Raw genomic sequence first — 57,410 nt, 5'->3', positions numbered from 1 at the left:
GGCGGTCATCCTCAAGAAGCCGATTGAGTCCACCAAGCCCCACGGCACGGGTCTCGGCATGACCATCTGCCGCCACATCGCCGTTGCGCACCACGCGGAGATGAGGGTCGAAACCCGTCCCGGCGGCGGCACGGTCTTCACGCTGGATTTCCCGCTCGCCTCGAACTGACGCCCTCCGCGTCAGCCGGCCAGTTTCGTGAGCTCGGTCCGCAACCAGGTTTCAACCGCCACGTAATCCGGCACCGGCCACTCCCGCCGGGTCGCGATACTTTGGGTGACCTCGCGAAAAAGAGTCATCTCGGCCAGCAATGCCCGCGCCAACTGGGCTTGTTCCGGCCCGGTCGAGAGGGCCGTCTGTCGCAAGCGTGTGTCATCGAGCCATTGCTCCGCCTTGCGGGCCTCAGGCCGGGGGGTGCGTCCGGCCAGCCGGGCCTCCTCCGCCAGAAGGGCATAGGTATGCTCGCGCAGCTCGACGTGCGACCAACGCAACGCCGCGTGCAGCTCACCGCGTAGGATTTTCTTGGCCACCCAGACGGCATGTCGCCAGAAAGCCGCCGTGTGGTATCTGAAATCCTCGACGATGAACCCCGGGACCGGCCACGGAATCGCCAGCGCGGCATAGCGCCGCTCCCACGCCGGACCGCCGAGCACCACACGGTGGCCGGGGCCGGCCACGAGTCGCAGATTATGCACCCCTCGGAGCAGCGCCTGCGGAAACCACCCTTGAGCGCCTGGGTGCCGCATCGCCCGACAGGCCAGCTTCATCTGCCAGGCCGGCAACAGCACGAAGTCCACCTCCCAACCACCCGCAAAGACCGCGCTCAGCTTCATTACGCCTCGTGGGGTGCGTTCCAAATGCACCGACCAGCACGGGGCAATCTGCCTCGGCCAGTCGTGGTTATGGTAGCGCCCCGGGTCGCGGGTGATCAGCTGATAATCCCAGTCGGACCAAGCATCCACCACCGCACCCGGCTGCACGCGCGAACCGATCTGCACGAGCGCCTCGAGATCGGGCAAGGTGAGAGCCCAGGCCATGAGACGGGCTTCGAATTCCGGGGCAGTCATGCTGCCGTTGTTGTGGGTTCGGCCTCGCCACGGCGCAAATCTCTTTTGCGATACCGAGGCTTGCCGTCACCTGCTTTGTCGGCCAACTAGGGTCGGTGATGGCTGACCGAGGTTGGCTCCAGGCCAGCTATCTCCGCCACACCCACTTCCGCCCGCATTGAACCTCTTCCTGGCGCCCACCCCCTCCTCACCCGCCCGCGTCGCGCGGTCCCCCCATGCGTCGCCGCGTTAAAATCACCGGCATCGGCCCGGTCACACCCGCAGGCATCGGCCGTGAGGATTTCTTCCGCGGCATCAACGAATCCGTCAGCCGCGTGCGCGCCATCACCCGCTTCGACCCGGAGGCCGGACAGTTCATCGGGGCGGAGATCCCGGACTTTGACTTGAAGAAGTATGCGCCTGAGGAAAATCCCCGGCGCCTTTCACGCCACACCCAGTTCAGCCTGGTGGCGGCGATACTGGCGTTGAAGGATGCCGGCCTTACTCCCGCTGATCTGGCGAGGCACAATCCGGTGGTACTGACCGGCACGTCCATCATGGACTTCGACAAGATCGGGCGAGGGATGGAGCTGGTTATGAAAAAGGGGGTGCGCTACACGCCCGGCAGCATCATGTATGAGGCCTCGGTCGCGAATGTGGCCGGGAAGATCGTCGAATGGCTCGGGATCCCCGCCAGGATGCTGACGATGCAGACCTCTTGCTGTTCGGGCCTCGACGCCGTGGGCCAGGCCGCCGACCTCGTCGCCAGTGGCCAGACCGACCTCGCGCTTTGTGGAGGCAGCGAATCTCCGCTCTCCTATTACCCCATGCTCGGGTTCAACGCCTCGGAACTCAGCCCCGCCACCAACGAGACCCCGGAAAAAGCCTGCCGGCCCTTCGACCTGTGGCGTTCCACCGGTGTGCTTGGCGAGGGCGCCTGCATCTTCGTGCTTGAACCCGAACACAGCCCGCGACCCGCCGTGGCTTGGATCACCGGTTACAGCTACGCCAACGACCAGGACGGGCAGGCGGCCATGGGCCTGGTGGAATGCGTCCGGCAGGCCCTCGCCAATGCCCAGCGTCGCTCGGACGAAGTGAACTTCATCAATGCCTGGGGCACCGGCCATCGCGTGATCGATGCCAATGAGTCCCGCGCCATGGCGCACCTGTATGGCAGCCGGCTGGCAGAAATCCCGGTCAGCTCGATCAAGGGGGCCATCGGCACCGCCCTCGGCGCGTCAGGCCCGATCCAGGCAGCCAGCACGGCGCTGAGCCTGCAGCAGGGCCTGATCCCGCCGACCGTGAACTGGGAAAGTCCCGATCCGGCCTGCCCCCTGAATCTGTCCAACCAGCCCCGCCGTCTGCCGGTGCGGGTCGCCGTGGTCAACAGCCACGGCCTCTCGGGCAGCAATGCCGCGCTCGTGGTCGAAAGATAATGTCCTCCCTGATTTTCATCGCTGCACTGCTGACCCTCGCCATCGGGGCGAGCGTTCTCTGGATCAACTCCCGCCGCTTCACCAACCAGGTTTTTGCGCTCGCTTCCCTGACCTCGGCCGCGTGGCTGCTGTTCTTCGTTTTCGCCTTGAGGGCGGGCGAAAGCACCCCGGTGATCAACCCGGTGCCGTGGCTGCGCGCGACCTCGGCCGCTGGTGCCTTCTTCCCTTGGATCATCTGGCTGTTCATGCAGTCAATCCTGACCGCCGAGGGCCAAGCCAAGGCCGCTTTGCGGCGCTCGTGGCCTTGGTTCCTGATCGGCGCCGTGCTGGCCGTGCTCTGCTTCACGGAGCTCTTCATTCCCAGCACATCCACTCCGGAGAACCCGCGGCGCGGCGTGGGCTATCTCATCTACACCATTGTCAGTGTGGGTCTGTATGCCTTTCTGGTGATCCAATCCTACCGCCTGCTTCGCCGGGAGCAGGGAGTGCGCCGCATCGAACTGCAGTTTCTGACCTTCAACAGCGCCCTCAGCTGCCTGCTCGCCATCGCCATCAACGCCGGCGGCACCTATCTCAACCTGCGCTTTCTCTCCCGGCTCAGCCCGATCACGGTCGTCACTTTCTACGCCCTCACGGCTTGGGCGGTAACCGTCCACCGCATCTTCGACGCAAGACAGGTGTTTCTTTCTGTAGTGCAACGCCTGGTCCTCGTCACGATATTGTGTAGCGGCATATTCGGTGGTTGGTGGCTCTTCGGTCTGATCCTTCTCCCACCGGTCGATCTGATCCTGAGCATCGCCGTGTGCAGCTCCCTCGCCTTCCTGCTCGAGCGCAAGACCCGCGAGTGGTTCCGCCTCGGCCCCGAGCACAATATCGCCGCCATCCGCCGCACCATGACCGACCTCGCGCGCAGCGAGCCCAACCCCGACCAACTCGTCACCGCCTTTGAGAACCTGCTGCGGACCTGGGGCCAGGCCAGCTACGCCCGCCTGCTCTTCGACAGCGGCGAGGTCTACGCCGCCGGCGACCTCGAGTTCAGCAAAGAACGCCCGGCCCACGCTTCGCTCTGCCGGACCGGCTGGACCACCCCCGAGAGCCTCCAGCGCCAGCGCGCCGAGCCGGGCCTCGTCGACCTCCGCCACTTCCTCACCGAGTTCGACCTCGGCCTGGCCGTCACCGCCCCGCGGGGCAGCACCACGCCGTCGCTGGTCCTCGTCCTCGGCACCAAGGTCAATCACCGGCCCTTCACCTACCCCGAGGTGCAGCAGGTCCAGGAGATCGCCGAGTTCATGGACAACATCCTCGCGCGCTCCCGCCTCACGATGCAGGCGCGTCAGTCCGAGCAGCTCGCGACCATCGGCCTGCTCGGCGCCAGCCTGGCCCACGAGATCCGCAACCCGCTCGTCTCGATCAAGACCTTCGCCCACCTCCTGCCCACCCGCTTCGACGACCCGGAGTTCCGCCGCCGCTTCAACGTCCTCATCCCCGCCGAGGTGGACCGCATCGACAGCCTCACCCAGCAGCTCCTCGACCTCTCCAACCCCCGCCGGCACCAGATGGAGCGCATCGCCCTCCACGCCGTCGCCCGCGAGACCGTCGAGCTCATGCTCACCCGCGCCGCCGAGGCCCGCGTCTCCCTGACCAGCACCTACAACGCCGCGACGGACACCATCTGGGCCGACGCGAGCGCCATCCGCCAGGTCCTCATCAATCTTCTGATCAACGCCTTTCAGGCCCTCGAAAGCCAGGAAACCGACCGCCGCGTGGACCTCCGCACCCGGAATTCCCCCAATGGCAGCGTCATCCTCGAGATCAGCGACAACGGCCCCGGCATCCCGCTGGACCAGCGCGCCAGGCTCTTCCACCCATTTGTCTCCACGAAAACCAAGGGCATGGGCCTGGGCCTGGCGGTGTGCGCGGATATCTTGCACGAACACAAGGCCACCATCATTGTGCCTGACAACGAACGCCCCGGCGCTACTTTCCGCATCACGTTTCCATGCCCGCCTCCCTTATCCTGACCACCCCGGATCCCGGTCTCGAAGCCGCATGGAAGAACCAGCTCCACCCGCGCGAACCCGCTGTCTTCGCCCGGCCCGCCGACCTGCAGCGTGATCTTCTCCGCCCCGGCTCGCGCGTCTGGATCACCGACATCAACGACCCGCGCACCCGCCTCGCCTGCGGCACGGGCACCCTCGTCATCCTCGTCGGCCAGCCGCACAGCCTGCCCTACGAGCAGGCCCGCCAGAACCGCGCCGCCCGCCTCTTCCTCAGCTACGACGAAAGCCGCTCCCGCCTCGCCGAGTCCGTGAGCCTCCTCGAGGAGATCGCCGACAAGAATTCCCAGCTGCAGACCACCCTCGAGCGCTCCCGGGCCAGCGCCGCGCCCTTCGCCATGCGTGAACCCGCGCCCGCCCCGGCCGGCGGCGAACCGGTCGAGTCGTGGGACTTCCTCGAGAGCGCCCTCACCCACCTCGGCGACCGCACGCGCCTGCTCGACGAGTTCCGCCGCGCCGGCCGCTACATCCTGAAGTCCGGCAAGGTCCTGTTTTTCTTCCGCAAGTTTGACGCCTTCGTGTCCGACGACGAGGCGCACCGGCTCGACGCCGGCCACCCGCTCTCGCTCTGGCTGGAGGAGCATCCCGCCGCCCTCGATGTCGCCCAATGGGCCGGCCCCGAGGATCCGGCCATTGATGCCCCCATCCGCCAGCAGCTGCACAGCTGGGGCGCCAAGCTCCTGATCCCGCTGCACGCCTCCGGCCAGCTCCTGGGCTGGATGGCCCTCGGACCGCGCGCCGACGGCGCCTCCTACCGCGAGTCCGACAAGTTCCGCGCCGTCCTCCACGGCCGCCTGCTCGAGCGCTGCCTCGAGCGCTCCGTCCAGCTCGAGGAACTCGCGCGCGCCGAGACCGCCACCGCCCTCCGCGCCAAATACCTCTCCGGCTCCCGCGTCCTCTCCCGCGCCGAGATCGCCTCGATGGACCTGCCGGTCGAGGTCCGCGCCGTCGCCAGCGAAGCCCTGCACGCCCAGAAGGCCATCACCCAGCCGGCGCGCCCGCCGCACCGTTTCCGCGTCACCGCCGGTCCCGCCCCCGAGATCGACGGCGTCTGGGTCCAGTGGGAAGAATCCGCGCCCGAGATCGAGCGCATCCGCGCCGAGCACGAGCAGCACCGCCGCGCGCTCTTCAAGAACCTCGGCCTCACCCTCAGCCACGAGCTGTCCAACCCGCTCGTCTCCCTCGTCACCTTCGCCCAGCTCCTCGCCCGCAGCCAGAGCCGTCCGCCCATGCCGACGGGATCGACTCCCCCGGCCGACGGCGCCGCCGCGATCGCCTCCGAGGTCTCCCTCGCCACCGAGGTGCAGAAGCTCCAGCGCCTGGCCGAGCACGCCACCGTCCTCGGCGAGATCGCCTCGCCGGTCGCCCAGTCGGTCGACCTCAACGCCCTGCTCACCGAGCTTGCCGTGGCGCGCGGCATCACCACCCGCTTTTCCGAGGAACAGCTCGTCTTCTCGGTCGACCCCGTGCTGGTGCGCTTCGCCTTCAACGCCATCTTCGAGGCCCTTGGCGCCAACCGGCCCGACGAGGGCACCAAGGACCTGCTGCTCACCCTGCGCACCGCCGGCACCGACGGCCTCCGCACCGCCATCGTCACCATCGAGGGCAAGCGCCTCGAACTCGATGGCATCCTGCCCCTGCCGGCCCCCGGCTCGACGCCCAACGAGGGCCGCCTCTCCGTCTTCCTCGCCCGGGAAATCCTCCGCCTCCACGGCGGCACCCTCCAGGCCGGCCCCGGCATCAAGGGCACCGACATCCAGATCTCGTTCGGGTCGCTCAGGTAGGGCGGGGTCGCTGACCCCGCCGAAGGTGGTCGCCGATTTCCATATCGGCGACAGGCGTCGGTGTGGAAACCGACGCCCACCCAAGGCCGGCCCCTCCGCAGGGCCTCATAACCTGAAGACCAACTCCTCGAGCTTCACCCCGCCGGGCAGCTCAAAGGCGTGCTCGCCGGCCAGCGTGAAGCCGGTCTTTTGGAGGACGCGAATCGAGGCGGCGTTGTGCTTCACGACGCAGGCCGTGAGCGGGCGGGTGGTTTCGTAGTGGAGAAATTGCGCCAGCCCCGCGCTCGCGATGCCGCGCCCCCAGAACTCGCGCCCGATCCAGTAGCCGACGAAGCGGTCGACGCCGTCGGTCCACGCGCACATATTCCCGGCGACGCTCCCGTTGAAGAGAACGGTGCGGAGGGCACAGGCGGGGTTGGCCATGATTTTCGCCCAGTGGGCCATGAACGCCTCGTGGTCGCGTGAGGGAAACGCGGCCATGCGCGCACCTTCGGGGTCGCGCTGATGCTCGAAAAAAACGGGCAGGTCGCTGACGCGGACCTCGCGGAGGGAAACCCCGGGCGGGGCGGCGGCGGACGTGTTCACGGTTCGGGGAGGAAGGCGCCGGCTTGATGCACGCGCCGACCCCGTCAATCGGCCAGACTCAGGCAGCAGGGTAAACCACAAATCATAACCCACCCGACCCAGCCGGTCAGTCTCCTGACACCACGTTGTCAGTATCTTCCCGGGTGTTGGCTCGACTCACCGCTCCCGGCGGGCTTCACTGCTCCCTGATGGAAATTGTCTACATCCTCACCGGCCTGGCGGTCGGCGCCGCGTTGGGCTGGTTCATTGCCCAGGCCCGCGCCGCTGCCTCGGTCGAGCGCGCCCGCCTCGCCACCGAGCAGGTGGCCAAGCTCGACGCCGAGTTGCTTTCCCTCCGCGCCCGCGCCACCGAACTCGAAACCGAGCGCGGCGCCCTCAAGGAGGCCCAGGCCAAGCTCCTCGAGTCCTTCAAAGCCCTTTCCGCCGACGCCCTCAGCAAGAACACCAACGAATTCCTCAAGCTCGCGGGCGAGACCTTCGGCAAGCTCCACCAGCAGTCCGCCGACGAACTGGGCAAGCGCCAGCAGGCCATTGATTCGATGGTCAAGCCGCTCAAGGAGTCCCTCGAAAAGGTCGACGCCAAGATCGGCGAGATAGAGAAGGCCCGCGCCGGCGCCTACGGCCAGTTGTCCGAGCAATTGAAATCCCTCGGCACCGCCCAGGTCTCCCTCCAGGCCGAGGCCGCCAAGCTCACCACCGCCCTCCGCTCGACCACCACCGCCGGCACCTGGGGCGAACTCCAGCTCCGCCGCGTCGTCGAGATGTCCGGCATGTCGAGCTACTGCGACTTCACCGAGCAGCAGTCCGCCGGCGGCTTCCGCCCCGACCTCATCGTCCGCCTCCCCGGCGGCCAGCAGATCGTCATTGACGCCAAGGCGCCGAACGACGCCTACCGCGAGGCCGTCAACGCCTCCGACGACACTGTCCGCTCCGCCAAGCTCGCCGAGCACGCCGCCAAGGTCCGCAGCCACATCGACGCCCTCGGCGCCAAGGATTACTGGGCGCAGTTCCAGCCCTCGCCGGAGTTCGTCGTGCTCTTCCTGCCCGGCGACCAGTTCCTCGCCGGCGCGCTGCAGGCCGACCCGTCGCTCATCGACCGCGCCATCGGCAAGAAGGTCCTGCTCGCCACGCCGGCCACGCTCATCGCCCTGCTCAAGGCCACGGCCTACGGCTGGCGCCAGGAGGATGTGTCGCGCAACGCCCAGGTCATCGCCGACCTCGGCCGCCAGCTCTACGACCGCATCGCGGGCTTCGCCGACAACCTCGACAAGGTCGGCCGCGGTCTTGAGACGGCCAGCAAGGCCTACAACTCCGCCGTCGGCTCCTTCGAGCAGACGTTGCTGCCCGGCGCCCGCAAGTTCTCCGAGCTCGGCGCGAAAGGCGTGAAGGACCTCCCCGCCCCCGGCCCCGTCGAGACCACCCCGCGCGACGTGCTGAAGCGGGCGTGAAATTAGCCTGAATGGCCGTCATCCACCTCGAAACTGCCATCGATGCTCCCAGAGAACGGGTGTTCGATCTGGCGCGCAGCATCGATGTGCACCAGGACAGTATGGAAGGCACGGATGAGCGCGCTGTCGCCGGCGTTACCTCAGGACTGATCGGTCTCGGGCAGGAAGTGACTTGGGAAGCACGGCATCTGGGCGTCACCCAAAGATTGCGTGTAAAGATAACGCAGTTTGATCGGCCGCGTCATTTTCAAGACGTCATGCTTCGAGGCACATTTGGCCGTATGAAACATGATCACATATTTGAGGATCGTCAGGGAAAGACTATGATGATCGATCGTTTCGATTTCCGGTCGCCGCTGGGCTGGCTGGGAAGCATTTTTGACCGACTCTTCCTCACGGCCTATATGCATCGCTTGCTTGTTAAGCGGAATGCCGTCCTCAAGCAGGCATCCGAGTCAGACTCATGGAAGAAATACCTCCAAGCCCAATAGCTCACCTCGAACATCCGCTGTGCACTTTGCGCTCCTCTTTCAGATCCCTCGGACCGTGGCTGGTCGGGGTATTTTTCGTTCTGACCGGGGCCAATCACTTCATGAACTCCGCGCCTTATCTGGCAATGATGCCGCCGTGGCTGCCGGCGCCGGGCCTGCTGGTGATCGTGAGTGGCATCGCGGAAGTGGCCGGTGGCATTGGTGTGCTGATCCCGTCGTTGCGGCGCGCGGCGGCCTGGAGCTTGATCGTCCTGCTGCTGGCGGTCTTCCCGGCCAACCTTCACGTCGCCCTGCAGGGCTGGCCGGGGGTGGATCTCCCGGCCTGGTCGTTATGGCTGCGCCTGCCCTTGCAACCGCTGATGATCTGGGCCGTCCACCGTTCCTGCCTCACCCGGCCCAAGCCCTGACTTTTTTCTTCAGGTTTCAGCTCTCAGCTCTCAGTTTTCCGGCATGAACATGCCCTCCCTCGAAGGCCGCTGGCAGCCCGTCTACGCCGAGATGAATGGCGAGGAGGCGCCGAGGATGATGCTCGACAAGATGGAGATCGAGCTGGCCGGCGGGGAATATGCCGTGCGCTTCGGCGGCGTCACGGCCGACCAGGGCACTTACACGATCGAGGCCGACGGTCACCTCACGCTTGCGGGCATGATCGGCCCGAACGCCGGCCGCACGATCCCGGGCATCTTCAGGTTCGCCGGCGACATCCTCTCCATCTGCTACGGCTTGGGCGGGGTGCGCCCGAAGCAATTCGACACCCGGGGGGGCGAGCAGCTCTACCTCGCCAATTACCAGCGGATTGCCAAGGGCTGAAAAAACGAAGGACTGAAAAGCTGAATCCATAGGGGAACACGCTGCACGTCGAACCGAAGGGCACTGTGCCGTTACCCGCATCGAACTGCTGGCCTCGTTTTCAGCCTTTCAGTTTTTCAGCCCTTCCGCCTTTCTGCCCCCATGCATGTGTCGGCCCTCCATCTCTACCCGGTCAAGTCCTGCCGCGGTTTGTCGGTGCCCTCCGCCGAGCTGGACGACCACGGTTTCGTCGGCGACCGCCGCTTCATGATCGTGGCCGAGGCCGACGGCCTCTTCCTCACGCAGCGCACCCACCCCCGCATGGCGCTGATCGAGTCCTCACTGACTTCCACCGCTCTCCTCCTCTCCTCGCCCGGCCGCGGCTCGGTCACCGTCCCGCTCAACGCCTCCGCCGGCCAGCGCCGCGTCACGGTGTGGAAAAGCACGGTCAACGCCGACGACTGCGGCGACGAGCCCGCGGAATGGCTCAGCGATTTCCTCTGCCTGCCGCTGCGGCTTGTGCGGATGGGCGGCACCTACCAGCGGCCGAACCTGAAGCGCGCGGCGCAGGCGGGCGACGTCGTCACCTTTGCCGACAGCTGCCCGTTCATGGTCCTGGGCGAGGCGTCGCTCAGCGACCTGAACTCGCGCCTCCCCGTGCCGCTGTCGATGAACCGCTTCCGCCCCAACCTCGTCATCGCCGACGCCGCGCCCTACGGGGAGGACACCTGGACCCGGGTCCGCATCGGCGACGCGGTCTTCCGCAGCGCCGGCCCGTGCGCCCGCTGCCCGATCACGACCACCGACCAGGAGACGGCGGTGCGCAGCAAGGAGCCGCTCAAGACCCTCGCCACCTACCGGCGCGATCCGGCCGACCCGACCAACGTCAATTTCGGCACCAACCTCATCCACGAGACCAAGCGCGGCACGGTGCGCGTCGGGGATGCGGTGGGGGTCATTTGACCACGGATTGCACAGATGGCCACGGATGGAAACGAACAAATCATTTTACAGGAGGGCACAGAGGAAACAGAGATTCCGATCTCCTGCCTTTTCTCTGCGGGCTCCTGTGAAACCCTGCCTTTGATTTTATCCGTATTCATCCGTGCAATCCGTGGCTAAAAAATGTTTTCGTAGAATCGGGCGGCTCCACCCATGAAGCTCCCCGACCACGAAACCCTGCAGGCCGTCGGCGTCACGCTCGCGATGGCCGGCGTCATCCTCCGCGGTTTCGCCGGCAGCGCCCGGCGCGACCTCGCCCGCCGCAAAGAACACCGGATCGACGAACGGAGATCCACCGACGCCATCCTCACCGGCGAGCTGGCCAAACCGCCGGGCTGGTTCGAGCGGAATCTCGGCCTGGTCGCCAACGTGATCCTCGTGACGGGCGTGGTGATCACCGTCGTGGGCTTCAGTCGGAGTTGATGAACCACCAGGGTGTGTCTTCAAACCACCGAAAAGGACCACTAATGAGATTTCACCAATGATGAAATCCACGGAAACCGCTCCGGCTGATCGCCTGCGCGGTGGGTTTCGGGGGCCCGCTAATCGCGGGCAGAGAGGGCGGCGATCAGCCGCCCCCTGAGCCTGGCGGCGGAGGCGATTAGCCGGAGCAGTGAAAGTAGATTCCGCCGTTGGCGGAATCCTTTTAGTGGTCCCCCTTCCGAGCTTTGAAAACACTCCCGAGTGGTTAAACCCTGCCGTGGGTCGCATCGGGGCATAAAGCCCCTCCTGCAGCTCACTCGTCGCCGCTGACGCGGCCGCGCGACGACTTGTGCTTCGCGCGGTGCTTCTTGGCCTCGATCATCCGCACCTTCTGGCCGCGGGATTTCTGCCGGGTCTGCCGGCGGCTGAGTTCCCGCGCCGCCTGCTTCTGGTTGGCCGCCTCGGCCCGGCGCCACTCCAGCTTGCCGGCCAGCTCGGACCAGGCCAGCAGCCGGTTGACCGACTGGCTGCGCTCGCGCTGGCAGCGCACCTCCACCCCGGTCGGCCGGTGCCGCAGCACGACGGTGGACGAGGTTTTGTTGATCTTCTGCCCGCCGGCGCCGGCCCCGCGGATAAACTGCTCCTCGACCTCCTCCGGCTTCACGCCCAAGGAGACAAATCGCGCCCGCAGCGACGCTTCCACGATGTCCGGAAAATCGGCCATGCTCTGGTTTAGCCACAAAGAGGCACAAAAAGACACGAAAAAGCCGCTCGCCGCTGGAGACGCGGCGACCACGCCGCGTTCTTCCGGGGCGGGGTCGCCCCGGCTCCATTTTAGTGCCTTTTGGCGCCTTTTCGTGGCCATCTTCTGAAACTCTGTCTCCCTTCGGCAGTCTCATTGCGCTCCCTACTCATCACTTGTCACTCGCCACACATCACTTTTCACTCACCCCATGATCAACGGTCCCACTTGGTCCCAAAAACTCCGCACGGAAATCAGCCAGGCCGTTATCGGCCAGGACGCCGTCATTGAACGCATGCTGGTGGCCCTGCTGGCCAACGGCCACGTCCTCCTCGAGGGCATGCCCGGCCTCGCCAAGACGCTCCTCATCAAGTCCCTCGGCACCGCCATGGGCGTCCAGTTCGAGCGCATCCAGTTCACGCCCGACCTGCTGCCGAGCGACGTCGTCGGCACCATGATCTTCTCGCCCAAGGATGGCGGGTTCACGACCCACAAGGGCCCGATCTTCGCCAACCTCGTCCTCGCCGACGAAATCAACCGCGCCCCCGCCAAGGTCCAGTCCGCGCTCCTCGAAGCCATGCAGGAGCGCCAGGTCACCATCGGCGGCAACTCGCACCAGCTGCCCAAGCCGTTCTTCGTGATGGCAACCCAAAATCCGGTCGAGCAGGAGGGCACCTACCCGCTGCCCGAGGCGCAGACCGATCGTTTCCTCTTCAAGCTCCTCGTCGATTACCCGTCCGCCACCGAGGAGTCCCTGATGATGGAGAAGTGGGGCCAGGTCACCAAGCAGCCCTCGCTCAAGGCCGTCTCCAGTGGCGCCGAGCTCCTCGAGCTCCGCACGCAGGTCGACGCCATCCATGTCTCGCCTGCCGTGCAGGCCTACATCCTCGCGCTCGTGCGCAGCTCGCGCGACCTCGCCGCCCAGGCCGAGGGCGGCGCCGCGAAACGCCTGCTCAACTTCGGCGCCTCGCCCCGCGCCTCGCTCGCGCTCTTCCAGGCCGGCCGCGCTCTCGCCTGGCTCCGCGGCAGCGACTACCTCTCTCCCGCCCTCGTCCAGGAAATCTTCCACGACGCCCTGCGCCACCGCGTCGGCCTCACCTACGAGGCCGAGGCCGAGGGCCTCACCTCCGACAAGATCCTCGACCAGGTCCTGATCCGCACGCCGGTGCCGGCGACCGTGTGATCAATCGTTCTCGTTCTCGTAATCCTAATCGTTCTCTCCTGCTTCAGCCGAGACGAACGCCCCGGACAAAGAGAACGAGAAAGATTACGATTAAGAGAACGACCCATGTCCGCTCCCGTCCAAACCCCCGCTTCCCTCGTCACCTCGCAACTGGCGCTCCTGCGCCAGTTGGAGTGGCGCGTGCGCCACGCCGTGGAGAACGTGCTCAGCGGCGAATACCGCTCCGCCTTCCGCGGCCGCGGCATGGAGTTCGACCAGGTCGTCAAATACACCTTCGGCGACGACATCCGCGACATCGACTGGAACGTCACCGCCCGCCTGGGCGAACCCTACCGCAAGAAGTTCATCGAGGAACGCGAGGTCTCGCTGCTGCTCCTGTTCGAGGACAGCGTCAGTCTGCAGTTCGGTTCCGGCGCGCAGTCCAAGCGCGAAGCGCTGCTCGAGCTCGCCGGCCTCGTCATGATGCTCGGCGCCGTCAACCGCGACCGCGTCGGCTTCCTCCACGCCTCGCCCGCCGGCTATAAGCTGCAGGAGCCCGTCCGCGGCCGCGGCCAGATCCTGCACGCCGCCGCCACCCTGCTCGGCCAGACGCCGCCGCCGCTGTCCTCTGATCTCAGTCCTCAATCCTCCGGTTCCTTCGTCCCCTGGCGCCTGCTGGCCAAGGCCGCGCCGCGCCACAGCATCCTGATCTGGCTCGGCGATTTCCCGCCGCGCGTCGAGCCCGAGGGCTGGAGCGTCCTCTCGCGCCGTTACCAGACCATGGGCTTCCGCGTCGACGACCCGTGGGAGCGCGACCTGCCCTCCGACCGCATCCTCACCACCTACGACCCGGTCGCCGGCCGGTTGGTGAACCTCAACGGTGCCTCCTCCGCCCAGCGCGCCGCCCACGCCGAGTGGGTGCAGTCGCGGGATGGCGCCTTCAGCCGCATCTTTCCCGACAGCCTGAGCCGGCTCACCGTCCGCACCGACGAGGAGCGCCTCGAGGCGCTCATCCACTTCTTCCACGCCCGTATGCACGCGGGCCGCCGGGGGTGAAAGTAACAAGTATCAAGTAACAAAAAACATGCTTTCCGCCGTTTTCAGCTCTTGGCCCTTGCCTCTTGCCACTTGTCACTTCGTCGCCCCATGAAGGACTATACCTTTCATGATCCGCTCTGGCTGCTCGCGCTGCTCCTCCTGCCGCTGCTCGTGTGGGTGCGCGGCCGGCGCGGCGCCCCGGTGCTGGTCGTGCCCTTCGCCGCGGCGTGGCACCGGCCGTCGCTCATCCCCACCTCCCGCTGGCCGGCCGCGCTCGCCCTGACCGGGCTTGTCCTGCTCATCCTCGCCCTGGCCCGCCCGCAGATCGTCGAGGACAAGCGCGAGGTGAAGCAGCAGGGCTACGACCTGATGCTCGCCATCGACCTCTCCGGCTCGATGCTCTCCGAGGACTACGAGCGCGGCGGCGAGCGCATCAACCGCCTGCAGGCCATCAAGCCCATCATCCAGGCCTTCATCAGCCAGCGACCCAGCGACCGCATCGGCCTGGTCGTCTTTTCCGGCCGCGCCTACACGCTGGCCCCGCTCACCTTCGACCACGACTGGCTCGCCCGGCAGATCGAACGCCTGAAGATCGGCATGATCGAGGACGGCACCGCCATCGGCGACGGCCTCGGCATCTCGCTGACGCGGCTGGAGCAGGCCAAGCGCGAGGAAGGCGGCAAGCGCAAGGGCGCCTTCATCGTCCTTATGACCGACGGCGCCAACAACCGCGGCGTGCTGACGCCCGAGCAGGCGACCGAGATTGCCAAGGCCCGCGGCGTGCCGGTCTACACCATCGGCGCCGGCCGCGACGGCCTCGTGCCGTTCCCGGTCCGCGATGAAACCACCGGAAAGCTGCTCGGCTATCGCCGCGTGGTCTCTGACCTCGACGAGGGCGCCCTCCAGCAGATTTCCGCGGCCACCGGCGGCAAGTTCTTCCGCGCCTTCGACGTCGACACGGCCGAGAAGGCCTTCGCCGCCATCGATCAGGCGCAGAAGATCGAGTTCACCGCCAAGTCCTATCTACTCACGACCGAGCTGTTCACGTGGGTTGCCACGCCCGGCGCCAGCCTGCTTTTCCTCGGGGCCCTGTTCGCCCTGCCACCCAGCCTGCCGCTGCGCAATCAGTCCGGCGCCCGAACCGCCGGTGCAGCGGGCGCTTCGGTGACCACCCCAGCCCCGCAGCCAAGTGCTGCCATGCTGGCGGCTGCCATCGTCCTCGTCGGACTCAATCTGATCCTGGGCTATCTCAAGGGCGTGAGGACTTCGGAAAACCCGGGCTTTGCGCTGGGCGTTGCAATGTCGCAGCTTGTCATGCCGGCCCTTGTCGCGCTGCTTTTTTCCATCGGCCGCAGTTTCCGCAACCTCCGGTCCCTCACCCGGATTGTCTTTTGGACCTCCTTCGTGCTTCTGCTCGTCAACCTCGGGGGATCGAAATGAGCTTCCAATCCCCGCATCTCCTCTGGCTCCTCGTGCCGCTCGTGCTGCTCTTCTCGTGGGAGCTGATGCGCCACTCCGCGCGCACGGTGGCGAACTGGCCGAAGATCGCCCGCGCCTGGGCCGGGGCCTTCGACGTCTCGTTGGGGGCCAAGCATACCACCGCCGAGAACCGGCCGCGGATCTGGCTCTGGTTCGGCCTGGCGCTTTGCCTCATCGCCCTCGCCCGCCCGCAATGGGGCGTGATCGAGGAGCAGGTGTTCGACCAGTCGCGCGAGGTGATCATCGCCATGGACCTGTCGCGCTCCATGCTGGCGCAGGACGTCAAGCCCTCGCGCCTCGACCGCAGCAAGCTGCTCATCACCTCCCTGCTCGACGGTCTGAAGGGCGAGCGCGTCGGCCTCGTGCTGTTCTCCGGCACCGCCTTCCTGCAGAGCCCGCTCAGCTCCGATTACGAGGTGCTGCGGGAGTTCCTGCCCGTCCTGAACACAGATTACCTTCCCGAGGGCGGCACGAACTACAAGGCGCTGCTCGAGACCTCCATGCAGGCCTTCGGCACCTCCACCGCCGACCGTTACCTGATCATCCTCAGCGACGGCGAAAGCACGGAGGATGAATGGCAGGGCCTGACCGGTTCGCTCAAGACCAAAGGCATCCGCGTCATCGGCCTCGGCGTCGGCACGGCCCAGGGGTCGTTCATCCCCGAGCCCGGCGGCGGCCTGGTGAAGGACGAGCGCGGCGCAGTTGTCATGTCGCGCCTCAACAGCTCGACCCTGCAGGAGCTCGCGCAGGTGACGGGCGGCGCCTACGCCGATGCCAGCTCGTGGGTGGACCTGCCGGCGTTGCTCCGGAAAACCGTCGAGGCCGGTCGCAAAGGCGAGTTTGCGGAGAAGAACACCGCGCGCCGCATCGAGCGCTTCCAGTGGTTCCTCGCCCCCGGCCTGCTCCTCCTGCTCATCAGCTTCTGGGCCGAGTTCCCCGTCCGCCCGCGCGAGCGGGCGCTGCCCCTGGGCAAGGCCAGAGGACCGAAGACCGAGGACGGAGGACGGAAGGCCGTCGCCGTTGTTGCGGCCTTGGTCCTGTTCTCCGTCCTCTGTCATCCGTCCTCTGCGTGCGGCGCCGAGAGCGAAGCTCCCAGCGACCCGCTGGCCAAACCGCTCTCGACCACCGTGGCCCGGCTCGCCGCCAAGGACACCGTCACCGCCAAGGAATATTCCGAGCTGGCGCAGACCACGGTCACCTACGGCCAGCGCGTGAAATCATCCCAGCAGCAACCGCCCGAGCCGGTCATCCGCGACGCCCTGGCGGCGGTCGACACCGGCGAGAAACTTGACGCCAAGGCCGCCGACTGGCCGCGCGTGCGCTCGGAGCTGGAGGAGCTGCTAAAAAAGGAGGAGCCGCCGAAACAGGATAAGAAAGATCAGGACAAGAAGGACCAACAGCAACAGGACAAGCAGCAGCAGAAAGACCAGCAAAAGCAGGACCAGAACAAGGATCAGCAGGATCAAAAGAAGCAGGACCAGCAAAGCCAGGACCAGAAGGACCAGCAGCCGCAGCAGCAGAACAAGGACGCCTTCGGCGACATGAAGGACAAGCCGGACCAGAAGAAGGCCGAACCGAAGCCGTCCACCCCGCCCGCCGGCACGCAGAAGGTCGGCGGGCAGCAGGAAAAACAGCCCGCCGAGCCCATCGACGCCGAGCTCGCCATGCCGCTCCAGAAGCTCGAGCAGGTACGCAACCAGGATTCGCCCGCCAAACTCCAGCAAATCATGCAAGGCCCGCAACAGAAGCCCAAGACCACGGGCAAGAATTGGTGATGATCATGCTTTCCCGCCTCATGCCCTTCCTTACCCACACCACCCTTCGGACACCCCTCTCCAGAGGGGATTTCCGAACCACGGCCATGCAGATCCCCTCTATCAAGAGGGGTGGCGCGCAGCGCCGGGGTGTGTTGAGCGCGTTGGGCCTCGGCCTATTCCTGTTCGCCCTGCTGTTGCCCACCCTCATGCGCGCCCAGACCGTACGCTGGGAGCCACCCGGCGGCCAGCTGGGTTTCAACCAGGTCAGCGACCTCGCCCTGGTGTTTGAAAATTGCGAGCCCGACGGCGACCCGGCCCTGCCCAAGATCGACGGCCTCCAGATCGGCCGGCCTTCGCAGAGCAGCGAGATGAACATGGTCAACATGACCGTGACCCGCCGCTTCTCCCTCGTTTTCCCCGTGCGGCCGGGCAAGCGCAGCACCATCAGCATCCCGGCCTTCGAGGTTAAAACCGACAAGGGCCCGATCACGGTCAAGTCCGCCACGTTCACCGTGGGCGACGCCACCGTGGGCAACTCCGGCCTCGCCGTGAACGACGTCGCCGTCGCGAAGGTCACCGCCAACAAGGATTCCTTCTGGGCCGGCGAGGTCTTCCCCGTCACTTACAACCTCAACATCGTGCGGCGCTACTACCACTCGATCGCCACCAATGTCGACTGGCCGTCCACCCCGCTCGTGACGGAGGACTGGAGCAAGCCCGAGCTCAACGAGGCCCTCGTCCGCGGCGAGCGCTATGTCGTCCTGCAGCAGTCCACCCGCGCCTACGCCAAGCAGCCGGGCAATTACACCTTCAAGCCGGCCAGCCAGATGGTGAACCTGATGGTCGGCACCGCGGGTTTCGGGCTTTTCTCCCAGCCCACCGTCGAGCAGCGCGCCATCGAGTCGGAATCCCTGACCCTGACCATCAAGCCGCTGCCGACGCCGCCCGCCGCCTTCGCCGGCGCCGTCGGCGAGTTCAGCTTCACCTCCAAGGTCGTGCCCCTCACCGCCGCCGTCGGCGAACCCGTCACCTGGACCCTGGAGCTGGCCGGCACGGGCAACTGGCCGGACGTCACCGGCCTGCCCGAGCGCGAGGTGTCGAATGACTTCCAGGTCGTGCAGCCGAAGTCCAAGCGCGCGATGAAGGACGGCACGCTGTTCGAGGGCACGCTGACCGAGGACGTGGTGCTCGTGCCGACCAAGCCCGGCACCTACCGGCTCGCGCCGGTGCGCTTCACCTACTTCGACACCAAGTCCGGCACCTACAAGACCATCGCCAGCGAGCCCGTCATGGTGACCATCACCGCCGGCTCCACTCCGGTGCAGGCGCCGGCCGGTTCCGGCGCGCCCGTGCAGTTCTCCATCAACACCCCGTCCAGCACGCCCGCGCCGCCGGTCCTCCCGCCGGCCGTGGCGCCGGTCGCACCCGAAAACCTGCCGCGCGATCCCATCGCCTCAGGCAGCACCGGTTTCGTGCCCTTGGTGACATTCAATCTTGTCTGGGCCTGTCTTCTGTCCTCCGTCCTCTGTCCTCTGCTCCTCTGGCTGGCGCTCGCCGCCCTGCGCTCTCGCGAGCGCGACCCGCAGCGCCGGCGGCGCGAAGCCCGCGCCCGCCTCGCCACGGCGGTGTCGGCCCTGCGTTCCTCCGACTCTCAACCCGCGGCGATCATCTCCCGGCTCAAAGTCTGGCAGATGGAGACGACCAAGCTCTGGGAAGTTCCGCACGCCGCGCCCGGCACCCCGCTGGTTCACGCCTGCGTCGGCCGTCACGCCCCGGATGCCGCCTCCGCCTGGGCGAAGCTCTGGTCCGAGGCCGATCGCGCCCTGCACAGCCGGGAGAACACCCTGCCCAAGGACTGGCAGGTGCGCGCCGACGCTGCGCTCGCGGGCGTCAAGGTGCCCGGCTGGCCGCCATCCTCGCTCTTTGCCGGCCGCAACCTGCTGCCCTTCCTTTTCACGCTCGCCGTGCTGCTCGCACCGGTTGCGGCGCACGCCGATGTCGCTGGTGAGGCCTACAAGCGCGGCGACTTTGCCGTCGCCGAAACCAACTGGCGCCAGGCTCTCGCCACGGCGCCGAGCGACTGGACGGTCCGTCACAACCTGGGCCTCGCCCTCGGCCAGCAGGATCGCTGGGCCGAGGCGACCGGTTACTGGACCGGGGCGTTCCTGCTCAACGCCCGTTCCGACGCGACCCGTTGGGATCTTGCGCTCGGGCTGCAGCGTTCGGGCATGGCTCCGCCCGAGCTCGTCGAGCTTTCCCGCGGCGATGGCCGTCATGAGCTCGCGCGCTGGGCGAGCCCGGGCGAATGGCAGCTTGCCCTCGTGGGCGCCGCCCTGCTCATCGCGGTCGCGCTCGTCGTGCTGCTCCTGAAGGGCTACGGCCGCATCGGCGGCTGGGCCCGGCCGACCGCGCTCGTCACCATTCTCCTCGCCATCCTGCTTGCCGCCGCGGCCACACTCAGCCTGCACACCTACGGGCCGCTCGCGCAGCCCGACGCGGTGATCGTGTGGAAGGCCTCCACGCTGCGCAGCATCCCGACCGAGGCCGACACGACCCAGAAGATGTCCCCGCTTTCCGCCGGCTCCATTGCCGTGGCCGAGAAGACCTTCCTCGGCTGGACAAAGCTCAGTTTCGCCGGCGGCCAGGCCGGCTGGGTGCGCAGCGAGGACCTGATCCGGCTGTATCGGTAGGGCGACCCTTTTTCTAAATGTAGGGCCGGTGCTTGTCGCCAGGCCATAGGGAAACGGTCCGCCGGCAAGCGGCGACCCTGCATTCGGGAATCACCGCGTCTGGAACCACTTCGACTCCGCCTGCACGCCGCGGGCGGCCTCGATCTGCGTGAAGATGTCGGACACTGACGCCGCCACCCGGAACAGGTCCATGTTCGACGGCTTGAAGAATTTCTCCGCGAGCATTTTTTCGAAGAGTTTGATCAGGTCGTCATAGAACCCGTCCTGGTTGAAGAACACGCAGGGCTTCTTCACGACGTCGAGCTGCCGCAGCGTGAGGATCTCCATGATCTCCTCGAGCGTGCCGAAGCCGCCCGGCAGCGCCACGAAGGCGTCGGCCCGCGCCTCCATCAGCAGCTTGCGCTCGCGCATCGTCACGACGGTCACCAGCTCGTCGGCCTCGTCGTAGGCCAGCTCGCGCGCCTTCATGAACTCGGGGATTACGCCGACCACGCGGCCGCCGCGGGACTTGACCGCCCGCGCCACTGCACCCATCAGGCCGGTCTTGCCGCCGCCGTAGACCAACCCGAAGCCGCGGGCGACAAGTTCGCGTCCCAATTCCTCCGCGGCCGCCGCATACTTGGGGTCGAGCCGGTCGCTGGAGGAACAATAGACGCAGAGGAGCTTTTGCATGACCGAATTTGAAACCACTAATCCCCACTAATCAGCACTAATTTAAGGACCGGTATTGTCTGTCCGGGATTAGTGACCCATTAGTGTGGATTAGTGGTGAAACCCTCCTACATCGGCCGCCTGGCACCGTCGCCCACCGGCCTGCTCCACCTGGGGCACGCCCGGACCTTCTGGGCGGCCCAGGAGCGCGCCCGCGCCGCCGGCGGCGAACTCCTCCTGCGCAACGACGACCTCGATACCGCCCGCTGCCGCCCGGAGTTCGTCACGGCGATGGTGGAGGACATGCGTTGGTTCGGCCTGACGTGGGCCGGGCCAATGCTCACGCAAAGCACCCGCCTCCTGCTCTACCGCGCGGCCCTTGCCCGGCTGCACGTCGCCGGGTGCATCTATCCCTGTGCCCGGTCGCGGCGCGACGTCCTCGCCGCCGCGGGCGCGCCGCACGAGGGCGACGAGGCGGACGAACCGGTCTACCCGCCGCAGTTCCGTCCGCCGGCGGACGCCTCGCTCCCGTCGCTGACCGACCCCGTCGCGATCAACTGGCGTTTCCGGGTGCCTGACGGCGAGACCCTCACATTCACGGACGGACATTTCGGCGCGCAACACGCCGTGGCCGGTCGGGAGTTCGGCGACTTCCTCGTGTGGCGGAAGGACGACGTCCCGAGTTACCAGCTCGCGTGCGTGGTGGACGACGACGCCATGGGCATCACCGAGGTCGTGCGCGGGGCGGATCTGATGAAATCCACTTTCCGCCAGCTGCTGCTTTACCGGGCGCTCGGGCTCACGGCGCCGGGGTTTTATCACTGCCCGCTCGTCACCGACGAAAAGGGCGTGCGCCTGGCCAAGCGCCACGACGCACTGGCCCTGCGCACCCTGCGCGAACAAGGCCGGATCCCGGGGCAGTTGCGGGTGGATTGGAAATAGCATTGCCCTGATTCCGCCTTGCCGGAAAGTCGGTCCTGCACGGGCCCCTTTCCAACCTGCATGTCTGAACAGCCTGCCTCGGCACCGCTGCCACCCCCGGAATTGCCCGGCGCCGGATCGGCGCCGTCTGTATCCGCCGCCGGCCACCCGTCCGGTCATGAAGCGGGGCGTCCGCGCCCCGGCCCCATCGGCACGCCCGCGGATTTCCTGCGCACCATCCAGCAGAGCCTGCAACCCGGCCCTCCGGCGCCACCGGCCTCCTTGCCCCTGCCCAGGATCGATGACACTCCGGCCGACCTGCAGCGGACCCTCGAAGAGTCGCTGCGGACCCAATCCGCGCCGGCGGCCGAATCCCCCACTCCGCCGCTGCTCGGGACGGAGAAAAAGCGCGAGCTGCACGCCTTCGTCTTTCACGGCGAGGAAAGGGAGTATTTCCGCATCTGGATCGTCAACACGCTGCTCACGCTGCTGACCGGCGGGTTGTTTGCGCCCTGGGCGAAGGTGCGCAAGCGCCGCTACCTGCGTGGCAACACGGAGCTGATGGGGCACCGCTTCGATTACCGGGCCGATCCGCGCCGCATTCTGACCGGCACCCTGGTGGTCGCCGTGCTGTTCCTCGGCTACATGGTCATCGGCGAGGTTTACCCCGTCGTGCGCTTCGGCACCCTGGGGCTCGGGGTGCTGCTGCTGCCTTGGATCGTGGTGCGCTCGCTGGCGTTCAACGCCCACAACACGGCCTACCGGGGCCTGCGGTTCCAGTTCCGCCAGACGTATGGCATGGCCGCGCTGACCTACCTGGGCCAGGCGCTCGTGGTGGGAATCACCCTGGGCATCTATTACCCCGCCTGGATCCGGAACCAGCGGGAGTTCAGCATCGGCAGCCACCGGCTGGGGGATGCCTTTTTCCGCTTCACGGCCAAGAGCGGCCCGTTCTATGCCGCCTACCTCGTCGCAGGCGCGATGGTCTTCGGGGCCGCGATGATCGGCGGCGGTATGACCGGCGTCCTGCTGGCGGTCAACAAGCACAAGGTCGCCACCCTCGTGGAGCTGGTGCCCTTCTTCATCGTCTACGGCTTCGTGCTGTATCTGGCCAAGCAGTATCTTTTCGCCCGCCTGTTCAACCACGTGTGGAACCACACCCGCCTGGACGAGCACCGGTTCAGCGCAAACCTCGGCACCGGCGCATGGCTCAAGCTGCAGCTGCACAACCTCGGCCTGCTGCTCGTCTCCGGCGGGCTCCTGTATCCCTGGACGGTCGTGCGTTCGACGCGCTACGCCCTCAGCTGCCTGCACTTCGAGCCCGTCGGCCCGTTGGATCGCATCGAGCGCCTGGGCAAGGACGAAGGCAGCGCCTTCGGCGAGACCGCCGGCGAATTCATCGGGATGGACTTCGGACTATGAACAGCGTCTTCACCGGTCTCTACGCCAACGGCGAAACCCTCCGGATCGAACCGGTGGAGCTCCGGGTCGAGGCCGGCCGGCTTTACCTGGCGGGCCCCGGCCGGAGCCTGGATTTTTCGCTGGCCGATATCCGGTCCAGCGACCGCCTGGGCCGGGTGCCGCGCTTTCTCTATTTGCCCAACCGGGGCACGGTCGAGACCGGCGATCACCGGGCGGTCGATGCGCTCGTCGCCCTGCAGGACCGCGGACATCTCAGCCGGCTGATCCACTGGCTGGAGGCGCGGGCCCGGGTGGCGGCCACCGCCACCGTTCTGCTGACGCTCATCGCCCTGGCGGCCGTTTATTTCGGCCTGCCGGCGCTCGCCGAGCGCGCGGCCTATGCCGTGCCCGCGACCGTCGAGCTGCAGGCCGGGCGGGCCGCCCTCGCCACTTTCAACCGGTATCTAGCGCCCTCGCAGCTGGGCGTCGCCGAGCGCCGGCGGGTGCAGGCCTTGCTCGACCGGCTGGGCCGCCAGCAGCACGTGAACCGGCCGCTCGTGATCGAGTTCCGGTCCATGGGCGGCAAGTTCCCCAACGCCTTCGCGCTGCCCGGCGGGATCATCGTCGTCTCGGACGAACTGGTCAAACTGGCTGAAAACGACCAGGAGCTCACCGCGGTGCTCGCGCACGAACTCGGCCATGTCGAGCACCGGCATGGGTTGCAGAGCGTGCTGCGCAACTCCGCCGCGCTGCTGGTGGTCAGCACCGTCACCGGCGACCTCTCCACGGTCACCTCCTTCGCGGGCTCTATCCCGCTCACCCTGCTGCAACGGGGCTACTCGCGCGAGTTCGAGGCCGAGGCGGACGACTATGCGATCCACGCGCTGCGCGCCGCGGGCATCGACCCTGCCTTCTTCGCCTCCATCCTCGGGAAGCTGCAGGCCGCGCGGCCCGAGGGCGCCCAGGATTTTTCCTACCTTAGCACCCATCCCTCGACCGCCGACCGCCTCCGGCGGATCAATCCCGACGGCCACCTGCCGGTGGTGCCAGTCGCCAAAGCCACGACGCCGGCCGCAAAATCCCCCCGACACGAAGTCGCGGCTTTCCAACTGCCCGCCGGGACCGGCGTGGCTAAGGGCCTCACCGAAGCCGGTGTCTCTCCCCGCCTGTTGAGTCGGGTCACGCCCCTCTATCCGTTCGAAATGTCGGCGGCCAATGTGGAAGGCAAGGTCACGGTCGAGTTTGTGATCGATCAGGACGGCAATGTCCGTGACGCGCAGGTGCTGCGATCCACCCGCCAGGAGTTCGAGGCCCCCGCGATCGCGGCCATCCTCCAATGGAAGTTCGTGCCCGGTGAATTGCACGGCCGCAAAGTAGCCACGCACGCCACCCAGATCATCGAGTTCAACCTCGAGGATCTGCCGACCACCCCCGCACCCCAACCCAAGTGAGGGGCGCGTGCCGGGTAGTAACCCCTGAAGGGTTCACCCCTGGCGCCGTAAGGCTGCGTGGCCGGGGGGTGGAATATCCGGAAATTTTTTCGGACCCGGCGCGCGGCGCGCAGGTCAATTCCGCCAGTTCCCCACGTGCAACCGCGGGAGGGCCCCGTCCCGCAATCCAACCCAGCCATGAATACATCCCTGCATCGTTCATCCACGCGCGCCGGCCTGTTAGTTGCGTCGGCGTTGTTTTGCAGCCTGCCGGGCCTGCTGTCCGCCGAGGAAGCCTTGAGCACGACCGCCCAGCAGTTCGACGAGACGGTCCAGCATGATGACAGTGTCAGCGCAGCCACCCGGATCAGCGCCAGGTTCACGACGCTCGCCGGTTCGAGTCAAAACGCCACCGCACTCGTCACCGGCCTGCACGACGGCACGGCCGTCACGCTGACCACCACCGCCGCGAACGGCACGGTCACCAAGACCGTGTTCCAACCGGCCACCGGCAAGCTCGGCTACGGCAACACGTTCATCTCGCTGGCCCTCGCCCAGGAGTCGCTCGCCAAGGCGGGCATCACCGCCCCCACCTCGGCCCAACTCGTCGCCGCGCTCAACGGCGGCTCGGTCACGGGCAGCAGCGGCACCGCCGTGACTCTCCCCGGCGTGCTCACGCTGCGCGCCGCCGGCCAGGGCTGGGGTGACATCGCCCAGACCCTCAACGTGAAGCTGGGCCGGGTGGTGAGCGACCTGCACGTCGCCAACCACGAGATGGAAAAGCCCGAACAGCCGAAAATGAAGGAAACAGCGGTCCGCGCGGAATCCGCCGCTAAGACCGGGCAGGCGGCCGCCGGGCCGCAGACCGCGGCCCGGTCCGAAAGCAGCGGCCGCCCGGACTGGGCGGGCCACAGCAGCCTGCCAAATCCGGGGCACATGCCCCGGCCGGGCCGGCCTTAGTTCCAGTGCGCAAGAGTGACTGACCCCATGCGACCCTCACAGCGAGGGTCGCATTTTTTTGCGCCCGCTATGGGTGCACGCCGTTGCGCCACACCGCCGGCAGGATGTATGCGGTGCCCAGCAGGTAGTTCCGGTAATAGAGCCAGAAGATCAACAGCCCGAGTCCGACGAGGAAGCCATCCTCGCCGAGCTGGCCGGCGGTGGAGCGGCTGGTGCGGCGCAGCGATTGCACCAGCCAGATCAGGCCGGGCGCGATCGCGAACGCGACGAGCGAGGCGCCGAACAGCACGAACCCCATGATGAAGAGCGTGCGCAGCAGGCCGTCGTCGATCAGCCGCGCCTTGTAGGCGATGATTTCGTTGCCCAGGTTGAGCAGCAGCAGGCAGCACGGGAGCACGTAATAGCGTTCGAGGGTCGCGGTGGTTCTCATTGGCCAAGGGCCATGGCGGAAAGTTCACCGCTTGCCAAAAGCGAAAATCTGCATTCCCACAGAGCCTGCGCATGGCCACCTACGTCTACGAGACCATCCCCCGCGCCGCCGGCGAAATGCCGCGACGCTTCGAGGTGGTGCAAAGCATGAAGGAGGCGCCTCTTGAGCGACACCCCGACACCGGCGAACCCGTCCGGCGCATCATCACCGGCGGCTACGGCCTGATGGGAGTCGGCGAGAGAGCCCCGGCGGCCGCGCCCGCTGCCCCGTGCGCCCCCGGCTGTGCCTGCCACAGCGGCCCGCGCATCCCATCGCTTTAATCCGTTACCCACTCCAATTGGAAACACGACTATGTCCGACTCCCTCAAGACCGCCTACACCGCTCCCGCCGCCGCTGCCGCCGGCGGCATCAACTACAGCGCGCCCGACCTCACCCGCCATCCGCCGCGCAGCCCGCGCACCAGGCTCGGCGGCTACGTCCAACTGCCGCGCCTGATTGACAAGGCCCGCGCCGTCGCCGCCGGCAAGGCCGGCGACTTCCACTACAACTGCCCGATCGACCAGCGCTTCCTCTCCTTCACCGGGCTCAACCCCGACGCGCTCTTTGCCGAGATCAAGGCCGGCAAAAGCGACAGCGAGATCCTCGCCTACGTGACGGCCAACGCCTCGCCCAAGCGCCAGCCGTCCGAGATCGCCTCCTGGTCGGCTTGGTTCGAGCAGCTGACCCCCACACCGCCGGACACCCGCGCCTTCTTCAACGACGTGCACCGCAAGAACGCGCCGCAGCGCGAGGACATCGGCACCTGGTTCGACTGGCTCGAGCTCGACGACTACGTGACCTACGGCGGAAAGCCCTGAGGCCAAACCCGCGGGCGGGTCGCCCGCGCTCCATTGGCTGGAGCCACGGCGACCTCGCCGTGGTTGGTTTATAACTCCGTATACTTGTCCGACCGCCCCTTCGCCTTCTCGACCGGATACTTCTTCGCGTTGGCCGCCATTTTGGTCTCGATGGCGGTGGCGAGGTCGATGCCGCAGATGTTCGCGAACTCGAGCGCATAGATGACAACGTCGGCGAGCTCGGCCTCGATGGCCGGGCGCTTTTTCGGGTCCCGCGCCACTTCGAGCGACGCCTTGGACTCGCTCCACAGGAAGTGCTCCATCAGCTCGCCCGACTCCGCCGCCAGCGCCATGCTGAGGTTCTTGGGGGAGTGGAACTGTTCCCAATCGCGCTCGTGCACGAAGGCCAGCACCCGTTCCCGCAATTCCGCCACCGTGGTTTTCGCGTCGGTCATCGGTTTCATGCTGAGTGGGTTACCGTTACAGTGGCCCCCGTGCAAGCGCGCCGGGTGTTTTGTCATAAGGCCCAAATTTATTTGGCGGCTGGCATGAGGTGTGCATTTTGGACGGCGAACTCAGTCCAATGACGTCCTATCAACAGCATCAGCGCCGCCTGCAGGCCCGCACTTCGATTACGAAGGCCGGTCTGCCTCTTGGTTGCGCCCAGATGTGCCAGGGCGTCGCCAATTGGCTGAAACAAAAGACCGGCTCGGGCTGCCTGGCCTGACGGACCCCGTAAAACACGGATCAGTCCCAATCTTCCAGGAGTCCCGGCGGTCTTCAGACCGACGAGAAAGGAACCATCATGCATACCATCATCCATCGCCATAATCAGAGCCGTTTCCCGGGCACGGAGTCCAAACAGGACTTCCGTTCGCCGCACTACGACTGCATGGATCTGCCGGCGGCCCTCAAGCTCACGCTCTACGTCCCGGGCGTGGACGCGAGCGGCGTGGACATCACCACGTCGGGCCCCGACCTCTTTGTGACCGCCCGCAAGGCGCACCATGTCCGCACCAACTGGCAGGCCCTGCACCTCGAAGGGGTGCAGCGCGACTACCAGCTCAAGCTGCGGCTGGGGCTCGGCTTCGCCTTCGAGGCCCTGCAGGCATCCGTCACCCGGGGCGTGCTCACCATCGTGCTGCCGAAGAGCCGGCTGGCCTCGGCCGGCCTGCCCGCCCGGCAACGCCAGGTGGCCTGACCCCCGGAAGAAACTTGCGCGCGCGGCCCGTTGCTTGGCCGGGCGCGCAAGTTTTTCCGCTTTTTCTGGAACAATCCGCCGCCCGCGGGGTTCTTAAGCAGTCCGGCTTTGACCGAGCTGGCCCACCGCAAACACCATGACCTACTTCCCGCAACACCTTCCCGAGCGCCCCGCGATCCATGCGGCCGCGAAGCCGGGCGATGTGCGGCAGATGCTCCCCCGCGACATCCTGTGGAACCAGCCCGTCTTCAAGGCGCCGGCCCTCCCCATCCCGAACATCGCGCTCGAACCCCTGCCGCTCCGCGCCACGCGCATCACGCGGCGGCCTTCGGCCTCGGCCTGACTGATCTCACCTTGTAGGGGCGCCGCTTGACGGCGTCCGGGCGTGGTCAAGCCACGCCCCTACCGCCGATATGGAAATCGGCGACCACCCGCTCACTTGTCCGGCACCAGCCAGTCGCAGACGGCGCTGGCCCCGGCCTCGACCCGCAGGCGCTCCCGCAGCACCGGCAGCACCGCCCGGATTTCCCGGTCGATCTGCCATGGCGGGTTCAGGATCAGCAGCCCGCAGCCCTTCATCTTCAGCAGGGACTCCGGGCCGGCGATATTCAGCTCGGCAAAGAGCGCCGGCGTGGCCAGCTCCAGCAGGGCGTGGTGGAATTCATCCGTCCGCGCCCGTTCCGTGATCGGATACCACACGGCGCACACCGCGCCGGGCAGGCGTTTCAGCGCATCCCGCAGCCCGCGGGCGATGTCCGCGAACTCCTTCTTCGTCTCGAACGGCGGGTCGATGAGCACCAACGCCCGTTTTTCCGGCGGCGGCAGCATCGCCTTCAGGCCGGTGTAACCATCGATGACCTCCACCTTGACCCGCGCCTCGCGAGCGAACTCGAAGTCCAGCGCCTCGGCGTCATCCGGCCGCAGCTCGCACAGCGCCAGCCGGTCCTGCGGCCGCAGCAGCAGCTTCGCGATCCACGGCGAACCGGGATAAAATTTCAGCTCCTCGCCCGTCGCGCCGTGGCGGTCGTTGAACCGCCGGACGAGCGCCAGGTAGTCGTTGAGCGCGGGCGGCAGGCCCGTCGCGCCCCGGAACCGACCGATGCCGGCGGGGTATTCGGGCTCCCGCGACCGGCCGTCGGGCAGCACGGACGGCATCGAGAGGTCGTAGCCGCCGCGGCCGGCGTGGGTGTCGAGGTAGAGAAAACCCTTGTCCTTGCGCTGCATTGCCCGGATGAGCTGCAGCAGCAGGACGTGCTTGAAGACGTCCGCAAAGTTCCCCGCGTGGTAGTGGTGGCGGTAGTTCATTTTTCGTTTGGCGCTTGGCACTGTAGCGGCGGTCTGTGACCGCCGACAGCTCTCATAGAGCGCCGCTACAGTCAGACGGGAACCTTCACCACCGTTTTCCGCACCAGCACCGCCGGACCGACAGCCCGGGAGATATGCCCGTCGACCGGGAAATAGATCCCCACCAGCCCGTCGCGGGCGCTGAGCAGCGAGGTGTCCTGGCAATCGAGGTATTTGATCAGGTCGCGCTCGGGGTCGTAGGGGACGTTCACCGTCATCCTGGCGATGTCGACCACCTCCTGGATCTCCTCGCCCGCCACCACGACCTGCACGTCGATATACTTGCGGTGCGACTCCAAAAACGCCTCGGCGCGGGGCTTCGAGAGATAAGCCTGCTCGAGGGCGAAGGCGTCGCCGGCCAGCTCGTGCCGGTCCGTGGCGCCCATCGCCACGGCGCCGATGCGGGCGCGCACGGCGGAGGCCGGATGCAGGGCCTCGGCGACGTAGTCAAACGCCGCCTTGAATCGGGGATCGTGCGCCAGCTGGGCGCGCACGGCGGAAAGGGAACCGAAGACTGCCATGCGGGCAGGATTGTCCGACCCAGCACCCCGGCAAGGCCTAAGCTCGGGCCGGCCGCTAAAACCCATCCACAAGGCGAAATGGTAGGGGCCGTTGCCCCCAACGGCCCAAGGGCGCTTGAGGGCAAGGCCCCTACCGCAACAGGCTGTCGGCCTCGCCCACCAGCGTGAGGAACGCCGCGCGGTAGCCGCCGGCGTCCTGGTCGAGCCCGGCGCGGCCCCACTCCGAAATCTCGGCGAGCGTCAGCCGGCCCTTGTCCGGGGAGTCGCGCAGCACCATGCCGAAGCCCGCGACCGCCGCGGCGAACTTGAAGTCCGGGCTGGCGTCCTCGAAGCGGGCGCCGGCGTCGGTCAACGGGAACTCGAGCGTGCTGCTGACGTCACCGGTCGGCTCCTTGTAGGCGACCTTCACCGTGAGCATCTCGGCATTGAGTGGAGCCGCGGTGACCTCGCCGCGGTCCTTCGACGGCGAGGTCGCCGTCGCCCCAGCGGGGGCGACGCGCTGATACTTGAGGTCGTCCACCTTGCCGCCGGTTTCCGGCAGTGCTGTGCCGGCCGGCACGACCTCGTAGAGCGCGGTCACGGTGTGGCCGGCGTCGATCTCGCCCGCGTCCACCTTGTCGTTGTGGAAATCCTCCGTGCCCAGCCGCCGGTTCTCATAGCCGATGAGACGGTAGGCCGCCACCCGGGCGGGGTTGAACTCGACCTGGATCTTCACGTCCTTGGCGATGGTCACGAGCGTGCCGCCGGCTTCGCGGCCTTTCAAGCCGATGCGCACCAGACGGTGTTCGGGCGCCCACGGCGCGCCGGCCACCTCCAGGCTGGCGGCAAACGGAACGTTGTCCGTCGGTGGCGCGTAGTGATAGGGAAAATAGTTCACGAGCTCCTCGATGTGCACGACGTCGGCCGGCGGGCGCTGCTTCTGCGCGAGGAAACGCTGCACGTTCGCGTAGGAGGCCGTGCCAACGTTCACCGGGAAGGTGGAGAGCGGCTGGTCGGCCACACGCAGGAAATCGTTGTCCTTCCGGGCGCGGTAGGGCGCGGTGTTGGAGTCGCTCTCGGTTTTCTTCACGGCCCCGGTAGAGGCCATGGCCGGCGACGGAGCCGCCACCCGGGCTTTTTGCATCGTTGCCATGGCCGACCGCTCGGCTTCGTTTTTACCGCCGAACTGGGCCGCAAAATCCGCCGAGACCCTGGCGCGGGTTTCGGCGACCGCGAATTTATCAAGTGCGACCGCGGGCTCCTGGGGCACGGGGGCCTCGTCGGCCCGGCCCATGGCCACGACCGGGATGGGAGCGGGAGCGGCCGGCAAGGTCCCGGCTTCCTTGGCGGCCGCCAGCGGCACCTCGATGAGCTGCATCGGCTGCTTGTCCTGATGGCCGGACTGCCAGACCGCGAAGATGAGCGCGAAGCACGCCGCGGCGAGCCCGCTGATCATGAAATAAAGCTGCGGGAAACGCAGCATCTTGCCGGCCGGCTTCGGTGCCGCCTCCGCCGGTTCCTGTTCCAGCGCGGCGGTGACAGTCGCAACCGTGGCGCGGATCTCCGCGACGGCCTGCCGGGCGGCGGCATCCTGCTCCAGCAGCTTCTCGAACTGTGCGCGTTCGCCCTGCTCCATCTCATCGAGAGCATAGAGCGTCAGACGCGGGTCGTCGGGGGAAATCTGGTTTTGGTTCATTTTCAGTCCTCTGTTCTCTGTCTTCTGTCCTCCGTCATTCCGGCTGCGCGGCCATCCCGGACCGCAGGGCCTTGAGGGCGGTGTGCAGGATGAAGCCGACGTTGCCGACCGACAGCGACGTGATGCGGCTGATCTCCTGGTAGCTGAATCCGTTCTGGAATTTCAGCCGGACGACCTCCTGTTGGTTGTGGGGCAGCCGGCCGATGAGTTTCAGCACGGCGGCGTATTGTTCGGCGCGCTCCAGGGTGCGGCCGGGGCGGGGCTCCGGGGCGGTCAGGCGCTCGACCTGGCCCTCCTCAAAGCGTTTCATGCGTCCCTCTTTCCGCAGCACGTCGAGCGTGCGGTTGCGGCAGACCGTGAAGAGCCACTCCGCCACGTGGCCGTCCACCTCGGCCGGCGGCTGGGCCATGAGCTTGACGTAGGTGTCCTGGACGACGTCGCGCGCGCGGTCGGCATCCCCGCCGAGGAGCCGGGTGGCGTAGCGCAGCAGTGGCGCCTGATGGCGGTCCACCGCCGCCCGCATGAAGGAGCTGGCATCGGGGCTGGCATGGGTTGTTTCCGGTTCGATATTCACGAGACCTGCTCCTCAGAGACGCATCATGGCGGGGTTTATTAGGGCATGGACACAGAAATATGCCGCGCTTCCCTTGCCCACCGTAAAATTGCCGTTTAACTCCCCGTCATGCCTGCGCGCCTCCTCCGGTTCACCGCCCTCTGCTCCTTCCTTGCCTTGGGCGCCTGCAGCCGCCGGGAGACCCTGGTCGAAATCGGCACGCGCACCGGCATCCTCCATGTCGGCAACGGCGCCGAGCCCGAGAGCCTCGATCCGCACGTGCTCAACGCCTACACCGACCAGCGCCTTGAGGCCGCGCTTTTCGAGGGCCTGTGCGCGCTCGACGAGCAAAGTTCGCAACCCGCGCCCGGCGCGGCCGAGCGCTGGGAAAGTTCCCCCGACGGCCTGACCTGGACCTTCCACCTGCGCGCCGGGCTGCAGTGGTCCAACGGCGAGCCGCTCACCGCGGACGATTTCGTGCAATCCTGGCGCCGCAACCTCGCACCGGCCTTCGCCTCGGCTTACGCCTACCTGCTCTTCCCGATCAAAAACGCCGAAGCCTTCAACGCCGGCAAAGTCACCGACCCGGCCGCGCTCGGTCTCGCCGCACCCGACGCCCGCACCGTCGTCATCACGCTCGAGCGGCCGACGCCCTACCTGCCGGTCCTCACCGCCGCGACCCCGTGGTATCCCGTCAACCCGCGCGTCGTGGCCAGATTCGGCGCCCTCACCGACCGCGCCAGCGCCTGGACGCGCCCGGGCAACCTCGTCGGCAACGGGCCCTTTGTGCTCAAGGAGTGGACGCCCGGCTCGCGCCTGGTGGTCGAGAAAAACCCGCGCTACTGGGACGCCGCCGCCGTCCGCCTCAACGGCATCATCTTCTACCCGATCGAGAATCCCGACGTCGAGGAGCGCAACTTCCGCGCCGGCCAGCTGCACCTGACCAACAACCTGCCGCTCTCCAAGATCCCCGCCTACCGGGAAGGACCCGACGCGGCCCGGCTGCGCACCGATCTCTTCCTCCAGACCTACTTCATCCGTTTCAACGTCACCAAGCCGCCGCTCGACAACCCCAAATTGCGCCGCGCGCTCTCGCTGGCGATCGATCGCGACACGATCTCGCGCACCCTGCTGCACGGCTCGCGGGCCCCGGCCGATCACTTCGTGCCGCCGGCGACCGCCGGCTACGATTCGCGTGCGCATGTTCCCGCCCGGTTCGACGAAGCCCGCCACCTGCTCGCCGCGGCCGGCTATCCGGGTGGCGCCGGCCTGCCGGTCTTCGAACTCCAGGTCCGCAACGACGAACTTCAGCCCAAGATCGTCGAGGCCGTCCAAGCCATGTGGCTGCGCGAGCTCGGGGTCCGTATCAGCATCGCCCTGCTCGAGCAGAAGGTGACCATCGCGAACCAGCAGGCCCTCGACTATACCATCGGCGTCAACGGCTGGGTCGCCGACTTCGCGGACCCGGTGACGTTTCTCGACCTCTTTGTCACCGGCGGCGGCAACAATTGGACCGGCTGGGGCGATCCGGCCTACGATCGGCTCATCGCGGCCGCGGCCCGCACCGTCGACCCGAAGCAGCGCTACGAGCTCCTCCAGCAAGCCGAGGCCCTCCTGCTGGAGCAGGCGCCCGTCACCCCCCTCATCTTCGGCGCGCGGAACTTCCTCATCCAGCCCTCGGTCAAGGGTTGGGAGCCGGCGCCCGTCGGCATCTACCAATACAAGAAAATCCGCTTGGAACCTTAGCCGGTGTGGGGACACCGCTTGTCGGCGCCCGGGCGTGGTCAAGCCACGCCCCTACGCAGCGTAGTCCGCACTTGCTTGTCATTCTGAGCGCAGCGAAGAATCCATCCGCATGTCCGCCCGATTTGTCATCACCGTTTGCTGTCTCGCCCTGTCCGCCGCCCCAGCGACGGCGGCCGACCTGACCATCGTCCGGGTCTTCACCGGCTGGCGTGATGCCGCCTCCTTCAAGCGGATCTCCGAATACTTCACGGGCCGGGAAAACACCAGCAGCGAGACCGTGCTGCGCACCAACCCCGAACAGCGCGCCGGCTTCTACTTCCAGCTCCGCGTCGCCAACCCCGGGGCCACGCGCCACGTGCAGTTCCAGCTTCAGCTCATCGAGCAGGGCTCGCCGACGCCACACGCCACGACCTTCCCCGTCGAGCTCAAGCCCGGGTCGACCGTCTTCCAACTCGGCCTGACCGGTCCGGCCTGGCAGAATGCCAAGTCCCAACCCGTCGCCTGGTATGTGCAGGTCCTGGCCGACGACGGCCGCGTGCTCGCCTCCGAGAAGAGCTATCTCTGGGAAAAACCGGCGGCGAAATAACCCCTTCTGTCATTCTGAGCGAAGCGAGGAATCCAGTTGGATCGACGCCGGCAGAATGGATTCTTCGCTTCGCTCAGAATGACACGCATTGGCAGGCAAGTCCCGTGGTCTGAGTGGCAGCCGCTCGCGCTCCGTCTGACGCCGGACGTCCTCGCCGAGACGCTGGATGGTGGACAAAGCTTTAGGTGGGCGTCGGTTTCCACACCGACGCCTGTCGTTGATATGGAAATCAGCGACCACCGTGTCTGGACCGGCACCTGGGCCGGTTGCGTCGCCCAGCTCCGCCTGCGTGACGACTCCCTTGAGTGGCGCGCGCCCACGGCGTTGCGTGCCGTCGTCGCTTCCGCCCTGCCCCGCTACCTCGGACTCGACCGCGACTGGGCCGCGCTCATCGATGCGCTCCCGTGGCGCAGCGACGCCCATCTCGCGCAATGCCTCGCCGCTTTCCCCGGCCTGCGGATCCTGCGCCAGCCCTTCGGCGAAACCCTGCTCGGCTTCCTTTGCAGCGCGACCAAACAGATCGTCCAGATCAAACAGATGTGTGCGCTGCTGGCGGAACGACACGGTGCCGAAATCGGTAGGGCGCGGACTCCGTTCCGCGCCGAACCGGCGGCGAAGGGACTCACCGCCCTACCGTTCCACCGCCTGCCGACCTGGGCCGAACTCGCCGCCGTTCCCGAAAAGGAACTCCGCGCCTGCCTGCTCGGTTTCCGCGCCAGATACATCCACGGCACGGCGAAGTTCATCGCCGCGCGGCCGGGCTGGCTGGAGGAGACCGAGCACCTGCCCTACCCGGCGGCCAAGACCCGCCTGCTCGAGCTGCCCGGCGTGGGCGAAAAGGTCGCCGATTGCGTCCTGCTTTTCGGCGCCGGCCGGCTCGAGGCTTTTCCCGTGGACACGTGGGTGCTGAAATCACTCGCCCGCCGCTATGGTCTCGAGGGCTGGAAGCCCGCGCCGGTGGCGCACTTCGGCCGCGCCCACTTCGGCCCGCTCGCCGGGCTGGCCCAGCAATACCTGTTCGCGTGGGAACGCCGCCACGGCGGGCGGTAGGGCGCGGGCTCCGCTCCGCGCCAATCCAGCGGTGAAGGGACTCACCGCCCTACCCTTTCTTCAGCAGCCGCCACGGGAAGAAATACACCGCATAGACGACGGCGTAGACCAGGAAGTTGTCCAGCTTGGCGAAATGCGCGGCGGCAAAGAAGAAAATCAGGCAGTGGAGCCGCACCACATTCTTATACGGCGCCATCAGGCCGCCGCTCGCGAACGCCGCCTGGGCATTCCGGGCCTTGCGCGCCGCGATCGCCGCCGCCGTGACCGAGGTGTCCTCCGGCCCGGCCGGTTCTGCCGGGGCGAGCCGGAAGGCCTTCCGCTCGGCCACTGCCGCCACCAGCACGAAAGGCCAGTAGTCGCGCAGCACCTGCAGGTAGAGCGCGGCGTTGGGCCAGCTGTTTTTGACCGGCCCCAGCGGGAAGAACACGTTGAGGAAAACCGAGTGCACGAAATGAAACCCGCCAAAGTGCACGGTAAAAAACGCGAGCATGAAGAGCCCGCCCACCAACAGCACCGCGCCGCCGGCGATGGCCGGCCCCTTGGGCTCGGGGGAAAGCATCGCCCGGTCGCCCCACACCTTGGTCACAAGGAGCATCCCCGGGCTGAAGATGTCCCACACGATCATCGCATAGCCGACGACCAGGCTCGAAAGCCAGAGACTCCACACGAGGTCGCGTGTCTCCCATTTGAAATACCACGCCATGCCCAGCCCCGCGGCGAAGGCCAGCGCGTCGGGCCAGGCGTCCGCCCAGCGATTTCCCGGACGGTCTCCGACTTCAGTCCCAAGGTTACCCGCAGTCATGTAGGAGCTTGTTTACAAGCGACTCGAATCGCCTGCAAGCAGGCTCCTACAGAAAGCAACAGCTCACTTCGCCCTCTGGATCAGCTCCACCTCGTAGCCCTCGGGGGCGTCGATGAAGGCGATCACATTGCCTGTGCTGCCGCCGCTCGGACCGTCGCTGAGCTTGAAGCCCTTTTGCTCGAGCGCGGCGACGAACGCCGTCATGTCGTCCACCTCAAAGGCGAGGTGCATCAGGTCCGGCTGCACCGTCACCGGGGGTGATTTGCCGGCCGGCATCTGGCAGATCTCGATTTCCTCGGCGCTGTTTGGCGTCGCCAGAAACACCAGTTGCGCCCCGCGGGGCGACGTGTGCCGCCGCGACACTTTCAGTCCGAGAGCCTGCTCGTAGAATTTCACCGTGCGCTCGATGTCGTTTACCCGCATCCGGGTGTGGAGAAGCTTTTTGACGGTCATGCGCGAAGGTTAGCTCCGCATCTTTTAAAATCAAACCCCTTCCCGGAGAGTCACCACGAAACACACGAAATACACTAAAGCTACCGGGTCGGTGATTTCTTTTTCGTGTGTTTCGTGTGCTTCGTGGTTAATTCCTCTTCTGAGTCATCTATGTCCTCCCTCGACCTCGCCACCCTCCGCGCCGCCCACGAGCGCATCCGCCCCCACATCAAGCGGACGCCCGTCCTCACCAACGAGGCGCTCGACGACGCCCGCGGGGCCCGGCTGGGCTTCAAGTGCGAGAACCTTCAGGCCGCGGGCGCGTTCAAGTCGCGCGGCGCGTGCAACGCCGTCTTCTCGTTGACCGACGCCGAGGCCGCCCGCGGCGTCGTCACGCACTCCTCGGGCAACCATGCGGCCGCCCTCGCCCGCGCCGCCCGGCTGCGCGGCATCCCGGCCCACATCGTCATGCCCGCCGGCTCCCCGCAGTCCAAGGTGCGCAACGTCGCCAGCTTCGGCGGCCGGATCACCTTCTGCGAACCCGGCCTGAACGCCCGCGAGGCGGCCTGCGCCAAACTCGCCGCGGAAACCGGCGCGACCCTCGTGCACCCGTTCGACGATCTCCGCGTCATCGCCGGCCAGGGCACGGCCACGATTGAGTTGCTGGAGGATGTCCCCGATCTCGACTTCGTCCTTTGCCCGGTCGGCGGCGGCGGCCTGCTTTGCGGCACCGCCCTCGCGGCCAAGCTGCTCAAGCCGGGCATCAGGGTCATCGGCGTCGAGCCGGCGCTCGCCGACGACGTCGCCCAGTCGTTCCGCGCCGGGCAGCGCATTGCCATCCCCACGCCGGCCACCATCGCCGACGGCCTACGCACCAACTGCACCGGCGAGGTCAATCTCCCGATCATCCGGCAATACGTGGACGACATCGTGACGGTGTCCGAGGCGGGCATCGTCGCCGCCATGCGCGAGCTGTGGGAGAAGCTCCACCTGGTCATCGAACCGTCCGCCGCCGTGCCCTACGCCGCGCTGCTCGAGCGCAAGTTTGTCTTCGCCGGCCAGAACGTCGGCCTCATCCTCACCGGCGGCAACGTCGACCTCGAGTCGCTGCCGTGGCTGAAAAGGTAGGGCGGGCACTCCGCTGCCCGCCGCGCGCGGGCTGCGATGTCCTGACGGAAGGCGCGGAGCGGAGTCCGCGCCCTACCATCAATTCGCCGCTCGCCGCTTCGGCTCCACCTCGGGCAGGAACGCGGTGAACAGGCCGAGCAGCGGGAAATACGCGCTGACCTCGAACACCGTCCGGATGCTGGTGTGGTCCGCCAGCCGGCCGAGCAGCGCCGAACCGATGCCGGCCGCGCCAAACGCCAGCCCGAAGAACAGGCCGGCGATCAGGCCGACGTTCCCCGGCACCAGTTCCTGCGCGTAGACGAGGATGGCCGAGAAGGCCGAGGCGAGGATCACGCCGATGAGCACCGTGAACACGACCGTCCCGGCCAGCCCCAGGTGCGGCAGCACCAGCGAGAACGGCGCGACCCCGAGGATCGAGATCCAGATGACCCGCTTGCGCCCGATGCGGTCGCCTACCGGGCCGCCGATGATCGTGCCCGCCGCCACCGCGAACAGGAACACGAACAGGCAGATCTGCGAGGTCTGCACGGAAACCTGGAACTTATCGATCAGGTAGAACGTGTAGTAGTTCGTCAGGCTGATCAGGTAGAAATATTTCGAGAAGACCAGCACCACGAGCGTCGCTAAGGCCAGCATGACCTTGCCGCGCGACAACCGCACCGGCCCGGCCTCGCCCGCGGCGCGCGGCTTGGGTTTGAGGAGGCCCAGGTTGCGCTGATACCACCGGCCCACCCGGACCAGCAGGAGGATGCCCGCCAGCGCCAGCAACGTGAACCACAGGATGTTCGTCTGGCCGTGCACTGTGATGATCGCCGCCGCCAGCAGCGGTCCGAGCGAGGTGCCGAAATTGCCACCCACCTGAAACAGGGACTGGGCCAACCCGTGCTGGCCGCCTGAGGCCATCCGTGCCACCCGTGAGGCTTCCGGGTGGAAAAACGACGAACCCACGCCCACACAACCTGCGGCAAGACACAGGGCGAAATAATCCTTCGCCAAAGCGAGCATCACCAGCCCAATCAGCGTCACCCCCATACCGACCGGCAACGAATAAGGCTTGGGGTGACGATCCGTGTAGAATCCAACCAAGGGCTGGAGAATCGATCCGGTCACTTGATAAGTCAGGGTGAGATTGCTGATCTGCGTGAAGTTCAGCCCATACGTTTCCTTAAGCACCGGATAAATCGAGGGCAGCAGCGCCTGGAGCGTGTCGTTGATCAGGTGGGCGCAGCTCAGCGCCAGCAGCACCTTCATGACGGTGTTCTGCGCGGCGGATTGCTCGGGCCCCTGGCTCATTCCCCATGCCATGGTGGCGCAGCCCGGGGGTCAAGGAAGGCCTGTCCGGTCCGCCAATCATCACGTCGGCTTAATTTCCGCAAACTGTGCGCTGCTAAATTCAAGCGTCATTTCCAGCGCCAAGGAGCAGCTCGGTTGATTTGTCCTCCTCGCACCAAGGAACACTAAAATCCCTCTTCGCCCCTCCCAACATCTTTATCCAAGTGGTGTCTGTGACCGGACTTGAATCTGCACGTCTTTGACACCAGATCCTGGGATGAAGTCTGCCCAAATGGCCGCCCCGGCCCAGCAGGACAGGTTCAGGGCCCGGAGGCGGCCTGCCCCGGCACCGGTTCACCCGTTTCCCCGAGGAGGCTGAAGTTAACGGACTCATTCCGGATGTCGGCGATCTGCGAATTGACCAACGTCGCGCCGCCGACCGCGTCCTGGCGAATCCACAGGTCATGGTGCGGTGATCCGCCGAGCCCGGTTCCGGTGATGTTCACCTGTTCGAGTCGCGCCTGGGAAAGCGTGCCCTCACCCTTTTTGCTGCCGGGTGCCACGATGGTCAGGCCGCTGGAGATGCTGTCGCGGATGGTGACCCGGCTGATCGTGAGGCCCGAGATGCTGCGGCGATCCAGGCAGACTTGGAACGAACCGCGCCAGGCCCAATCGTGGTCATAGCCGCCACAGCGCAGGAGTTCGCAATTGCGAACCAGCGTCGTGCCGCTGAAGTTGTTGTCGATCTTCCGCTGCTCATCGGAGGTGGGGAAGGTGGTGCTGATCAGGATGCCGCAGCCGGCGGAAATGTCGGTGAAGAGGCAGTCCTCGATGCGGTTGTCCTCCCCGCCATAGATCGCCCCGCCGTTCGCCAGAAAGGGCAGCTGGCCCGTGCAGTGACGGACGACATTGTGACCCGACCGCGGGCCCTGTCCGACGAACCCTTGGTCGGAAGCCGCCGGCCACATCGCGAAACAATCGTCGCCCGTGCCGCGGGCCGTGCAGTTCTGGATGACCGTTCCGCTGGTGCCGACGCAGAGATTCACGCCGTCGGCGAGCAGATCACGGAAACGGCAGCCGTCGATGACCAGGTTCGTGCCGTTATAGATCCAGATGCCCGTCTTGGTGTGCTCCAGCCAGACGCGCGAGATCGTCGAGTCGGCACAGCCTGCGCCGACGACGCCATCGTTCGGTTCGTTGTCGTTGCGGTAATTCAGCTTACCGGCGATCGAAAAATCGGCCAGGTGAATGCCGCGGCCGGTGAGCTTGAACCGCACGCGTCGTGCGGACTGACCGTAAAGTTTTTCATCGCCGACGAAGGTCGTGTGCCACATGCCGGCGCCTTGGATCGTCACGGCGGACGGCACGAGAATATCGCCGGTCAGCTTGTAATCGCCGGCCGGAACCCAGACGGGCCGGCCTTGTTTCTGCGCTTCGGCGATGCACCGCCGCAAGGCGTCCGTGTCGTCGGTCCCGCCTTTCCCGCCCGCCCCGAAATCGAGGACACAAAGCGCGTTGGCCGGAGCGGTCCGCGCGGCGGGGACATCCTCGAGGTCGACGAAATCGACGATGCAATACGCGGTGTCCGCGGCGGCCCGTTGCAGGCGGATTACATCGTCCTTGGCGATCTGCAAGTCCTTGACGCGAAGTTCATTGTAGAAATTGCGCGGCTTGCCCTCGCCAGGCTGGTTGGAGAACGGGTATTTGCCGTAGAGCCACGAATAGCGGGAGGTAAGCGGCAGCGTCCTGGCCTTCTTCCCGTTGATGAAGAGCTCGAGGCTCGAGTCGGTCCCGCCGCCCTCTTTCGCATCCGGCAGACTGTAGCGGATCACCAGCGCATTGGCCTTCGCCGCCGCGGAGAACTCCACGAATTCGCCGGTGGCCCCGAGCTTCACGCATTTCTGGCCGGAGGATTCGGTTTCGACCAGATACGGATCGTATTTCGGACCCAGCACGACGCCGGTGCTTTTCATGGCCTCGGCCTCGTAAGTCGTCCACGGCAGGTCGGCCCCGACCCCGGCGTGAGCCTGGCCCGGGCCGGCGGCGCACGCGACGACGAATGCGAGCCGCGGGAGGAGCGGAATCGCGGCCGCGGTCTTTGCCCTACGAACCTTGCCGGGGGATGAATTCATTTTGCCTGCCGATATTTGACTGTCACCGGTTTGCCGGGACTGCATTTCGCCGGGCTCCCCGCCACGAGCAAGGTGTGCTTGCGCGTGTTGGTGCGGGCGGGGTTGATGGTCACCGATGTCTTCGTGATCTTGATCTTGAAACCGTCTCCCTGGTAGACGAGCTGGAACTGCAGGCTCTTCCACTTCCGGCAGAGCCGCGGGTTGATGGCGACCCGGTTCTCATCCGCCTGCACGCCGCCAAAACCCAGCACGGCCGTCATCCACGTGCCCCCGTTCGCGGCGGGGTGTGAACCGCCCATGAAAATGTTGCCCACATACACCTTGTATTTGGCCTCGAGATCGATCTTCGCCGTCTTCAGGAAGTATTTGTAGGCGAAATCGAGCTTGCCGAACTCAATCGCCACCATCGCGTAGGCACTGGCGCTCAAGCTGGACCCGTGTTCGGTGCGCGGCTCGTAGTATTCCCAGTTCGCCTTTTTGATCTCGGTGGAGAAGCGGGTCCGGAGCAGGTTGAGCATCGCCACCACGTCGGCCTGCTTGATGATCTTGGTCGCCACCGCCAGGCCCTGCCCGGCGCCGAGATACTCATTCGGGTGAACCATCTTCGCCTTGAGTTCCTCGACCGTGGCGTCCCCCAATTGGAAGTAGCCGTCGAATTGTTCGATGACCCCCGTCTGGGGATCCGGCGCGGGAACATACAGCAGGTTTTCCGCCTCGCGGAAGCGGGGCAATTCGCCCTGGATGTCGATCTTCCGCAGCAACGCCTGCAGCGCCTTCGGGTGATTTTTCCGGAGATGGTCCACCGTCGCGTTTGCGATCGCGAAAGTCTCCTTCGCCACCGTGCTGGTGAAGGCGTTGTTATTGACGCGCTCGTGATACTCATCCGGCCCGATGACATCGAGGATCTCGTAGCGGCCTTTGTCCCGCTTGAAGTAGGCGTAGGAGTAGTAGAAGCGGGCGCACTCCAGGATCACCTCGGCCCCTCCCTCGAGCAGCAGCGAGTCGTCGCCGGTCAGCTTGAAGTATTCCCACATCGCGATGGCCACGTCGCCGCTGATGTGAACCTGCTTGTCGCGGAAGTGCGTGCGCAGATCTCGGCCGGTAAACGGATCGCCGACGTTGAAATACGTGCAGGCATCGTCGCCCGTCTCCTGACTCTCCCAGGCATAGAAGGCTCCGCGATAACCCGGCCCCTCCGTTGCCGCCTTCCGCCGGGCTCCATCGAGGGTCTTGATCCGGTAGCGCATCAACTCGACCGCCTTTTCCGGGTAGGTATGGAGGAAAAACGGCAGCATATACATTTCCGTGTCCCAGAAGATCGCCCCTTTATAGACTTGGCCCGACAGCGCGCGCGCCGGGATCGAGTTCGCGCTGCCCTGCACGGGAGCGGCCATCAGCAGCTGAAGAATGCTGTAGCGCAGCGCGTGCTGCGCTTCGTCATCCCCCTCGATCCTGACGTCGCAACGCTCCCATTTCCGGGCCCACTCGGCGTTGTGTTTTCCCAGACAGGCTTGGTAGCCCAACGCCCGGGCCTGCCGGACCGCTTCGATCGCGGCCGCCGGGAGCGGTGTGCCCACGGCGTCGTGGTCGGTGAAGACCGCGTAATACTTGTGGAACGTGTAGGTCTTTCCGGCCTCCGCGTGCAGGCGGATCGCGCGAAGGTTGCGATGGCCCTGGGTCTCATGGGTCTCCGTCCCGAAATCCAGCCCGACCGCCTCGGCGACGACCACCCGCTTGGCGCTTTCGTTGGTGACGCCCTGCACCAGCAAAACCGACCCGTGCTTTTCCGCGGTGAGCTGCGGCAGATGCGGGCCGTTCAGGTCCCAGATGTTGCAGTCGATACCGGTGCGGATGGTGACCGCGGCCGCCTTGTCGCAGCGGATGCTGAACTGCACGACGCCGAGGTTGGGTGTGGCCGCGCTCAGGAAACGGGAGGATTTGAGCGTGAGGGTCTTCCCCCGCGACGCGAACACCGTTTCCCGCGCGAACACCGCATTGGCAAAATGCAGGGTCTGCTCGTGGTGCCTTACTTTGCGGCCGAGCGCGGAGAGTTCGGCCCCATCGAGTGACACGCGCGTGAATCCCGCGTTGGGCGCATTGACGGGTTCCCGCCAGGCGGAGCCGACGCGATCGAAGATTCCGGCCAGCGTGCTGCCGACCGATTCCTCCGGGCCGAATTCATCCAACGTGCCGCGATAGCCCATGTAGCCATTGGCGATCTGGTAGACGTTGCCGCGGCGCATGAGGCTCTCCTTGCCGCCGGCGAACTCATTGGTGCTGATTGACCAGAGGTTTTTCATTTTGGGTCAGGCGCCATCCGTTCGTCCTTGACCCGCAGCATGAGCCCCGCGGCGACGATCATCGAAATCCCGCCCAGCACGAGCGCATCGATGGCCTGTCCGTGAAACACCGTGCGGACCAGCAGGCCCAGCACGGCGGCGGCAAGGATCTGCGGGATGACGATGAAGAAATTGAACATACCCATGTAAACCCCCATCTTCCGGTAGGGCACCACACTGCTCAGGATCGCGTAAGGCATGGTGAGCAGGCCGGCCCAACCGATTCCGAGGCCCGCCATTGAAATCACCAACAAATGCGGATCCACAAACCAGCGTAGCGACATCAAACCCAAGCCGCCGATGAAGAGACAAACGGCATGCGTGGTCACACGGCTGGTCTTTCGCGCAATGACTGGAAGGGTGAACGCCACGAGGGCCGCCACCCCATTGTAAACCGAATTTAGCACCCCCACCCAATCAGCACCGTCGTTGTAAGCCTTCGTCAGGGGGTCGCTCGTGCCGAAGTGATAGCTGGTGATGGCCGGCGTGCAATAGATGAACCAGGCGAACATGGCGAACCACGTGAATACTGCGACCACCGCGAGTTGCCGCATGGTCTTGGGCATGTTGTTCAGGTCATACACGATCTCCACCAAGCCGCTCTTCTGGCCCGAAGTGAACAGCTGGGCGGAGAGCAATTGCAACGCGCCGTAGACCCCGACGCCGATTGACAGAATATAAAGAGCCTTGTCCCAGACGAAATGGTTCACCCCAAAGGTGAATATCAGGCCGACGATCACCAAGATGATGCCGGACGTATAATATTTTCCGGTGTCGAGGGTCAGGGCGTCGCCTGCCTTGGCCGGAGCGTCAGAGCCCCGCGCGTTGTAAGCCTCGAACTCTTCCGGCGAATATTCCTTGGTCGAAAAAATCGACCACAAAACGGCGGAAATGTAGATGACTCCGCCAGAGTAAAAAGCCCAACGCACGGATTGAGGGATCAAGCCCGCTTCCGCCGTGTTCGAAATGTGGAGCAGGTTCGTCAGTATCCACGGCAACAGCGAACCGACAATCGACGCCGCGCCAATGAAGAACGTCTGGACGGCAAAACCCTGGGTGCGTTGCTCGTCCGACAGCATGTCGCCGACAAATGCGCGCATGGGCTCCATGGTGATGTTGAGAGACGCGTCGAGCATCCATAACATGCCGGCGGCGACCCACAAGGTGGGCGAGTTGGGCAAGACCAACAATGACAGCGACGCCAGAATCGCTCCCGTCAGAAAATAAGGCTTCCGGCGACCGAAGCGATTCCAAGTCCGGTCGCTCATATAGCCGATGATCGGTTGCACGATCAACCCGGACAACGGCGCGGCGATCCAGAGTGCGGGAATATTGTCCTGCTTCGCGCCCAGGGTTTCGAAAATCCGGCTCAAGTTTGAATTCTGCAGGGCGAAGCCGAACTGAATGCCCACGTAGCCGAAGCTCATGTTCCAAAGCTGCCAGAAACTTAACAGGGGCTTTTTGCGCATGGGGTTGTTTCTAGAGACCGATGGATAGTGGCATCAGGCGCGAGCGCGTTTGTGCTGAACCAGCCGGTTGATCTGCTCAAGGCTGGTTTCGGCGAGGTCGCGAACGACCACGTCGGCGCCATTGTCGCGGAGTTCGCGCGCATTGTCTTCCCGGGCAACGCCGATGACGAGGGCGAAGCCCCCCTTCGCCCCGGCCTGCACTCCGGACACCGCGTCCTCGACCACAATCGCGCGGGCGCTGGGCACGCCCAGGTTGGCGGAGGCGGTGGCAAAAATGTCGGGCTCCGGCTTGCCTTTGAGTCCAAGTTTTGCGGATACAATGCCGTCGACGACCGTGGCAAACAAATGCGCGGTGCCGGTCTTGTTCAAGACGATCGCGGAATTGTTGCTCGAGGTGGCCAGGCCGATTTTGATCCCGCGTTGCCGCATTTCCTCGATCAGGGCGATGGTGGAATCGAAGAGGCTCACGCCCTCGCTCTCGAGCACCTGGTTGAAAATCGCGTTCTTCCGGTTGCCGAGGCCGCAGATGGTCTCCGTTCCCGGCAGATCTTCCGGCGACCCCAAAGGCAGGCTGATCCCTCTTGATTTCAAGAATGCCTCGACGCCCTTGTAGCGGGGCCGGCCGTCCACATGGGCGCGATAGTCCCCGGCATGGGTGAATTCCCTGAACGGCTCACGGTATTGGGCTTCGCGGAGCCGGAGATACTCGTCAAACATCCGCTTCCATGCCGTCGAGTGGACATCGGCCGTCCGGGTGATGACGCCGTCCATGTCGAAGATCGCGGCCTCGAATGGCCGTTCGGCAGGCCCGCCCAACCCGGGGATCTGGCGGATATTTCCGGCGGGCGCGCGGGCGCGCGCAACCGGAATCCGGTTGGGCGTGATCGGGGCGGGTTGGTCGTGTTCCGGAACCACTGATATAGACGGAGAGGGTTTGGAAAAGTGAGGCGGTGCGCGGCAAAACTGCTCCACGATGTGAGCACCTTCGACGTGCACCGCCTGATGAGATTCCGCGCCCACCTTGCTGTGGTCAGGCGCGGCTCTCGAGACCAAGAGATCAGAAACTAAATACGTTCTTGATCGTGAACTGCTGCGTCGGACCGATACGATAGAACGCAGGGCTGGCCACACCGTTTATCGGTGCCTGATAGCTGACCGGAATCAGATAATTACCTTTGCCGACGTTTGCGACGTTGAGCTGAATGTTCCAATTGATCTTGTTGGTCAGCTTACGGTGATAACCAACCCAAAGATCGAAGTAGGTCTCACTCGGGCTCTTTTGCGGCTTGGACAGGTCGGCCAGGAACGGAGGAGACGCAAGCGTGCCATCCGGGTTAAGCCCGGTGCCAGACGGAGCATAGCCGAGGGTCTCGGCGGATGAATAACGCACGCCACCACCAACGTTAACACCTTTAAGGACGCCCCGGTTGAAGTCATAGTTCGTCGTCAGATTGTAGCGCCACTTGGCGAGTTGCGGAACCGCCACGCCCTGCTGCTGCTGGAGTCCGGCATAAGTGGTACCGAGTGGGGCAAAACCATTATAATTGTTGTAGTAGGCATCCTTGACTGCAGGAACGCCTGGGCTGATGGAATTGCCCCAGAACCACTGCGTATTGCCGCCGGGACCTTTAACATAGGCCGACGTCTCCGCCATGAATTTGGCCAAGGCCGGGTCACCGACTGTCGTGATGACCGCATCCGTCTTTGTAGCGTTGAATGAGATGCGCCATTCCTTGGTGGGATTGGCGTTGAGCTCCATCTCCCAGCCCTTGGATTCGGAGTTTTCGGTAAGCGCGAAGTTGGTTTCGCCCGGGATGCCCGTCAACTGGCTTCTCAGGACCGTGCCGGCCTGCACTGCCGCCAGGCTATTCATGCCCCAATTCTTAAAGAAGTTCGGGAAATCAGCGTTAATCTGGGTTTCCCAAGCCCGCGTGGCCGCGGTTGAGGAATTCTGTAGATCCTCCATCGCCTGGGTGTGGTAGCCAGCAGCATCGTAGTAGTAGCCCGCGGCGGTGTTATCATTGGGATACTTACCCGCGCCAAGCGGGCCCCCATCAGGCCCGATGCCCGGATTGTTTACCATATGAGCCGGGTCTGATTGAGCGAAATTGCCGTTCTGGTCATTATGGTAATAAAAGGCGTTGGCGAAGTACGCTGTGTTGCCGACGAAATTAGCCAGATCCGCAGCGAAGGCTCTACCGCCGGCGTACTCACCGTTCGCGATAGTGGTCACATAGCGATTGACCTTGAGGGAGAACCTGCCGTCACGCGTCTCGAGCAGGATGCCACGCTCGATGGTCTTGCCGGACGGAGGTGCGAGGGGAGCCCCGTTAATGTCGACGCGACTGGAGTCCGGCTGGAAGTTGCTCGAAACGTTGTAGGCCACACTGATTTTGACCGGAAGCTTGCTGGCAAAATCTTTCAGACCCGGGAGTTCGTCAAGGTGAGCCACAAGACTATAGGAGCGGGATTGAACTTCTACCCGACCCGGCGTTGCGCCGGGAATGTCCAGGCTGACGTTCTGGAGGTTGATGCTTTGCTGGTCGTTCGCATCGCCTAAAGTGGCGGAATCAGCCGAGCTTTTGTTGATATCTTTGCGCCAGCCATAGATACCCACCAGCGCGCCATCCAGCCAATTACCCTCGTAGACCAACGCCTGAGAGGTAGTCACCGAGCGTGTTTTACCATAGGCCGTCGCCAACAGGGCGCGGTTGACGGACGGGTTGGCTTCAGAATCGGTAACTGTCAGGGTCCCCGTGCCCGCCCAGCCGTTGTAGAACGCTGGGTTGGAAGGGCTCAATCCTGAGTTCGCCGGGTTTGGAGTGAGATCGAAGTAATTGATCGGGTTGCTGCCGATCGTCGGGTTGCCGGTGACCCTGGAAATATTAGCCCCAATGATCGGCTTGCCCGTCAACGAGGGCCCCAGATAGATGACCTGTTGCGGATTTACCTGTGAGAAGTTGGAAAGTGCTGATCCCCCGTTGAGAGTATTGGCGAGCGCGAGGTTTGCGCCGAGATAACCATACTGTTGCCAGCTCATGGTGGAGGTGTTTAGCTTCGCTTGATCCGCCAAACCGGTCAGGGTTTGGGTGCCGAGGATCGTTGCCCACCATGCATTGCTGTCTTTCTTGAAGTTATGTGTGACAAACGCCGTGGCGCGGGTATCTTCGCGATCACTGATGTAGTTGAAATCGGTTGGATTGTTGTTGTTGATCACGAAAGGGCGGCCAAAGTTCGGATTCGCGCTAGCAGTCGCCAGCGAAGTTCCGTCGTTGTTGGTCGACATGACGTCAACGAACAACGGGACGGCACCGCCAAAGGGGTTGACCGAGCCGTCCTCGTAGTGCTGTTTGTTGTAATCAAGGGAGAAGCCAACCTGGTCGTTGAGGAAGGTTTGCGAGAGATTCGCCGATCCCGTCCAGAAACGCTGCCATTCCTTCTTCATATTGCCGTCGATCAAATTCTTGTAGAAATTGAAGATCGAAGGATCGGTCAACGAGGTGTCCGTGAAGAGGCCACCGTTGGAGAAAGGCAGCCCCGCAAAGACTGCTTCCTTGGCTTTGCCGTTTAGAGAAAGCCAGGAGCTGGGATAAGAGCCATAGGGGAGCGTGATTAATGTCCCGGCCCGACTATTCTGATTGAAGGACGTGAAACGGTACTGGCCCGCAGAACCGACGGTGTTACCGTTCTGGATAACGTTTAACGGAAAACCGGCATTACCGAGCTGGCCGTTCGTAAACCACGGATCGGGATTCTTGGCGCCTTCGGCACGGCCGGCATCGGAATAACCATTAGCGGCGGTGGAGAAACCACCAGCAACGCCGCTGTTCCACGACTGCGCACCGTTCAATCCCGCCTGATAAGCTCCAGAGCCGGGGATCCCATTGACGAGAGCGGTGGGGTCGAACCACGGCGTAATGTGGTCCGTCGGAGGAAGGGCGCGAGGATTGTCGGAATCGACCTGGCCAGACTCGAAGTTCGCTTTGAAGATGGTCCGATTTCCGTTTTTGTTCAGGAAAGCAGGTTCGATGCGGAGTGCACCGGATATGCGCTGGTCCTTCGAATAGGCCGGCTTCTGTTCATATTTTTGGTCATTGTGCAGAAGGTCGAGCCGGACGGCGACCTGGCCGGGCACGATCACTTGATTGATATCCAGGCTCTCGCGGGTGCTGCCCCAGCTGCCAAGGCGAAAGTCGATGTTTCCAGAATTAATGAAGGCGGCACTCTTGCTGGTGGCATTGATAATGCCGGCGGGACTGCCTTCACCAAAGAGAATCGCATTCGGTCCGCGTGAGATATCGATGCGGTCGACATTATATGAGTCCCATGGGATATCTGTGACAAAGAAATCGCGGACATTATCTGCCGCCGCGAGACCGCGGATACGGGTGCCCTCGGTCGGTTTGATGGTGTCTTCGGTCAGGAGCGTAGCGGAGGAACCGGAACCGGCACTGGCAAAATTGCCATTCACGCCACCCACTTCAGTGCCGCCGAGCCGTTGGAGCAGCGAGGTGTTGTCGGTCGCTCCGGTGTCCAGGAGGAACTGCGAGGTGACCACGGTCAAGGAGCTGCCGATGTCGCGCAGCTGGGTGTTGAGTCGGTTGCCGGCCAGAGTGGAGTCCGCAGTATAGGCCTTTGAGTCGCTGGTGGATTTGACTTCAAAGGGCGAGAGGACGACAATATCATCCTTTTCGGCGGACGTGGCGGCGGCAGGCGCCGCGGCGGTCTGGGCGTGCATAAACGCACAGGGAACGAGCAAAACGGCCAACACGGCGGCTCGCCGTGAAAGCTTGGGAACAGTCTTCATATTTGGGGGTACGCTGCAGGTTGCTGGGTTGAGGTCATGCGACGATTCAAAACGGTTTCCCCGGTCATGGGGATACACGGCAGGGACAGTCTGGGGTGTGAGGGTTTTCATTGGGGGACTGGGGGGACTACGCTGCACTCACAGGCGCTGCGCGGGGGTTCGTTCCTGGAGTACAACTTGGGCTGACGACGCACATCTCACGGAAACGTTTCGCGCATGCGACTGCAGCGCCATGCAAACGTTGCGTTGCGCAGCCGCCGGTCAAATTTTCCCGAAAATGATTTGCCTTAAACCAGCGAAGGAAGGTGAGCCCTGTTCGAAACAAACTCCGCGGCGGATCAAACCGGATTGATGGCCGCGAAAAACACGGGAGGGGGAAGGCGCCATCCCTCCTTTGGTAGGAGCCTGCTTGCAGGCTCCTCCATTCGGATCGCCCATGATCGCGGCGCGGAACGGAGTCCGCGCCCTACCGCACCGACGCGGGGGCAGTCAGAACCACCGATGAAGATCCCCCGGCAAAGGGATGCCGCGTCGTCGCGCCCGACGGCCAGCGCACGCGGATCTCGCGCGGTGGATTGTTCTCGGGGTAGCCAAAAAAACATGCCGCGCTGGACTGGCTGTAATAGCCGGAACCGGCGGCCACCTCACTGGACTGGGTTGTCCCGTCCGCCAGTTCGACGGTGATGGCCGCTCCCACCGCCGTGGGATTGCCGGGCGGGCCGCGCAACTCGACGCGCACGGATTTGCGGCCGGCGACGCCGTTGTTGCGAAAGGCCAGCGTCTCATCGTTGTTGCGCGAGACGAGAAAATCCGGCCAGCCGTCGTGGTCGAGATCGAGCACCACCAGCGCTTTCGCATCACCGGGCACGATCAGTCCGCTCTCGGCCGCCGGCGCCGGCGTGAAATGACCGTGGCCGTCGCCGCGCAATAGCTGGCTGAGTCCGCCGTCGAAGCGCCCGACGGCGGCAATGGGTGAATATGAATTCTGGACCGCATAGATGTCGGCATGGCCATCGCCATCGAAATCGCCGGCCACGACCCCCTGCATCGGCGCGATCTGCGCGATCCGCGGCAGCGGCTCGAAGCGATAGGTTCCATCGGGCTGGCTGAGGAATACCCCGCTGCGGAATTCCGTGGCCGCGAAGCGTTGCGCCCGCGCGAGTCTGTCCTCCCCGAATATTTCCGCGAGCGTAGCCCGCGCATAATTTTCATTCTGCGGATAGCGTTTCAGGAGCGACGGAAACACCGCTCCCAGGTCACGCAGCGCGCGCCAGGGATAGAGGCGGTCCCCCTCGTGGTACGCTTCGATGAGCTGGGAGGAACCGTTGCCCTTGAAGTCACCGGAGAAGATCAACGCCGGGTGGGCGGCGTCGGCATGATACTGCGTGTTCAATCCCACATTGCCGACCACGTAGTCGGGTCGGCCGTCACCGTTGAAGTCCGCCGACGCCAGTGATGTCCACCACCCCGTGCCCGCCGTGGCGAAACCCGCGCGCTCCGTCCAGTCTTCAAATCTCCGACCCTGGTCGTTATGAAAATACTTCACGTTGCCCCACTCGGTCGCCACCAGCAGATCCGGCCAGCCATCGCCATCCACGTCGCTCCACAGCGCCGCCGTCACCATGCCGACTTCCCTCAGACCTGGCGCCACCGTGTCGGTGACGTCTTCAAATTTTCCCCCGCGATTCGCCAGCAACGCGCTCTGCGGGGCCCGTGGATACTGACCGGGCAGGATTCGCCCACCGATGAAAAGGTCGAGCCGGCCGTCGCGATCGAAGTCCGCGGCGGCCACGGCGCCGGCATTGATCGGCAGGGGCGGCAGTGCATCGTCGGGCGCGGCCCGAAACCCACCGTGGCCGTCGCCGAGGTAGAGCACCGGCTGATAGTCGGGCATTCCGGCCGGCAAACTGTTACCCCCTCGGGTCACGAGCAGGTCTTCGTTGCCATCACCGTCGGCGTCGAACAAGAGCACCGGGCCATCATCGGCCGTACCCGGCGTGGCCCCGGTCGCGTTCGAGACGGCAAACCGCCCTGCTTCCGCGTCGCGAATGATGCGGGTTGCATCCAAGGTCGTGCCGCCGATTACGACCTCGTCTCGATCCGTGCCGGCGACCTTTCCCACCGCGAGGCTCGGGCCCCGGCGGTTGAAGCGAAATGGAACCAGCCGTTGCACGGACGCTTCGTTGACCGAATCCTCGCGCGAGCGGAGGTCCAGGCCCAAGCCGCGGCTCACCTCGGCAAACTGTGCGCAGGCGGCCGGCCCCACCGCCGCCGGTCGCGCCGGCGCGGGACCGGCGGGTTCCGTGATCGTGTACCGCCGGTCGACGGCGAGGTTTTCCCAGGTCTGCTCGTGACCACTGGGCCAGGTTACCACCATGCGCTTGATCACGGTATCTTCGCCCAGTCCAAAATGGATCGCCGGCTCGCTGCTGGACAGGTAGCCGCGCGCCAACCCGAGCGTGCGCACCTGCACGCCGAGCGCGCTTTCGATTCTGACCGTCGCTCCCACGCCAAACCGGTTGGAAACGGTTCCGCGCAGATCGATCATGATACGGTGTCCGGTGTCGTTGTCGTTCCGCAAAAGGGTGACGCCCTTGTGGTAGTTGCTGTAAACCAGGTCGAGGTTGCCGTCGCCGTTCAAATCACCGAAGGCCGCGCCAAAACTGATGCTTTTTTGGTCGAGTCCCCAGGCCGCGCTGACATTTTCAAACTGCAAGTCCCCGAGATTTCGCAGGGCGATGTGGTTTTCAGCCCACACCGGCGTGGCCAACATGAGGCGAATACGCTCGGCCTCGGATTCGGCGCTCATCTGCCGTTTCACGACGTCTACTCCGGAATCCCGCAGGAATCCATTGGTCACAAACAGATCAAGGTGGCCGTCGTTGTCCAAATCCTCCAACCGCGCAGACCAGGTCCAGTCCGTGGCGGCGACGCCCGCCAAAAAGCCGGCCTCCTGGCAGTAACCGGTGCCAGTGCCCAGCAGCAGCGCATTGCGGCGATACTTCGGCGTCCCGGTGGCATCGTCCGGCCGCTCATCCGTGCGACTGCGGGCGTCCGCCATCATGTGCTGGTCTTTCTCGTGGCTGGTCCCGGCCATGTCGGCGACGAAGAAGTCGGTCAGCCCGTCGTTGTTCACGTCGCCGAAATCCGCCCCCATCGAGGAGAAGGCCGTGTGGGGCAGGAATTGTCCGGCCGTGTCGGTAAAGGTGCCATCCCGGTTGTTGTGGTACAGCTTGTCCGGGGCGCCGTAATCGTTGGCCACATAAAGGTCCGGCCAGCCATCGTTGTCGTAGTCCCACCACGTGGCGGAATGGCTGCGGGCTTCACCGGTGATGCCGGCGGGCCCGGTGACATCGGTGAAGGTGCCGTCGCGGTTGTTGTGAAAAAGATAACCGCGCCGCCCCTGGGCGCCGCCCGCGGTGGTCAACAGGTTGGTCGTTATATAAACATCGAGCCAGCCGTCGCGATCGTAGTCACAGAAGGCCGCCATCACCGAGGCGTCCTTCACATCCAGCCCGTAGGCATGGGCCTCTTCCTTGAAGGTCCCGTCCCCCTGGTTGATGTAGAGCAGATTCGGCGCGTTGAACCGGCAGACATAAATGTCGAGCAGCCCGTCGTTGTTCACGTCGACAAACGTCACGCCCGATTTCCACACCTTGGCGGCCTCGCCTTTGTCGCCGACCCCGGCTTTGTCGGTCACGTCCTCGAACTTGTAATGGCCGAGATTGCGAAAAAGCCGGCAGCTCTCGGTCTTGCTGACGACAAAAATATCCGGCCGGCCGTCGCCGTCGAAATCGCCCACGGCCACTCCCGTGCCGACCGAACCGGCCTCGAATTCCTGAAAGAGATCACCGAACATCCGCGGGTCGTCGTAGCGATTCTCCGTCCGGACGCCGGTCACTTCCGGAGCCAGCTCGACAAACATGGTCTTCCCCCGGGGGCTGGAAGGCGGGTTCAATGGCCGCGACGCGAGGCCGCCGGCCGCATCCCCCGCCCTGACCATCAGTGGGATCAACAGCATGACCACCACCAGCGGGCAGCGGGCGATGAGCCGGGCGGCAGCCCGCCAGCCGGAGCGGCGATGCCCGGTGCCAAACCAAATGCTTCCCGATTTCGGGCCGAGGAATCCGACCGTGGAGGGCACGAAGGACGCGGAGGCCGGCGTGACCCCACCCCGTGCTCTCCGCGCTTGAAAGTCCGAATTGGAGGGGCGACTGGGATCAAACATTGGGCGGGGCGCCCACGCCACGAGCCGCACTTCGGCGAGTCAAGCCAGATTTGGTTGCACGCAAACTCGAATCTTGCCTGCCTGATGGTTTCCCGCCCGATTGTGCGCGCGTTTCAAAAATCCCGATCCCCGCCGCCCTCCGTGAGCAAGTCGTTTCGCATTTCCGCCTTCGCCTGGTTGGCGGCTCCGATCGCGGCGTGTGCGTTCCTGTTTTGGATGAACTTCGTCCGGGTCCGGCACCTCGAGCAGGTTAACGCGCTCGGCGGCTGGAGTGAGAAGCCGTCGGTCGCGGCCGCCGCGCCATCCGCTGCCGAGTTGGCGGCCGGCAACGGCCTGATCGTCCCCGGGGGGCTCACGGAGAGTTATCATTGGCTCGCGCAGACCCAGCGCATGTTCAACCGCGGGGAATGGCGGGTGCGACACATCGACTACGAAAATGCGCCTTTCGGCCGGGCGGTGCATTCCCCCTCGCCCTACCGTTGGTGGCTCGGCGCGATCGCGTGGTGCGATCACGTTTTTTCGGGCCGGTCGCCCGCGCAGGCGGTGGAACGTGCCGCGCTCGTGGCGGATCCGATCCTGCACCTTCTGTTCCTGCTCGGAACGACCCTCCTGGTCGCGTGGCGATTCGGTGTTCTTCCGGCGGCATTGATTTCAATCGGTCTGGTCACCGTCTTTCCGTTCGCCGCGGGATTTCTTCCCGCCGCGCCCGACGACCGCGGCCTGGCGCAGATTCTTGCCTTGGGCAGCGTGCTGCTGCTCGCGGCCGGAGTCAGGGCAACACCCGCGCCGGACGACAACGGAAAGTCGACGCGCCGCTGGTTCATCCTCGCGGGAGTAACCGGCGGTCTTGGGCTGTGGGTCAGTGTGGCCGTCCAAATTCCGATTCTGGTGGGCGTCGCGGCGGGCGCATTGCTCGCGGCTTGGGTCATGCGCAACCATCGACGGGGGGAAGCGGCGGAAAACACCGGCTTGCCTTGGCGATCTTGGGCGGCGGCGGGCGCCAGCACGACCCTGGGCGCTTATCTGATCGAATTTGCCCCCGCCGACCTCGGGGACTGGCAGCTCTCTTACATCCATCCGCTTTACGGCCTGGCCTGGCTCGGTGGCGGCGAGATTTTGGCGCAGGCGGCGGAGTGGATTCAGGGCAAAAAACCGCCAAAAACACTCCGCAACTTCGCCGTGCTCGCGTTCGCGCTGGCCGCGATCGTCGCGGTGCCGGTGGCCAACTGGAAAATCCACGGCTCCGAGTTCCTGTTACCGGACACCCCGTCCCTCCGGCTGACGAAACTGCCGGAAGGCGCCGTCGCCCGGGACCTCGCGGCGTGGCTTTCACGCGATGGATTGACCTTGGCGGTGTTGGCGACGCTCCTGCCTCTCGTCCTGGTCGCTTCTGCCGGGTGGGTTCTCCCCCGGCGACAGACGGGCCGGGAGCGCCGCATTGCCGTGGCGATAACGTTGGGACCGGTGCTCGTGGCGTTCGGATTCGCCTGCCAGCAGCTCTTCTGGTGGAACGCGCTCGACGGGCTTTTGCTGGTAATGTTGGTGGCGGCGACAACAGGATTGTCGGGCGCCACCAACGGGGGCTACCGCCGCCTCGCTTGGGCGGGCGGCGGCCTGCTGCTCTTGCTCCCGGGCCTTTTGCTGGTTGCACCGCGGCCCAAAGCCGAAACGGAAAATGACCTCACGCGGTCGGAAGTGTTGGGTTTGATCGAGAGGGACCTGGCGGGATGGCTCGCCCTCCACGGCCCTCCCGGCGGGGTGGTATTGCTGGCTCCGCCCAACGAGACCACTGCGCTCTGCTACTATGGCGGCATGCGCGGCCTGGGCTCTCTCTCCCGGGAAAACAAGAGCGGCGTGGCGGCCGCCGTGCTCATCCTGGGGAACCAAAACCTCCAGGAGGCAAAGGCGTTGATCGACCGGCGCAATATCACCCACCTCGTTTTGCTCTCTTGGGATTCCGGGTTTGACGACTATACGCGGGCGGGCACCGGGCAAAGCGCGGGCACCTTGCGCGACAAGCTCCAGCTTCCCACGCTGCCGCCCTGGCTGCGGCCCCTGGCCTATTCGTTGCCGAAGATCACCGGTTTCGAAGGTCAGTCGGTACAGGTTTTTGAAGTCGTCGACGAGCAGGAACCGGCGACAGCCGTGGCCCGGATAACGGAGTACCTTGTCGAGATGCGAGACCTGGACCAGGCCGCGGCGGCCGCGCAAGGTCTGCGGCGTTTCCCGGCCGATTTCGGGGCTTGCGTGGCGCGGGCCGAAGTCGATTTGGCGCGGGGGGACGAAGCGGAATTCGCAAAGTCCCTCAAAGTATTGCAGGCCAGACTGGCGACCAAATACCCTGCGGCCTTGCCGTGGGACCTGCGCGTCGGTCTCGCCGTGGTCCTGGCCCGGGCGAAACAAGAACAGCTGGCCCGTGAGCAAGTGGCCGTTTGCCTGGCGACAGTGGACGAAGAAAAACTGCGCGGACTCTCCCCCGGTTCGCTTTATCGGCTGCTGGTATTGAGCCGGGCCTTCGGCAATCGCGTTGATCCCAAACTGCACGAATTCGCGCTCACCCTGGTGCCGGCCGAATTGCGTGATCGACTGAGGTAGCCCCGAATCCGGGTTGAAAGTCCTCTTCCTGCGGCACCCTAGGGCGTGGGTGCAGCAAGAACTATAGTAGATGACTGCGGCGGGATCGGGTGGGTGCTGGTCGCACCGGAGGGCCAGCGCACGTGGATTTGACGGGGCGGGTTGGCTGGCAGGTAACCGAAGAAACAGGCGGCGGTAGACTGACTGAAATAACCGGAGCCGGCATAGACTTCGCCGGTCCGCGTGGTGCCGTCGGCGAGTTCGAGGGTGACGCGCGCTCCAATGGCGGTGGGGTTGCCCGCGGGCCCGCGCAATTGGATTCGCAGCGAATGTCGTTCTTTCATGCCTTGGTTGAGGAAGGCAAGGCTGGCCGAGTTGTTTCGCGTAACGACAAAGTCCGGCCAGCCATCCTGATTGAGATCCACCACGGCCAACGCCTTGGCATCGCCGGTTACGATCAGACCGCTTTCGATGGGAGGCACGCAGGTAAAATGTCCCTGCCCATCACCGCGCAGCAACTGGCTCAGGCCGCCGTCGAAACGGCCGACCACCGGGGTGGGTGCGTAGGAATTTTGCACCGTATAAATATCGGCGTGGCCGTCGCCGTCAAAATCGCCGGCGACGATCCCTTGCAAGGGCGCGATCTGGGCGAGGTGCGGCAGCGCTTCGAATCGGTAAGTCCCGTCCGGCTGGCTCAGGAATACTCCGCTCCGGAATTCCGTGGCGGCGTAGCGTTGGGCGGCCGCCAGTTTCTCCTCGCCGAAAATCTCATCCAAGGTGGCTCGCGCATAGGTGTCATTGCGGGGAAAGCGTTTCAACACCGAGGGGATGGCGGCACCGAGACTCGCCCGGGTCCGCCACGGATAGAGCCGGTCGCCTTCATAGTAGGCTTCGATCAGTTGCTGGCTTCCGTCGCCCTTGAAATCGCCGGCGAACAGCAGCGCCGGATGGCTGGCGTCGGCCCGATACTGGGTGTTCAGGCCGAGATTGCCCA

Annotated in this window: 49 protein-coding genes (2 of these 49 only partly in view); 29 read left to right on the top strand and 20 right to left on the bottom strand. The window is 65.3% G+C overall.

The window, feature by feature from the left end:
* On the top strand, positions 1-169 hold the final stretch of the coding sequence (locus BLU29_RS10975; RefSeq protein WP_091057748.1) for a response regulator. 974 nt of this gene lie to the left of the window's left edge; the window shows 169 of its 1,143 coding nt (coding positions 975-1,143); its start codon lies off the left edge, out of view; it ends in the stop codon at positions 167-169.
* An 11-nt stretch (positions 170-180) separates the two neighbouring features.
* Here the strand turns inward: BLU29_RS10975 and BLU29_RS10970 are convergent, their stop codons facing one another.
* On the bottom strand, positions 181-1,065 hold the full coding sequence (locus BLU29_RS10970) for a hypothetical protein (protein WP_157693798.1): 885 nt from the start codon (positions 1,063-1,065) through the stop codon (positions 181-183).
* Positions 1,066-1,280: 215 nt separating this feature from the next.
* Between BLU29_RS10970 and BLU29_RS10965 the strand changes: the two genes are divergently transcribed.
* Genes BLU29_RS10965 through BLU29_RS10955 form a run of 3 tightly spaced genes read left to right on the top strand, consistent with a single transcriptional unit; the run spans position 1,281 to position 6,321 of the window.
* On the top strand, positions 1,281-2,480 hold the full coding sequence (locus tag BLU29_RS10965) for a beta-ketoacyl-[acyl-carrier-protein] synthase family protein (RefSeq protein ID WP_091057741.1): 1,200 nt from the start codon (positions 1,281-1,283) through the stop codon (positions 2,478-2,480).
* Positions 2,480-4,501 carry an ATP-binding protein gene (locus BLU29_RS10960; protein WP_091057739.1) on the top strand — a complete coding sequence of 674 codons (2,022 nt, stop codon included), beginning with the start codon at positions 2,480-2,482 and terminating at the stop codon, positions 4,499-4,501. The genes BLU29_RS10965 and BLU29_RS10960 overlap by 1 nt, the downstream gene beginning before the upstream one ends.
* The gene (locus tag BLU29_RS10955; RefSeq protein WP_091057737.1) at positions 4,480-6,321 is read left to right on the top strand and encodes a hypothetical protein; all 1,842 of its coding nucleotides are present in this window, start codon (positions 4,480-4,482) and stop codon (positions 6,319-6,321) included. Before BLU29_RS10960 ends, BLU29_RS10955 begins: the two co-directional genes overlap by 22 nt.
* A gap of 105 nt (positions 6,322-6,426) precedes the next feature.
* On the opposite strand, the gene BLU29_RS10950 is transcribed toward BLU29_RS10955, so the two are convergent.
* Complete coding sequence (locus BLU29_RS10950) at positions 6,427-6,906, bottom strand: GNAT family N-acetyltransferase (RefSeq protein ID WP_091057734.1); 480 nt, start codon at positions 6,904-6,906, stop codon at positions 6,427-6,429.
* 188 nt (positions 6,907-7,094) lie between these two features.
* Between BLU29_RS10950 and rmuC the strand changes: the two genes are divergently transcribed.
* The 6 genes from rmuC (at position 7,095) to BLU29_RS10920 (ending at position 11,059) form a co-directional block, all read left to right on the top strand.
* Positions 7,095-8,354: a DNA recombination protein RmuC gene (gene rmuC / locus BLU29_RS10945; protein ID WP_091057732.1), complete on the top strand. Its 1,260-nt coding sequence runs from the start codon at positions 7,095-7,097 to the stop codon at positions 8,352-8,354.
* 11 nt (positions 8,355-8,365) lie between these two features.
* Complete coding sequence (locus BLU29_RS10940; protein ID WP_091057729.1) at positions 8,366-8,845, top strand: SRPBCC family protein; 480 nt, start codon at positions 8,366-8,368, stop codon at positions 8,843-8,845.
* Complete coding sequence (locus tag BLU29_RS10935) at positions 8,818-9,252, top strand: DoxX family membrane protein (RefSeq protein ID WP_091057728.1); 435 nt, start codon at positions 8,818-8,820, stop codon at positions 9,250-9,252. The genes BLU29_RS10940 and BLU29_RS10935 overlap by 28 nt, the downstream gene beginning before the upstream one ends.
* A 43-nt stretch (positions 9,253-9,295) precedes the next feature.
* On the top strand, positions 9,296-9,655 hold the full coding sequence (locus BLU29_RS10930) for a TIGR03067 domain-containing protein (protein ID WP_091057725.1): 360 nt from the start codon (positions 9,296-9,298) through the stop codon (positions 9,653-9,655).
* Between the two features lie 141 nt (positions 9,656-9,796).
* Complete coding sequence (locus BLU29_RS10925; RefSeq protein ID WP_091057724.1) at positions 9,797-10,597, top strand: MOSC N-terminal beta barrel domain-containing protein; 801 nt, start codon at positions 9,797-9,799, stop codon at positions 10,595-10,597.
* Between the two features lie 192 nt (positions 10,598-10,789).
* Positions 10,790-11,059 (top strand): hypothetical protein, encoded by a 270-nt coding sequence (locus tag BLU29_RS10920; protein WP_091057721.1) that lies wholly within the window; start codon positions 10,790-10,792, stop codon positions 11,057-11,059.
* Positions 11,060-11,372: 313 nt separating this feature from the next.
* Here BLU29_RS10920 and BLU29_RS10915 read toward each other — a convergent pair whose 3' ends face one another.
* Positions 11,373-11,783 carry a peptide chain release factor-like protein gene (locus tag BLU29_RS10915; protein WP_091057718.1) on the bottom strand — a complete coding sequence of 137 codons (411 nt, stop codon included), beginning with the start codon at positions 11,781-11,783 and terminating at the stop codon, positions 11,373-11,375.
* A 229-nt stretch (positions 11,784-12,012) separates the two neighbouring features.
* Here BLU29_RS10915 and BLU29_RS10910 point away from each other — a divergent pair, with 229 nt between their 5' ends.
* From BLU29_RS10910 to BLU29_RS10890, 5 genes are all read left to right on the top strand, one after another.
* Positions 12,013-12,984 (top strand): MoxR family ATPase, encoded by a 972-nt coding sequence (locus BLU29_RS10910; RefSeq protein WP_091057715.1) that lies wholly within the window; start codon positions 12,013-12,015, stop codon positions 12,982-12,984.
* Between the two features lie 105 nt (positions 12,985-13,089).
* A complete protein-coding gene (locus BLU29_RS10905; protein ID WP_091057712.1) occupies positions 13,090-14,019 on the top strand; it encodes a DUF58 domain-containing protein in 930 nt (309 codons plus the stop codon).
* A 90-nt stretch (positions 14,020-14,109) separates the two neighbouring features.
* A complete protein-coding gene (locus tag BLU29_RS10900; protein ID WP_091057710.1) occupies positions 14,110-15,441 on the top strand; it encodes a VWA domain-containing protein in 1,332 nt (443 codons plus the stop codon).
* Positions 15,438-17,255 (top strand): VWA domain-containing protein, encoded by a 1,818-nt coding sequence (locus tag BLU29_RS10895; protein ID WP_091057707.1) that lies wholly within the window; start codon positions 15,438-15,440, stop codon positions 17,253-17,255. Before BLU29_RS10900 ends, BLU29_RS10895 begins: the two co-directional genes overlap by 4 nt.
* Positions 17,256-17,341: 86 nt before the next feature.
* Positions 17,342-19,927: a BatD family protein gene (locus BLU29_RS10890; protein WP_157693797.1), complete on the top strand. Its 2,586-nt coding sequence runs from the start codon at positions 17,342-17,344 to the stop codon at positions 19,925-19,927.
* A gap of 90 nt (positions 19,928-20,017) precedes the next feature.
* Here BLU29_RS10890 and BLU29_RS10885 read toward each other — a convergent pair whose 3' ends face one another.
* Positions 20,018-20,599 (bottom strand): TIGR00730 family Rossman fold protein, encoded by a 582-nt coding sequence (locus tag BLU29_RS10885; RefSeq protein WP_091057703.1) that lies wholly within the window; start codon positions 20,597-20,599, stop codon positions 20,018-20,020.
* 96 nt (positions 20,600-20,695) lie between these two features.
* Between BLU29_RS10885 and gluQRS the strand changes: the two genes are divergently transcribed.
* The 4 genes from gluQRS to BLU29_RS10865 all read left to right on the top strand — a co-directional run bounded on the left by gluQRS (position 20,696) and on the right by BLU29_RS10865 (position 25,290).
* Positions 20,696-21,520: a tRNA glutamyl-Q(34) synthetase GluQRS gene (gene gluQRS, locus BLU29_RS10880; RefSeq protein WP_091061099.1), complete on the top strand. Its 825-nt coding sequence runs from the start codon at positions 20,696-20,698 to the stop codon at positions 21,518-21,520.
* Positions 21,521-21,580: 60 nt separating this feature from the next.
* The gene (locus BLU29_RS10875) at positions 21,581-22,921 is read left to right on the top strand and encodes a YjgN family protein (protein WP_091057701.1); all 1,341 of its coding nucleotides are present in this window, start codon (positions 21,581-21,583) and stop codon (positions 22,919-22,921) included.
* On the top strand, positions 22,918-24,351 hold the full coding sequence (locus BLU29_RS10870) for a TonB family protein (RefSeq protein ID WP_091057699.1): 1,434 nt from the start codon (positions 22,918-22,920) through the stop codon (positions 24,349-24,351). Before BLU29_RS10875 ends, BLU29_RS10870 begins: the two co-directional genes overlap by 4 nt.
* A gap of 177 nt (positions 24,352-24,528) precedes the next feature.
* Positions 24,529-25,290, top strand: coding sequence for a hypothetical protein (locus BLU29_RS10865; protein ID WP_157693796.1), 762 nt, complete (start codon positions 24,529-24,531; stop codon positions 25,288-25,290).
* 67 nt (positions 25,291-25,357) lie between these two features.
* Here BLU29_RS10865 and BLU29_RS10860 read toward each other — a convergent pair whose 3' ends face one another.
* Positions 25,358-25,720, bottom strand: a complete 363-nt coding sequence (locus BLU29_RS10860) for a hypothetical protein (protein ID WP_091057696.1) — start codon at positions 25,718-25,720, stop codon at positions 25,358-25,360.
* Between the two features lie 71 nt (positions 25,721-25,791).
* Between BLU29_RS10860 and BLU29_RS10855 the strand changes: the two genes are divergently transcribed.
* Both BLU29_RS10855 and BLU29_RS10850 read left to right on the top strand, forming a co-directional pair.
* Entirely contained in the window at positions 25,792-26,040 is a 249-nt protein-coding gene (locus BLU29_RS10855; RefSeq protein WP_091057693.1) for a hypothetical protein, read from the top strand.
* A 31-nt stretch (positions 26,041-26,071) separates the two neighbouring features.
* A complete protein-coding gene (locus tag BLU29_RS10850) occupies positions 26,072-26,578 on the top strand; it encodes a DUF5069 domain-containing protein (protein WP_091057691.1) in 507 nt (168 codons plus the stop codon).
* A 68-nt stretch (positions 26,579-26,646) separates the two neighbouring features.
* On the opposite strand, the gene BLU29_RS10845 is transcribed toward BLU29_RS10850, so the two are convergent.
* Positions 26,647-27,021 carry a nucleotide pyrophosphohydrolase gene (locus tag BLU29_RS10845; protein ID WP_091057688.1) on the bottom strand — a complete coding sequence of 125 codons (375 nt, stop codon included), beginning with the start codon at positions 27,019-27,021 and terminating at the stop codon, positions 26,647-26,649.
* A gap of 119 nt (positions 27,022-27,140) precedes the next feature.
* Between BLU29_RS10845 and BLU29_RS18050 the strand changes: the two genes are divergently transcribed.
* The 3 genes from BLU29_RS18050 (at position 27,141) to BLU29_RS10835 (ending at position 28,101) form a co-directional block, all read left to right on the top strand.
* Entirely contained in the window at positions 27,141-27,284 is a 144-nt protein-coding gene (locus tag BLU29_RS18050) for a hypothetical protein (protein ID WP_157693795.1), read from the top strand.
* 78 nt (positions 27,285-27,362) lie between these two features.
* Positions 27,363-27,758, top strand: coding sequence for an Hsp20/alpha crystallin family protein (locus BLU29_RS10840; protein ID WP_091057686.1), 396 nt, complete (start codon positions 27,363-27,365; stop codon positions 27,756-27,758).
* A 136-nt stretch (positions 27,759-27,894) separates the two neighbouring features.
* Positions 27,895-28,101 (top strand): hypothetical protein, encoded by a 207-nt coding sequence (locus BLU29_RS10835; protein ID WP_091057684.1) that lies wholly within the window; start codon positions 27,895-27,897, stop codon positions 28,099-28,101.
* Positions 28,102-28,193: 92 nt separating this feature from the next.
* Here the strand turns inward: BLU29_RS10835 and rlmJ are convergent, their stop codons facing one another.
* From rlmJ to BLU29_RS10815, 4 genes are all read right to left on the bottom strand, one after another.
* A complete protein-coding gene (gene rlmJ, locus BLU29_RS10830) occupies positions 28,194-29,063 on the bottom strand; it encodes a 23S rRNA (adenine(2030)-N(6))-methyltransferase RlmJ (RefSeq protein ID WP_091057682.1) in 870 nt (289 codons plus the stop codon).
* A 71-nt stretch (positions 29,064-29,134) separates the two neighbouring features.
* On the bottom strand, positions 29,135-29,623 hold the full coding sequence (locus tag BLU29_RS10825; RefSeq protein ID WP_157693794.1) for a YhcH/YjgK/YiaL family protein: 489 nt from the start codon (positions 29,621-29,623) through the stop codon (positions 29,135-29,137).
* 130 nt (positions 29,624-29,753) lie between these two features.
* A complete protein-coding gene (locus BLU29_RS10820; protein WP_091057677.1) occupies positions 29,754-31,298 on the bottom strand; it encodes a von Willebrand factor type A domain-containing protein in 1,545 nt (514 codons plus the stop codon).
* 34 nt (positions 31,299-31,332) lie between these two features.
* Positions 31,333-31,872: a sigma-70 family RNA polymerase sigma factor gene (locus BLU29_RS10815; protein ID WP_231962216.1), complete on the bottom strand. Its 540-nt coding sequence runs from the start codon at positions 31,870-31,872 to the stop codon at positions 31,333-31,335.
* A 108-nt stretch (positions 31,873-31,980) separates the two neighbouring features.
* Between BLU29_RS10815 and BLU29_RS10810 the strand changes: the two genes are divergently transcribed.
* From BLU29_RS10810 to BLU29_RS10800, 3 genes are all read left to right on the top strand, one after another.
* Positions 31,981-33,597, top strand: coding sequence for a peptide ABC transporter substrate-binding protein (locus tag BLU29_RS10810; protein ID WP_091057673.1), 1,617 nt, complete (start codon positions 31,981-31,983; stop codon positions 33,595-33,597).
* A 109-nt stretch (positions 33,598-33,706) separates the two neighbouring features.
* The gene (locus BLU29_RS10805) at positions 33,707-34,183 is read left to right on the top strand and encodes a hypothetical protein (protein WP_091057670.1); all 477 of its coding nucleotides are present in this window, start codon (positions 33,707-33,709) and stop codon (positions 34,181-34,183) included.
* Positions 34,184-34,261: 78 nt separating this feature from the next.
* Entirely contained in the window at positions 34,262-35,233 is a 972-nt protein-coding gene (locus tag BLU29_RS10800; RefSeq protein WP_091057668.1) for a DNA glycosylase, read from the top strand.
* A 49-nt stretch (positions 35,234-35,282) separates the two neighbouring features.
* On the opposite strand, the gene BLU29_RS10795 is transcribed toward BLU29_RS10800, so the two are convergent.
* Positions 35,283-36,035, bottom strand: a complete 753-nt coding sequence (locus BLU29_RS10795) for a DUF6498-containing protein (protein ID WP_157693793.1) — start codon at positions 36,033-36,035, stop codon at positions 35,283-35,285.
* 63 nt (positions 36,036-36,098) lie between these two features.
* Positions 36,099-36,488, bottom strand: a complete 390-nt coding sequence (locus BLU29_RS10790) for a VOC family protein (protein WP_091057663.1) — start codon at positions 36,486-36,488, stop codon at positions 36,099-36,101.
* A 150-nt stretch (positions 36,489-36,638) separates the two neighbouring features.
* Between BLU29_RS10790 and BLU29_RS10785 the strand changes: the two genes are divergently transcribed.
* Positions 36,639-37,595 (top strand): pyridoxal-phosphate dependent enzyme, encoded by a 957-nt coding sequence (locus BLU29_RS10785; protein WP_091057661.1) that lies wholly within the window; start codon positions 36,639-36,641, stop codon positions 37,593-37,595.
* Positions 37,596-37,673: 78 nt separating this feature from the next.
* Here BLU29_RS10785 and BLU29_RS10780 read toward each other — a convergent pair whose 3' ends face one another.
* The 7 genes from BLU29_RS10780 to BLU29_RS10750 all read right to left on the bottom strand — a co-directional run bounded on the left by BLU29_RS10780 (position 37,674) and on the right by BLU29_RS10750 (position 53,758).
* Positions 37,674-38,888, bottom strand: coding sequence for an MFS transporter (locus BLU29_RS10780; RefSeq protein ID WP_231962215.1), 1,215 nt, complete (start codon positions 38,886-38,888; stop codon positions 37,674-37,676).
* A 299-nt stretch (positions 38,889-39,187) separates the two neighbouring features.
* Positions 39,188-40,999 (bottom strand): glycosyl hydrolase family 28-related protein, encoded by a 1,812-nt coding sequence (locus BLU29_RS10775; protein WP_091057658.1) that lies wholly within the window; start codon positions 40,997-40,999, stop codon positions 39,188-39,190.
* Complete coding sequence (locus BLU29_RS10770) at positions 40,996-43,299, bottom strand: glycosyl hydrolase family 65 protein (protein ID WP_091057657.1); 2,304 nt, start codon at positions 43,297-43,299, stop codon at positions 40,996-40,998. The genes BLU29_RS10775 and BLU29_RS10770 overlap by 4 nt, the downstream gene beginning before the upstream one ends.
* Positions 43,296-44,807 carry an MFS transporter gene (locus BLU29_RS10765; protein ID WP_091057654.1) on the bottom strand — a complete coding sequence of 504 codons (1,512 nt, stop codon included), beginning with the start codon at positions 44,805-44,807 and terminating at the stop codon, positions 43,296-43,298. The genes BLU29_RS10770 and BLU29_RS10765 overlap by 4 nt, the downstream gene beginning before the upstream one ends.
* A 33-nt stretch (positions 44,808-44,840) precedes the next feature.
* Entirely contained in the window at positions 44,841-45,860 is a 1,020-nt protein-coding gene (locus tag BLU29_RS10760; RefSeq protein WP_231962214.1) for an HAD-IA family hydrolase, read from the bottom strand.
* A gap of 4 nt (positions 45,861-45,864) precedes the next feature.
* Positions 45,865-49,725 (bottom strand): TonB-dependent receptor plug domain-containing protein, encoded by a 3,861-nt coding sequence (locus BLU29_RS10755; protein ID WP_091057652.1) that lies wholly within the window; start codon positions 49,723-49,725, stop codon positions 45,865-45,867.
* A 355-nt stretch (positions 49,726-50,080) separates the two neighbouring features.
* Entirely contained in the window at positions 50,081-53,758 is a 3,678-nt protein-coding gene (locus BLU29_RS10750; protein WP_343125152.1) for an FG-GAP-like repeat-containing protein, read from the bottom strand.
* A gap of 225 nt (positions 53,759-53,983) precedes the next feature.
* Between BLU29_RS10750 and BLU29_RS10740 the strand changes: the two genes are divergently transcribed.
* Complete coding sequence (locus BLU29_RS10740) at positions 53,984-56,437, top strand: hypothetical protein (RefSeq protein WP_091057646.1); 2,454 nt, start codon at positions 53,984-53,986, stop codon at positions 56,435-56,437.
* A 38-nt stretch (positions 56,438-56,475) separates the two neighbouring features.
* Here the strand turns inward: BLU29_RS10740 and BLU29_RS10735 are convergent, their stop codons facing one another.
* A protein-coding gene (locus BLU29_RS10735; protein WP_091057644.1) for an FG-GAP-like repeat-containing protein crosses the window boundary here: on the bottom strand, positions 56,476-57,410 show its final stretch. It continues 2,551 nt past the right edge of the window; only the last 935 of its 3,486 coding nucleotides appear in the window; its start codon lies beyond the right edge, outside the window — the gene reads right to left on this strand; the stop codon is at positions 56,476-56,478.

The organism is Opitutus sp. GAS368, assembly GCF_900104925.1.
In the GTDB taxonomy this organism is placed as follows: domain Bacteria; phylum Verrucomicrobiota; class Verrucomicrobiia; order Opitutales; family Opitutaceae; genus Lacunisphaera.
This window is presented reverse-complemented; position numbering and strand designations above follow the sequence as displayed.

Bases quoted from the DNA above. Each gene is read 5' to 3' on its own strand.
- BLU29_RS10790 (WP_091057663.1), bottom strand. From the start codon at position 36,488: ATGACCGTCAAAAAGCTTCTCCACACCCGGATGCGGGTAAACGACATC.
- BLU29_RS10885 (WP_091057703.1), bottom strand. From the start codon at position 20,599: ATGCAAAAGCTCCTCTGCGTCTATTGTTCCTCCAGCGACCGGCTCGAC.
- BLU29_RS10930 (WP_091057725.1), top strand. From the start codon at position 9,296: ATGAACATGCCCTCCCTCGAAGGCCGCTGGCAGCCCGTCTACGCCGAG.
- BLU29_RS10955 (WP_091057737.1), top strand. From the start codon at position 4,480: ATGCCCGCCTCCCTTATCCTGACCACCCCGGATCCCGGTCTCGAAGCC.
- BLU29_RS10845 (WP_091057688.1), bottom strand. From the start codon at position 27,021: ATGAAACCGATGACCGACGCGAAAACCACGGTGGCGGAATTGCGGGAA.
- BLU29_RS10865 (WP_157693796.1), top strand. From the start codon at position 24,529: ATGAATACATCCCTGCATCGTTCATCCACGCGCGCCGGCCTGTTAGTT.
- BLU29_RS10825 (WP_157693794.1), bottom strand. From the start codon at position 29,623: ATGGCAGTCTTCGGTTCCCTTTCCGCCGTGCGCGCCCAGCTGGCGCAC.
- BLU29_RS10895 (WP_091057707.1), top strand. From the start codon at position 15,438: ATGAGCTTCCAATCCCCGCATCTCCTCTGGCTCCTCGTGCCGCTCGTG.
- BLU29_RS10910 (WP_091057715.1), top strand. From the start codon at position 12,013: ATGATCAACGGTCCCACTTGGTCCCAAAAACTCCGCACGGAAATCAGC.
- BLU29_RS10755 (WP_091057652.1), bottom strand. From the start codon at position 49,725: ATGAAAACCCTCACACCCCAGACTGTCCCTGCCGTGTATCCCCATGAC.
- BLU29_RS10795 (WP_157693793.1), bottom strand. From the start codon at position 36,035: ATGACTGCGGGTAACCTTGGGACTGAAGTCGGAGACCGTCCGGGAAAT.
- BLU29_RS10890 (WP_157693797.1), top strand. From the start codon at position 17,342: ATGCAGATCCCCTCTATCAAGAGGGGTGGCGCGCAGCGCCGGGGTGTG.
- rlmJ (WP_091057682.1), bottom strand. From the start codon at position 29,063: ATGAACTACCGCCACCACTACCACGCGGGGAACTTTGCGGACGTCTTC.
- BLU29_RS10875 (WP_091057701.1), top strand. From the start codon at position 21,581: ATGTCTGAACAGCCTGCCTCGGCACCGCTGCCACCCCCGGAATTGCCC.
- BLU29_RS10870 (WP_091057699.1), top strand. From the start codon at position 22,918: ATGAACAGCGTCTTCACCGGTCTCTACGCCAACGGCGAAACCCTCCGG.
- BLU29_RS10905 (WP_091057712.1), top strand. From the start codon at position 13,090: ATGTCCGCTCCCGTCCAAACCCCCGCTTCCCTCGTCACCTCGCAACTG.
- BLU29_RS10765 (WP_091057654.1), bottom strand. From the start codon at position 44,807: ATGCGCAAAAAGCCCCTGTTAAGTTTCTGGCAGCTTTGGAACATGAGC.
- BLU29_RS10800 (WP_091057668.1), top strand. From the start codon at position 34,262: ATGACACGCATTGGCAGGCAAGTCCCGTGGTCTGAGTGGCAGCCGCTC.
- BLU29_RS10900 (WP_091057710.1), top strand. From the start codon at position 14,110: ATGAAGGACTATACCTTTCATGATCCGCTCTGGCTGCTCGCGCTGCTC.
- BLU29_RS10770 (WP_091057657.1), bottom strand. From the start codon at position 43,299: ATGAAAAACCTCTGGTCAATCAGCACCAATGAGTTCGCCGGCGGCAAG.
- BLU29_RS10855 (WP_091057693.1), top strand. From the start codon at position 25,792: ATGGCCACCTACGTCTACGAGACCATCCCCCGCGCCGCCGGCGAAATG.
- BLU29_RS10860 (WP_091057696.1), bottom strand. From the start codon at position 25,720: ATGAGAACCACCGCGACCCTCGAACGCTATTACGTGCTCCCGTGCTGC.
- BLU29_RS10820 (WP_091057677.1), bottom strand. From the start codon at position 31,298: ATGAACCAAAACCAGATTTCCCCCGACGACCCGCGTCTGACGCTCTAT.
- BLU29_RS10960 (WP_091057739.1), top strand. From the start codon at position 2,480: ATGTCCTCCCTGATTTTCATCGCTGCACTGCTGACCCTCGCCATCGGG.
- BLU29_RS10965 (WP_091057741.1), top strand. From the start codon at position 1,281: ATGCGTCGCCGCGTTAAAATCACCGGCATCGGCCCGGTCACACCCGCA.
- BLU29_RS10925 (WP_091057724.1), top strand. From the start codon at position 9,797: ATGCATGTGTCGGCCCTCCATCTCTACCCGGTCAAGTCCTGCCGCGGT.
- BLU29_RS10805 (WP_091057670.1), top strand. From the start codon at position 33,707: ATGTCCGCCCGATTTGTCATCACCGTTTGCTGTCTCGCCCTGTCCGCC.
- BLU29_RS10775 (WP_091057658.1), bottom strand. From the start codon at position 40,999: ATGAATTCATCCCCCGGCAAGGTTCGTAGGGCAAAGACCGCGGCCGCG.
- BLU29_RS10935 (WP_091057728.1), top strand. From the start codon at position 8,818: ATGGAAGAAATACCTCCAAGCCCAATAGCTCACCTCGAACATCCGCTG.
- BLU29_RS10840 (WP_091057686.1), top strand. From the start codon at position 27,363: ATGCATACCATCATCCATCGCCATAATCAGAGCCGTTTCCCGGGCACG.
- BLU29_RS10970 (WP_157693798.1), bottom strand. From the start codon at position 1,065: ATGACTGCCCCGGAATTCGAAGCCCGTCTCATGGCCTGGGCTCTCACC.
- BLU29_RS10810 (WP_091057673.1), top strand. From the start codon at position 31,981: ATGCCTGCGCGCCTCCTCCGGTTCACCGCCCTCTGCTCCTTCCTTGCC.
- BLU29_RS10915 (WP_091057718.1), bottom strand. From the start codon at position 11,783: ATGGCCGATTTTCCGGACATCGTGGAAGCGTCGCTGCGGGCGCGATTT.
- BLU29_RS10780 (WP_231962215.1), bottom strand. From the start codon at position 38,888: ATGAGCCAGGGGCCCGAGCAATCCGCCGCGCAGAACACCGTCATGAAG.
- rmuC (WP_091057732.1), top strand. From the start codon at position 7,095: ATGGAAATTGTCTACATCCTCACCGGCCTGGCGGTCGGCGCCGCGTTG.
- BLU29_RS10920 (WP_091057721.1), top strand. From the start codon at position 10,790: ATGAAGCTCCCCGACCACGAAACCCTGCAGGCCGTCGGCGTCACGCTC.
- BLU29_RS10940 (WP_091057729.1), top strand. From the start codon at position 8,366: ATGGCCGTCATCCACCTCGAAACTGCCATCGATGCTCCCAGAGAACGG.
- BLU29_RS10785 (WP_091057661.1), top strand. From the start codon at position 36,639: ATGTCCTCCCTCGACCTCGCCACCCTCCGCGCCGCCCACGAGCGCATC.
- BLU29_RS10835 (WP_091057684.1), top strand. From the start codon at position 27,895: ATGACCTACTTCCCGCAACACCTTCCCGAGCGCCCCGCGATCCATGCG.
- BLU29_RS18050 (WP_157693795.1), top strand. From the start codon at position 27,141: ATGACGTCCTATCAACAGCATCAGCGCCGCCTGCAGGCCCGCACTTCG.
- BLU29_RS10850 (WP_091057691.1), top strand. From the start codon at position 26,072: ATGTCCGACTCCCTCAAGACCGCCTACACCGCTCCCGCCGCCGCTGCC.